This is a genomic window from Phenylobacterium sp. (assembly GCF_031360265.1).
In the GTDB taxonomy this organism is placed as follows: domain Bacteria; phylum Pseudomonadota; class Alphaproteobacteria; order Caulobacterales; family Caulobacteraceae; genus Phenylobacterium.
On record NZ_JANMBF010000071.1, the window covers coordinates 1 to 45,470 of the forward strand.

At 68.1% G+C, this 45,470-nt stretch carries 45 protein-coding genes and 1 tRNA gene; 25 read left to right on the top strand and 21 right to left on the bottom strand.

Going from position 1 to position 45,470, the window contains the following annotated elements; translation table 11 throughout:
• The coding region (locus tag RMN86_RS05725; protein ID WP_309604872.1) for an aldehyde dehydrogenase family protein at positions 1-1,300 on the top strand (1,300 nt) is incomplete at its 5' end.
• A gap of 58 nt (positions 1,301-1,358) precedes the next feature.
• Here RMN86_RS05725 and nhaA read toward each other — a convergent pair.
• Positions 1,359-2,564: a Na+/H+ antiporter NhaA gene (nhaA, locus tag RMN86_RS05730; protein WP_309604873.1), complete on the bottom strand. Its 1,206-nt coding sequence runs from the start codon at positions 2,562-2,564 to the stop codon at positions 1,359-1,361.
• A gap of 64 nt (positions 2,565-2,628) precedes the next feature.
• Here nhaA and RMN86_RS05735 point away from each other — a divergent pair, with 64 nt between their 5' ends.
• The 4 genes from RMN86_RS05735 (at position 2,629) to RMN86_RS05750 (ending at position 6,737) form a co-directional block, all read left to right on the top strand.
• The gene (locus RMN86_RS05735; protein ID WP_309604874.1) at positions 2,629-3,192 is read left to right on the top strand and encodes a carboxymuconolactone decarboxylase family protein; all 564 of its coding nucleotides are present in this window, start codon (positions 2,629-2,631) and stop codon (positions 3,190-3,192) included.
• 3 nt (positions 3,193-3,195) lie between these two features.
• Positions 3,196-3,996: an SDR family NAD(P)-dependent oxidoreductase gene (locus RMN86_RS05740; RefSeq protein WP_309604875.1), complete on the top strand. Its 801-nt coding sequence runs from the start codon at positions 3,196-3,198 to the stop codon at positions 3,994-3,996.
• A 236-nt stretch (positions 3,997-4,232) separates the two neighbouring features.
• Positions 4,233-5,144, top strand: coding sequence for an alpha/beta hydrolase (locus tag RMN86_RS05745; protein WP_309604915.1), 912 nt, complete (start codon positions 4,233-4,235; stop codon positions 5,142-5,144).
• 150 nt (positions 5,145-5,294) lie between these two features.
• Entirely contained in the window at positions 5,295-6,737 is a 1,443-nt protein-coding gene (locus RMN86_RS05750) for a protein adenylyltransferase SelO family protein (RefSeq protein WP_309604876.1), read from the top strand.
• Between the two features lie 22 nt (positions 6,738-6,759).
• Here RMN86_RS05750 and RMN86_RS05755 read toward each other — a convergent pair whose 3' ends face one another.
• The 3 genes from RMN86_RS05755 to RMN86_RS05765 are packed head-to-tail and all read right to left on the bottom strand — an operon-like array spanning position 6,760 to position 9,137.
• A complete protein-coding gene (locus RMN86_RS05755) occupies positions 6,760-7,665 on the bottom strand; it encodes an EamA family transporter (protein WP_309604877.1) in 906 nt (301 codons plus the stop codon).
• Positions 7,658-8,497: a tRNA glutamyl-Q(34) synthetase GluQRS gene (gene gluQRS / locus RMN86_RS05760; RefSeq protein ID WP_309604878.1), complete on the bottom strand. Its 840-nt coding sequence runs from the start codon at positions 8,495-8,497 to the stop codon at positions 7,658-7,660. The genes RMN86_RS05755 and gluQRS overlap by 8 nt, the downstream gene beginning before the upstream one ends.
• 10 nt (positions 8,498-8,507) lie before the next feature.
• Positions 8,508-9,137 (bottom strand): TetR/AcrR family transcriptional regulator, encoded by a 630-nt coding sequence (locus RMN86_RS05765; protein WP_309604879.1) that lies wholly within the window; start codon positions 9,135-9,137, stop codon positions 8,508-8,510.
• Positions 9,138-10,019: 882 nt separating this feature from the next.
• Between RMN86_RS05765 and RMN86_RS05770 the strand changes: the two genes are divergently transcribed.
• Positions 10,020-10,580, top strand: coding sequence for an HNH endonuclease (locus RMN86_RS05770; protein WP_309604880.1), 561 nt, complete (start codon positions 10,020-10,022; stop codon positions 10,578-10,580).
• A 98-nt stretch (positions 10,581-10,678) separates the two neighbouring features.
• Positions 10,679-14,194, top strand: coding sequence for an AAA family ATPase (locus tag RMN86_RS05775; RefSeq protein WP_309604881.1), 3,516 nt, complete (start codon positions 10,679-10,681; stop codon positions 14,192-14,194).
• 7 nt (positions 14,195-14,201) lie between these two features.
• Here the strand turns inward: RMN86_RS05775 and RMN86_RS05780 are convergent, their stop codons facing one another.
• From RMN86_RS05780 to RMN86_RS05795, 4 genes are read right to left on the bottom strand one after another with little or no spacing between them, the layout of a single operon-like run.
• A complete protein-coding gene (locus RMN86_RS05780) occupies positions 14,202-15,134 on the bottom strand; it encodes a polyprenyl synthetase family protein (protein WP_309604882.1) in 933 nt (310 codons plus the stop codon).
• A 43-nt stretch (positions 15,135-15,177) separates the two neighbouring features.
• Positions 15,178-17,247 carry an FAD-dependent oxidoreductase gene (locus RMN86_RS05785; protein WP_309604883.1) on the bottom strand — a complete coding sequence of 690 codons (2,070 nt, stop codon included), beginning with the start codon at positions 17,245-17,247 and terminating at the stop codon, positions 15,178-15,180.
• Position 17,248: 1 nt separating this feature from the next.
• Complete coding sequence (locus RMN86_RS05790) at positions 17,249-19,234, bottom strand: FAD-dependent oxidoreductase (RefSeq protein WP_309604884.1); 1,986 nt, start codon at positions 19,232-19,234, stop codon at positions 17,249-17,251.
• A 52-nt stretch (positions 19,235-19,286) separates the two neighbouring features.
• Positions 19,287-20,768, bottom strand: coding sequence for an NAD(P)/FAD-dependent oxidoreductase (locus tag RMN86_RS05795; protein ID WP_309604885.1), 1,482 nt, complete (start codon positions 20,766-20,768; stop codon positions 19,287-19,289).
• 195 nt (positions 20,769-20,963) lie between these two features.
• On the opposite strand from RMN86_RS05795, the gene RMN86_RS05800 reads away from it, so the two are divergent.
• From RMN86_RS05800 to RMN86_RS05820, 5 genes are all read left to right on the top strand, one after another.
• Positions 20,964-22,628 (top strand): hypothetical protein, encoded by a 1,665-nt coding sequence (locus RMN86_RS05800; RefSeq protein ID WP_309604886.1) that lies wholly within the window; start codon positions 20,964-20,966, stop codon positions 22,626-22,628.
• 8 nt (positions 22,629-22,636) lie between these two features.
• The gene (locus tag RMN86_RS05805) at positions 22,637-23,575 is read left to right on the top strand and encodes an ornithine cyclodeaminase family protein (protein WP_309604887.1); all 939 of its coding nucleotides are present in this window, start codon (positions 22,637-22,639) and stop codon (positions 23,573-23,575) included.
• An 86-nt stretch (positions 23,576-23,661) separates the two neighbouring features.
• Positions 23,662-23,829 carry a hypothetical protein gene (locus RMN86_RS05810; RefSeq protein WP_309604888.1) on the top strand — a complete coding sequence of 56 codons (168 nt, stop codon included), beginning with the start codon at positions 23,662-23,664 and terminating at the stop codon, positions 23,827-23,829.
• Positions 23,829-24,092 (top strand): hypothetical protein, encoded by a 264-nt coding sequence (locus RMN86_RS05815; RefSeq protein ID WP_309604889.1) that lies wholly within the window; start codon positions 23,829-23,831, stop codon positions 24,090-24,092. Before RMN86_RS05810 ends, RMN86_RS05815 begins: the two co-directional genes overlap by 1 nt.
• A gap of 145 nt (positions 24,093-24,237) precedes the next feature.
• Positions 24,238-25,293, top strand: coding sequence for a PLP-dependent cysteine synthase family protein (locus tag RMN86_RS05820; protein ID WP_309604890.1), 1,056 nt, complete (start codon positions 24,238-24,240; stop codon positions 25,291-25,293).
• Here the strand turns inward: RMN86_RS05820 and RMN86_RS05825 are convergent.
• The 4 genes from RMN86_RS05825 to RMN86_RS05840 all read right to left on the bottom strand — a co-directional run bounded on the left by RMN86_RS05825 (position 25,290) and on the right by RMN86_RS05840 (position 27,337).
• Positions 25,290-25,487, bottom strand: coding sequence for a hypothetical protein (locus tag RMN86_RS05825; protein ID WP_309604891.1), 198 nt, complete (start codon positions 25,485-25,487; stop codon positions 25,290-25,292). The two genes, RMN86_RS05820 and RMN86_RS05825, sit on opposite strands and share 4 nt — an antisense overlap.
• 181 nt (positions 25,488-25,668) lie before the next feature.
• A complete protein-coding gene (locus RMN86_RS05830) occupies positions 25,669-26,232 on the bottom strand; it encodes a demethoxyubiquinone hydroxylase family protein (RefSeq protein ID WP_309604892.1) in 564 nt (187 codons plus the stop codon).
• Positions 26,229-26,732, bottom strand: coding sequence for a disulfide bond formation protein B (locus RMN86_RS05835; protein ID WP_309604893.1), 504 nt, complete (start codon positions 26,730-26,732; stop codon positions 26,229-26,231). The genes RMN86_RS05830 and RMN86_RS05835 overlap by 4 nt, the downstream gene beginning before the upstream one ends.
• A 26-nt stretch (positions 26,733-26,758) precedes the next feature.
• Positions 26,759-27,337, bottom strand: coding sequence for a YqaA family protein (locus RMN86_RS05840; protein ID WP_309604894.1), 579 nt, complete (start codon positions 27,335-27,337; stop codon positions 26,759-26,761).
• A gap of 214 nt (positions 27,338-27,551) precedes the next feature.
• Here RMN86_RS05840 and RMN86_RS05845 point away from each other — a divergent pair, with 214 nt between their 5' ends.
• Together RMN86_RS05845 and hppD are read left to right on the top strand one after the other, a co-directional pair.
• Positions 27,552-27,983, top strand: a complete 432-nt coding sequence (locus RMN86_RS05845) for a PEP-CTERM sorting domain-containing protein (RefSeq protein ID WP_309604895.1) — start codon at positions 27,552-27,554, stop codon at positions 27,981-27,983.
• A gap of 43 nt (positions 27,984-28,026) precedes the next feature.
• The gene (gene hppD / locus RMN86_RS05850; RefSeq protein WP_309604896.1) at positions 28,027-29,142 is read left to right on the top strand and encodes a 4-hydroxyphenylpyruvate dioxygenase; all 1,116 of its coding nucleotides are present in this window, start codon (positions 28,027-28,029) and stop codon (positions 29,140-29,142) included.
• 18 nt (positions 29,143-29,160) lie between these two features.
• Here the strand turns inward: hppD and RMN86_RS05855 are convergent, their stop codons facing one another.
• Positions 29,161-29,370 carry a hypothetical protein gene (locus RMN86_RS05855; protein WP_309604897.1) on the bottom strand — a complete coding sequence of 70 codons (210 nt, stop codon included), beginning with the start codon at positions 29,368-29,370 and terminating at the stop codon, positions 29,161-29,163.
• 58 nt (positions 29,371-29,428) lie between these two features.
• On the opposite strand from RMN86_RS05855, the gene RMN86_RS05860 reads away from it, so the two are divergent.
• From RMN86_RS05860 to RMN86_RS05885, 6 genes are read left to right on the top strand one after another with little or no spacing between them, the layout of a single operon-like run.
• Positions 29,429-30,418, top strand: a complete 990-nt coding sequence (locus tag RMN86_RS05860) for an isoaspartyl peptidase/L-asparaginase (RefSeq protein WP_309604898.1) — start codon at positions 29,429-29,431, stop codon at positions 30,416-30,418.
• Entirely contained in the window at positions 30,418-31,551 is a 1,134-nt protein-coding gene (locus tag RMN86_RS05865; RefSeq protein ID WP_309604899.1) for a homogentisate 1,2-dioxygenase, read from the top strand. Before RMN86_RS05860 ends, RMN86_RS05865 begins: the two co-directional genes overlap by 1 nt.
• Positions 31,548-31,820, top strand: coding sequence for a hypothetical protein (locus tag RMN86_RS05870; RefSeq protein ID WP_309604900.1), 273 nt, complete (start codon positions 31,548-31,550; stop codon positions 31,818-31,820). The genes RMN86_RS05865 and RMN86_RS05870 overlap by 4 nt, the downstream gene beginning before the upstream one ends.
• Before the next feature lie 12 nt (positions 31,821-31,832).
• The gene (locus RMN86_RS05875) at positions 31,833-32,837 is read left to right on the top strand and encodes a fumarylacetoacetate hydrolase family protein (protein ID WP_309604901.1); all 1,005 of its coding nucleotides are present in this window, start codon (positions 31,833-31,835) and stop codon (positions 32,835-32,837) included.
• Positions 32,834-33,328 (top strand): MarR family winged helix-turn-helix transcriptional regulator, encoded by a 495-nt coding sequence (locus tag RMN86_RS05880; protein WP_309604902.1) that lies wholly within the window; start codon positions 32,834-32,836, stop codon positions 33,326-33,328. Before RMN86_RS05875 ends, RMN86_RS05880 begins: the two co-directional genes overlap by 4 nt.
• Positions 33,329-33,358: 30 nt before the next feature.
• A complete protein-coding gene (locus tag RMN86_RS05885; RefSeq protein ID WP_309604903.1) occupies positions 33,359-34,573 on the top strand; it encodes a hypothetical protein in 1,215 nt (404 codons plus the stop codon).
• A gap of 15 nt (positions 34,574-34,588) precedes the next feature.
• Here the strand turns inward: RMN86_RS05885 and RMN86_RS05890 are convergent, their stop codons facing one another.
• The 3 genes from RMN86_RS05890 to RMN86_RS05900 all read right to left on the bottom strand — a co-directional run bounded on the left by RMN86_RS05890 (position 34,589) and on the right by RMN86_RS05900 (position 37,290).
• Positions 34,589-34,894: a hypothetical protein gene (locus RMN86_RS05890; protein ID WP_309604904.1), complete on the bottom strand. Its 306-nt coding sequence runs from the start codon at positions 34,892-34,894 to the stop codon at positions 34,589-34,591.
• A 135-nt stretch (positions 34,895-35,029) separates the two neighbouring features.
• Positions 35,030-36,919, bottom strand: coding sequence for a ferrous iron transporter B (locus RMN86_RS05895; protein ID WP_309604905.1), 1,890 nt, complete (start codon positions 36,917-36,919; stop codon positions 35,030-35,032).
• The gene (locus RMN86_RS05900) at positions 36,916-37,290 is read right to left on the bottom strand and encodes a ferrous iron transport protein A (protein ID WP_405041323.1); all 375 of its coding nucleotides are present in this window, start codon (positions 37,288-37,290) and stop codon (positions 36,916-36,918) included. Before RMN86_RS05900 ends, RMN86_RS05895 begins: the two co-directional genes overlap by 4 nt.
• Positions 37,291-37,641: 351 nt before the next feature.
• On the opposite strand from RMN86_RS05900, the gene RMN86_RS05905 reads away from it, so the two are divergent.
• From RMN86_RS05905 to RMN86_RS05915, 3 genes are all read left to right on the top strand, one after another.
• Positions 37,642-37,726: transfer RNA gene (locus RMN86_RS05905), tRNA-Leu, on the top strand.
• Positions 37,727-38,071: 345 nt separating this feature from the next.
• Positions 38,072-39,181, top strand: a complete 1,110-nt coding sequence (locus RMN86_RS05910) for a Fic family protein (protein WP_309604906.1) — start codon at positions 38,072-38,074, stop codon at positions 39,179-39,181.
• 254 nt (positions 39,182-39,435) lie between these two features.
• Entirely contained in the window at positions 39,436-39,837 is a 402-nt protein-coding gene (locus tag RMN86_RS05915) for a DUF1801 domain-containing protein (protein ID WP_309604907.1), read from the top strand.
• A 15-nt stretch (positions 39,838-39,852) separates the two neighbouring features.
• Here RMN86_RS05915 and RMN86_RS05920 read toward each other — a convergent pair whose 3' ends face one another.
• Both RMN86_RS05920 and RMN86_RS05925 read right to left on the bottom strand, forming a co-directional pair.
• Positions 39,853-40,248, bottom strand: a complete 396-nt coding sequence (locus tag RMN86_RS05920; protein ID WP_309604908.1) for a DoxX family protein — start codon at positions 40,246-40,248, stop codon at positions 39,853-39,855.
• Positions 40,249-40,273: 25 nt separating this feature from the next.
• Positions 40,274-40,702, bottom strand: coding sequence for a VOC family protein (locus RMN86_RS05925; RefSeq protein WP_309604909.1), 429 nt, complete (start codon positions 40,700-40,702; stop codon positions 40,274-40,276).
• A gap of 105 nt (positions 40,703-40,807) precedes the next feature.
• Between RMN86_RS05925 and RMN86_RS05930 the strand changes: the two genes are divergently transcribed.
• On the top strand, positions 40,808-41,128 hold the full coding sequence (locus RMN86_RS05930) for a hypothetical protein (protein WP_309604910.1): 321 nt from the start codon (positions 40,808-40,810) through the stop codon (positions 41,126-41,128).
• On the opposite strand, the gene RMN86_RS05935 is transcribed toward RMN86_RS05930, so the two are convergent.
• The 3 genes from RMN86_RS05935 to RMN86_RS05945 all read right to left on the bottom strand — a co-directional run bounded on the left by RMN86_RS05935 (position 41,125) and on the right by RMN86_RS05945 (position 43,232).
• Positions 41,125-41,523: a hypothetical protein gene (locus tag RMN86_RS05935; protein ID WP_309604911.1), complete on the bottom strand. Its 399-nt coding sequence runs from the start codon at positions 41,521-41,523 to the stop codon at positions 41,125-41,127. The genes RMN86_RS05930 and RMN86_RS05935 overlap by 4 nt on opposite strands.
• Positions 41,524-41,598: 75 nt before the next feature.
• The gene (locus RMN86_RS05940; RefSeq protein ID WP_309604912.1) at positions 41,599-42,852 is read right to left on the bottom strand and encodes an RNA polymerase sigma factor; all 1,254 of its coding nucleotides are present in this window, start codon (positions 42,850-42,852) and stop codon (positions 41,599-41,601) included.
• Complete coding sequence (locus RMN86_RS05945; RefSeq protein ID WP_309604913.1) at positions 42,849-43,232, bottom strand: YciI family protein; 384 nt, start codon at positions 43,230-43,232, stop codon at positions 42,849-42,851. Before RMN86_RS05945 ends, RMN86_RS05940 begins: the two co-directional genes overlap by 4 nt.
• A 186-nt stretch (positions 43,233-43,418) precedes the next feature.
• Between RMN86_RS05945 and RMN86_RS05950 the strand changes: the two genes are divergently transcribed.
• A partial coding sequence (locus RMN86_RS05950) for a hypothetical protein (RefSeq protein WP_309604914.1) occupies positions 43,419-45,470 on the top strand: 2,052 nt, incomplete at its 3' end.

Sequence of the window (45,470 nt, forward strand, 5' to 3'; positions counted from 1 at the left end):
CGTCAAGGCCGCCCGCAAGGCCTTCGCCAGCTGGAGCCAGACCACGCGGGAGGAGCGCCTGGAAGTGCTGGGCAGGATCCTTGCCGAGTACCAGAAGCGCTTCGGCGACCTGGCCACCGCGGTGACCGAGGAAATGGGCGCGCCCGCCTCACTGGCGCAGCGCGCCCAGGCGCCGATCGGCATGGCCCACCTGGCCACCGCCATCGAGGTGCTGAAGGGCTTCAAGTTCGAGGAAGATCGCGGCCCGACGATGATCGTCAAGGAACCGATCGGTGTCTGCGGCTTCATCACGCCGTGGAACTGGCCGCTGAACCAGATCGTCTGCAAGGTGGCCCCGGCCATCGCCACCGGCTGCACCATGGTGCTCAAGCCCTCGGAAGTGGCCCCGTTCTCGGGCTATATCTTCGCCGAGATCATGCATGCCGCGGGCGTCCCCGCCGGGGTGTTCAACCTGGTCAACGGCGACGGACCCACGGTCGGCGCGGCGATCTCCAGCCATCCGGACGTGGACATGGTCTCGTTCACCGGCTCGACGCGGGCGGGGATCGAGGTGGCCAAGGCCGCCGCCCCCACCGTCAAGCGCGTAGCCCAGGAACTGGGCGGCAAGAGCCCGAACATCGTCCTCGACGACGAGGCGTTCGCTCAGGGTGTCGGCCGCGGCGTCGGCGCCATGATGATGAACTCCGGCCAGTCGTGCAACGCGCCGACCCGCATGCTGGTCCCCGGCAAGCGCATGGACGAGGCGATCACGGTGGCCCGCGAGGCGGCCTCAACAGTCACTGTCGGAGATCCCAACGGCAACAGCCAGCTGGGTCCGGTAGTCAACAAGATCCAGTTCGACAAGATCCAGAAGCTGATCCAGGCCGGCATCGACGAGGGCGCGACCCTGGTGATCGGCGGCGTGGGCCGGCCGGACGGACTGGACAAGGGCTACTACGTCAAGCCGACGGTGTTCGCCAATGTCACCAACGACATGACCATCGCCAAGGAGGAAATCTTTGGCCCGGTGCTGTCGATCCTCGGCTACGACACGCTCGATCAGGCCATCGATATCGGCAACGACACCGAATACGGCCTGGCCGCCTATGTGCAGTCGGGTGACCTGGAGAAAGCCCGCGGCGTGGCCAGGAAGCTGCGCGCGGGCCAAGTGTCTATCAATGGCGGCGGCGGCGACATGAGCGCCCCCTTCGGCGGCTACAAGATGAGCGGCAACGGGCGCGAGTGGGGCGATTTCGCCTTCCACGAGTTCCTGGAGACCAAGGCCATCCTCGGCTACGCGCCGAAGCCCGCCGCGGAGTAGCTTTCGCACAGAGACGGACGGGGGCCGCCCGCGAGGGCGGCCCTTTTTCGTTTGCGCGTCAGTCGAGGGGCTCCCCCGCCCGCCGCGCGGCGCTGAACGCCAGGACGGTCATCCCGGCCACGGTCGACAACAGGGAGCCCACGACCACCCCGATCCGCACCTGCGCCTCGGCGGCGGCGTCGGAGAGCGGGAAGGCCAGCTGGCCGATGAACAGGCTCATGGTGAAGCCGATGCCGCAAAGCAGCGACATTCCATAGAGCTCGGTCCATCGGGCTCCGGTCGGCCGCCGCGCGAGCTTCAGGCCGATCACCAGGGCCGTGGCTCCGAAGACGCCGATCTGCTTGCCGAGGAACAGCCCCGCCGCCACGCCCAGCGCTATTGGCCCGAAGAGGTCGGACAGACCCAGGCCGCGGATCGAGAACCCCGCGGCGGCGAAGGCGAACAGCGGCAGGATGAAGAACGCAACATAGGGGTGCAGGCCCTCCATGACGTCCTCGAGCACCCCCGGCCGGCCGGGCTTGCGCGGCTCGAGCGGGATCATCGCCGCGGCAGCGACGCCGGCGATCGACGTCGAGATTCCCGACTTCAAGGTGAACCCCCAGACGATCAGGAAGCCGATGCCGTAGAACAGGTAGGGCGCCTTTCGCCAGCGGCCGAGCAAGCCCATCAGCGCCAGCCCCGCGATCGCCCCGCCCACCGCGGCCAGCCGCACATGGCTGGTGAACAGCAGGCCGATCAGCCCCACCGCCCCCAGGTCATCGACAATGGCCAGCGTCAGCAGGAAGACGCGCAAGTTCGGCGGCAGTTTCGGTCCGGCCACCGCCAGCGCGGCGATGGCGAAGGCAATGTCGGTGGCCACCGGCGTCGGCCAGCCCTGCGGCGCCCCGCCGGCGCCTGAGTTGAACGCCAGATAGACCACCGCCGGCCCGACCATGCCGCCCAGGGCCGCCAGCACCGGCAGGGCCAACCGTCGCGGATTGGCCAGTTCGCCGCGGACGATCTCGTATTTGATCTCCAGGCCGACGACGAAGAAGAAGATCGCCATCAGCCCTTCCTTGATCCAGTCGAGCACCGAGAGAGTCTCGCGGAATCCGCCGATCTGCAGGGTCAGGGGCGCGGTGATGAAGGCGAAATAGACGTGTGCCCACGGCGAGTTGGCGAGCGCGATCGCCGCCAGGGCCGACGTCGCCAGGATCAACCCCGAGGCGCTCTCGGTCTTCAGGAAATCCAGCGTGATCCGCTTGGCCATAGCTTCGGTTAGCATGGCCGCGCGCGGGCCGCTAAGGTATCTGGAGGCCGCACCCGCGAGTGGCGCCCGGAGGGATCTGATGCGATTGACGAAGCCCCGTTTCACCCCGCTCAGCGACGCCGAGCTGACGCCTGAGCAGGCCGAGGCGCTGGAGCCCATGCGGCCCGGTCCGGTGCTCAACATCTTCCGCACCCTGGCGCGCGCACCCAAGGCGCTGGTTCGGTTCAACCAGTGGGGCGGCTATGTGCTGTCGCGCCGCAATGACCTGCCACCGCGCGAGCGCGAGATCGTCATCCTGCGCACCGGGTTCCTCTGCAAGTCCGGCTACGAGTGGACCCAGCACGTCCGCATTGGCCTGCGTGAGGGCCTGACGGATGACGAGATCGCGCGCATCAAGACAGGCGCCGACGCCGACTGGAGCCCGGCCGACGCGGCCTTGATCCGCGCGGCGGACGAACTCCATGCCGACCAGTTCATCACCGAGGCGACCTGGGCCGAACTCGGCCGGCACTTCACCGACAAGCAACGCATGGACGTGGTGTTCACCACCGGCCAGTACACCCAGGTGTCGATGATGCTGAACACCTTTGGCGTGCAGCTCGACGCGGGCCAGACTCTCGACCCCGATCTGAAGGGCTCTTAGAGCATGGCCGGCCGGCTTGAGGGCAAGGCCGCGGTGGTGGTCGGCGCCGGCCAGACGCCGGGCGAGACCCTCGGCAACGGTCGCGCCATGGCCATATTGTTCGCCCGCGAGGGGGCCAGCGTGCTCTGCGTCGACCGGATCCTGGCGCGGGCGGAAGAAACCGTGGCGATGATCACGGCTGAGGGCGGGGCCGCCTGGGCGCTGGCCGCCGACGTCGTCAAGGCCGCCGACTGCGCGAACATCGTCCAGCAGGCGGGCGCGCGCCTTGGGCGCCTCGACATCCTGGTCAACAACGTCGGCATCGGCGGCGGCGACGGGCCGGCGCATCGGCTGGAGGAGGCGGCCTTCGACCGCATCCTCAGCGTCAACCTCAAGGGCATGTGGCTGACCCTCAAGGCGGCCTTGCCGGTGATGCGCGAACAGGGCGGCGGCGCCATCGTCAACATCTCCTCGCTGGCCGCGGTGGGCGGCGGCATCCAGCTCGCCTATGAGGTCTCGAAGGCCGGCGTGAACCGGCTGACCACCTCCGTCGCCCAGTCGAACGCCCGCTACGGGATCCGGGCCAACGCCATCATGATGGGCTATCTCGACACCCCGATGGCGGTGAGCGGCATCGCCGCGGCGTCGGGCCGCTCCACCGCCGAGGTGCGCGCCGAACGCGACGCCAGGGTTCCGCTGAGAGGCAAGATGGGCACCGCCTGGGACACCGCCTACGCGGCCCTGTTCCTGGCGTCAGACGAGGCCCAGTTCATCACCGGCGAAACCCTGCGCGTCGATGGCGGCATGGGTGTGCGGATCGGCTAGGACGCGGCTCAATCAATCCCCCCCGTCATCCCAGACGCTGCGAAGCGTCGAGCCAGGAGAAACGTCCTGTGAGCTCTGTTGCGGGTCCTTGTGACCTTCGCGTTCTGAGTTGGGTCGCCCCTCTCACGCCTGCGTTAACTGCAATATTCCTGTTGGCCCTGGCCTCGTACACGAGAGCCGAACCGGTGGGTCAAGTGACAGCCGACCCACGGTTGATGGAGCGAACGTCGATCGACATGGGAGCCGGCCGGCGTATCCATGCGACCTGCTTGGGCTCCGGGTCACCCACAGTGCTATTCGAGCCGGGCGGCGAGGGCTCAATGCTCAGCTGGCAGAAAGTGCAACCAGCGGTCACGGCCATGACGCGCACCTGTTTCTACGACCGGGCAGGCATGGGCTACAGCGATCCACCCGCTGCGCCGATCACCGCGATTAGCGTCACTGACGAGATGCGCGCGGTGCTGGCCAAACTTGGGGTGAAGAGCCCGGTAGTGATTGTCGGCCATTCGATCGGCGGCTTCTACGCCACCGTCTTTGCTGACCGCTTCCCGGCCGATGTCGCCGGGCTGGTGTTGATCGACCCCGGCTTTGCGAACCAGGTAGATCCGCGTCCGCCTGAGAGCCTGGAGGTCGATAGGCAGCACATCCGCTCCGGTGAGGCGCATCTGCTGGAGTGTGCCGCCCTGGCCCGCGCCGGTAAGCTAGCCCTGACGGGCAACGGCTGCATGAGCTATCCACCGCCACACAGCCGAGCCGAGACCACATACCTGACCCACATTGTCACCCACCCTTACTGGTATGAGGCGGAGTATGATCAGTCGCGCCACTACTTCGTCGCAGACATTGGCCCGAGCGCCGACACCCTGGAGGAATGGCGGGTCAAGCGGGAGCTCGGCGATCTGCCGGTGATTGTGCTCTCAGCATCCGACCCGCCGATGCGGCCTTGGAACACTCCGACGGAGCAAGCCGCCCAACGTGAAGACTGGCAGGCTGGCCATCGCGCCCTGGCCGCCCGCTCCAAAGCCGGTCGGTGGCGGCTGGTCCCCAACTCCGACCACTTCATTCAGCTCAGCCAGCCACACGCAGTTATCGGCGCGGTTCGGGATGTTGTCCTGTCAGTCAGACGACAGATGCAAAGACGGCATTGATCGGCGATGGGCGCCTCAGGGTCCTGAAGGGCGCTAAATTCGGACGAGCCCTTCGACCCTCCATCTGGCCCGCTTCGCGGTCCACCTTCTCCGAAAAGAGGAGAAGGACTTGACCTTGCCCACGCAGGGCAAAGCGTTCATCTCGGTTTCATGCCGATCTCCCCCACCTATCGTCCCGACCCACGGTTCCCTGACCTCGGCCCGGAATTCGCCGACGCGGTCCGCGCCGAGGCGTTTCCGCAGACGACCTTAAGGTTCCGCAACGACCGGGCCGCGGCCACAGTCGGCCTCGACACGCTTACCGACGCCGAGTGGATCGCCCATTTCGGGCGCTTCGAACCGCTGCCGGGAAACATCGATCCACCGCTGGCGCAGCGCTATCACGGCCACCAGTTCCGCAGCTACAACCCCGACCTCGGCGACGGGCGAGGCTTCACCTTCGCGCAGATGCGGGATGCCCCTATTGAGCAAGGGGGAACCGGCCGGCTGCTGGACCTCGGAACCAAAGGCTCGGGCCGCACGCCCTGGTCGCGCACCGCCGACGGTCGGCTGACGCTCAAGGGCGGGGTGCGCGAGGTGCTGGCCACCGCCATGCTGGAAGCGCTGGGCGTGCCGACCTCGCGCTCGTTCTCGCTGATCGAGACCGGCGAGGACCTGGTGCGCGGCGATGAGCCCAGCCCGACGCGCTCGGCCGTGCTGGTCCGGCTCAGCCACGGACACATCCGGTTCGGCAGCTTCCAGCGCCACGCCTACCTGGAGGCGCCGGACCGGCTCACCGCGCTGACCGACCATGTGATCGAGAACTACTATCCACGGCTTGCGGGCGGGACCGACCGGCCGGTCGCCCTGTTCAGAGCGGTGATCGCGCGGTCCGCCCGGCTGACAGCGCGGTGGATGGCGGCGGGCTTCGTCCATGGCGTGCTCAACACCGACAACATGAACCTGTCCGGCGAGAGCTTCGACTACGGGCCCTACCGCTTCCTGCCGCACAACGACCCGAACTTCACCGCCGCCTACTTTGACTCGTCCGGACTCTACAGTTTCGGCCGCCAGCCCGAGGCGGTGTTCTGGAACCTGCAGCAGCTGGCCGGCGCACTCAGCCTGATCGCCGAGACCGACGCCTTGGTGGATGCGCTCAACGGGTTCGGCGGCGCCTATCGGGACGAACTGACGGCGGCGATGCTGGACCGCCTGGGGATGCGTCCAGCCGGCGCCGAGGCGGATGCGGGGCTGGTCCAGGCCGCCTTTCGCGCCATATCCGAGGGCGGCCCGCGGCTGCGCTGGGAACCGTTCTTCTTCGACTGGTTCTGCGGCGACCAGGCCCGGGCGCTGGGCAGTCTGCGCGGCGACCTCTACGCCGAGGCGGGCTTTTCCGAGTTCCGCCAGTTGATGGCGAGGTTCGAACCCGACCGGCCCGAACGCCTGGCCGACCCCTATTTCACGCGGCCTGAGCCCGAGGAACTGCTGGTGGATCAGATCGAGGCGCTGTGGACGCCGATCGCCGCGACCGATGACTGGTCGGCCTTCCACGCCAAGCTTGCCGGCATCGAGACCGCGCGGCGGGCCTGGCGACTGCCGGCCCAGGGAACCTGATCGTCAGGGAACCTGGGCGGCGTCAGGGAACCTGGGCGTCGGGGGGGCCGCGCGACGCCCACTGAGCCAGCACCACGCCAATCAGTGCGGCGGCCGCGCCGATCGCCTGCATCGGACCCAGGGCCTCGGCGAACAGCAGCCAGCCCAGCCAGGTCGCCACCACTGGCTGGACCAACACCACCACCGAGGCGGTGGCCGTCGGCAGGCGGCCCATGCCCCAGGCGATCGAACCCTGGCCGGCGACGTGGACCAGCCCAAGCGCCACGCAGGCGGCCCAGCCCGCCGCCGTCGCCGGCGCGATCAGTTCGCCGAGCAGCAGGGCGGCGACCAGGAGGATCGGCGCGCCCACCACGCCGGACCAGAACATCAGCCGGCTTGCTCCCTCGGTCTTGCGGCCCTCGCTGATGGCCAGGAAATAGAAGGCGTACCAGAGCGCTGTGCCGATCGAGAAGGCGTCGCCGAGGGGTTCGTTCACCAGGTGGGCGCCCCCGCTCCTGCCCGCCGCCATCAGCCAGACGCCTGCGACGGCGACAGCCACGGCCAGCAGGAATGCCGCCTTCGGCCGCTGCTTCAGGAAGATCCAGGCGAAGGCGGTCACGACCACCGGGGCCAGGTTGGAGAGAACGGTCGCATTGGCCACCGAGGTGTATTTGACCCCGTAGTGCCAGAACCCCAGGTCGCCGGCGAACAGCAGCCCGGCGATCAGGGCGATCCGCGACGGTCGACCGAGCGGCCCTGAGGCGCCGCGCGTCATCAACGCCAGCAGCGGCAGCGCGAAAGCCAGACGCCAGAATCCACCCGCCGCCGGGCCAGTCCCGGTCAGCCGCACCAGAATTCCCGAAAACCCGATCACGCAGGCGCCGAACCCCAGCGCCGCCACGGCCCGCCAGCGGTCGCTCCGGAGTTGAACCCCCGCCGCGTCAGTCAAACCCCATCTCCCCGCGAAGCTCCGCCGCGGTCATGCCGCGCCCACGCAGGTCGCGCAACGTTTCGGCGCGGTCGCGCTTGGCCAGGCGCTTGCCGTCCGGGCCGGTCAGCAGGCGATGGTGCCGATAGACCGGCGTCGGCAAGTCGAGCAGGGCCTGCAGCAGCCGCTGCACATGCGCCGCCTCGGCCAGGTCGACACCGCGGATCACGTGCGTGACGCCCTGCAGCGCGTCGTCCACCACGCAGGCCAGATGATAGGCCATGGCCCCGTCCTTGCGCGCCAGCACCACGTCGCCGCCAAGCTGCGGCCGCGCCTGGACGAAGCCCTCCCCCTCCACGGCGAACGTCAGGCCGGCGAACCCGCCAAGCGCCCGTTCCGCCGCCGCGAGCGAAAGCCGCCACGCATAGGGCTCGCCGGCCGAGACCCGCCGGGCCTCCTCAGTCGCGGGGAGCGGCGCGCCGCGATAGGCGTCCATCGCGCCGTGCGGCGCCCCGGCGATCTGGCTCTCCAGGTCGCTTCGGGTCTTGAAGCAGCGGTAGAGCAATCCCTTGGCTTCGAGGCTGGCCAGGGCGGCGGAGTAGGCGTCCAGATGGTGGGACTGCCGGCGCACCGGCTGATCCCACGCCGTGCCGATCCAGGCGAGGTCCTCTTCGATAGCGGTCACGAACTCGGGCCGGCAGCGGGTTCGGTCGAGATCCTCGATGCGCAGCAGAAAGCGGCCCCGCGCCAACTGGGCCGCGACGAACGCGGTCAGGGCCGAATAGGCGTGGCCCCGGTGCAGAAAGCCGGTGGGAGAAGGCGCGAAACGGGTGACGAAGATCGGGCCGGTCAACCTTATGAATCTAGTTGGCGCAGGGCTTTGGAACCAGGCCCATGTGCTGGAAGATCGCCCGGAAGAAGGCGACCTCGCCGCCGCAGGCCACTTTCAGATGGTCAAACTGGGTGAAGCCGGCCATCTCGGCCAAGCCGTGGGCCGAGCACCAGGCCGCGGTGGTGGCGAGTTCGATGTCCAGCATGTTGGCCGGGTCGGCGCCCGCCTCGACCAGGGTGTCGCGCACCTTGCAGTAGGCGCCAGCCTCATCGCCCCGCATCTGGTCGGGCAGATCTTCCCGCTCACGGGCGGTGTCGTACATCACCCGGTAGAGCGCCGGGTTCTGGCGGGCGAAACAGACATAGGCCACGCCCAGTTCACTCATCGCCGCCTGACTCGAGCTCGCGGCGGCCTTGGCGGCGGCCAGCGCCGCATCCAGCAGGTCCCAGCCTTCGTGGGCGACCGCGTCCATCAACTCGCCCTTGTCCTTGAAATGGTGATAGGGCGCGGCCGGACTGACGCCCGCCTCGCGCGCCACAGCGCGCAGCGACAGCGCGCTCGGACCCTCAGCTTCCAGCACCCGGCGGGCGGCGTCGATCAGCGCGCGGCGCAGATCACCGTGATGATAGGGCCGGGCTTCGGCGGTTTGAGAGTGTCTCATCGGCAACACTCTAGGACTCTATCTTGGCGCCGTAAAGATATCTTGACACCGCTTAGATAAGCGTTATCTTAGCATCGTTCAAATAACAAAATCCGGCTTCCACGGCTCCAACTGAAGGTGTGTGTCATGACCCTGTCCAGCTTCGAACGGTTTCTCGACCGCGTCGCCCCGGCCCTCATCCTGGCCCTCGGCTTTTCGATCACCGCGGCCTTTGCCGCTGTCGGCAATTGACCCCCGAACGGCCAGTGCCGACCGGACAAGGGGCCTGAGCGGGCCCCTTTTTGGTGGCCGTCTGTCATGCCTCGGCGGTCCCCGCGAGATCGGCCCGCCTCGCAGGGCTTGTAGCTTCCCTGACAGTCCATACAGAAATGAATGACGGTACAGTGTAAATTGGTATCTAGGCATTGTTCAGATAAATGCTATCTGAACATCGTCCACATCGGACATGGCGACCGGCCTTCCCGGCGCCCTCCACGAAAAGGAACCTGGGCATGTCGATCCAAATGAACCGCATCCTCGACGTCGTCGCCTCCTTCGCGATCGTCGCGCTCGGCCTGGCGCTCGCCGGCGCCACCGCCGTCGTCGGCGCCTGAGACTTAGATGCGATGCCGATAAGCCTCGCCCCACGAACCTAGTGGTGGCGAGGCCCGGCAGGCGCGGCAGGCAAAGCGCGGCGGCTCCGACTCTGCATCGCCGTCACTCTGTGTCATGGAGAAGTCTTCGAATCTTACCTATAGTGGTCCCCTAGCGGGGCTGCCCGAGCTTCCTGAACGGGCCCGTCGCCGCTCCAACGCGTTGCAGACGAGGGCTTGGTCTTCAGTTCACCAACTTCCGACATAGGCGCCATGCGCGCCCACGGGTGCGATCGCCGGAGGCCCGACCATGCAGGTGCTTAGTCGCCCGCCGTCCGGATGCCCGGCGCTGGTGCTGAACGCCGACTTCCGGCCGCTCAGCTACTACCCTCTCTCCCTCTGGCCCTGGCAGGATGTCATCAAGGCGGTGTTCCTCGACCGCGTGGACGTGGTCTCGACCTACGATCAGGTCGTCCACTCGCCCTCGTTCGAGATGCCGCTGCCCAGCGTGGTCTCGCTCAAGCACTACGTGACTCAGGATCGGCCGCCGGCCTTCACCCGGTTCAACCTGTTCCTGCGCGACGCATTCGTCTGCCAGTACTGCCACGCGGGCGAGGATCTGACCTTCGACCATGTGATCCCGCGCTCCCGCGGGGGCCGCACGACCTGGGAAAACATCGTCACCGCCTGCGCGCGCTGCAACCTGACCAAAGGTGGGCGCACGCCGCGCGAGGCCAGCATGCATCCGCTACACGCCCCGCACCGCCCCTCGGCCTTCGAGCTGCAGCAGCACGGCCGCCGCTTCCCACCGCACCACCTGCACGAAAGCTGGCTGGACTACCTCTACTGGGACATCGAACTGGAGGCTTAGGGCGGGGACGCCGGCGGCGGCGGCGGACCTTTCCCTTGCCCCGATGGGCCGGGGGTCGCTACGGTTTCGGTTGCGACGTGGGGTGGGTCGCGAACCCGATGGCCGACGTGTTCATCTCCTATGCCCGGGCCACAGCGCCGCAGGCCCAGACCGTGGCCTCGGCGCTGCGGGGTCTGGGCTACAGCGTCTGGATTGACGGGGACCTGCCGGCCCACCGCACCTACAGCCAGGTGATCGAGGAACAGCTGAGCCTGGCCAAGGCGACGCTGGTGATCTGGTCCGCCGACGCCATCCGCTCGGAGTGGGTGATGTCGGAGGCCAACCGGGCGCGCGAGGACGGCAAGCTGGTGCAGGTGACCCTCGACCCGATCCGCCTGCCCATGCCCTTCGACCAGATCCATTGCGCCGACCTGGCCGGCTGGTCGGGGGAGGTCGAGGCGCAGGGCTGGCGCACCGCCTTGGCCAGCATCGCCGACCTGGTCGGCGAGCACGCGGCGGGACGATCTTCGACGGTCAGCCAGGCGCCGGTGGCGGCGCCCCGCGCCGCGGCCGAGAGCGAGCGGCGCCACCTGACCTTCCTGTCCTGTCACCTGGCCAGCGCCGCCGGCCTGGCCGCCGACCTCGACCCCGAGGAGTGGCAGGCGATCACCACGCAGCGCCAGCGCGAGGCGACCGCGACGGCGGCCCGCCTGGGCGGCCACGTCACCCGCGCGGGCGACGGCCTGATGGTCTATTTCGGCTATCCCCAGGCTCAGGAGGACGCCGCCGAACGCGCGGTCCGCGCCGGCCTGGCCATCGTCGAGGCCATGGCCGGGCTGGACGCGGGGGCCGCGCCGGCGAGCCGGCTGACGCTCTCGGTCCGCATTGGAATCCACGCGGGGACAGTCGTGGTGACCCCTGGCGACGGAGCCGCCGGCAAGGCGGAAATGTTCGGACAGCCCCCGCGGATCGCCACCCTGGTCGAGGCCGCCGCCGCGCCGAATACGGTGGTCATGACCGACGCGGTGCACGATCTGGTCTCCGGCCTCTTCGCGGTCGAGGACCTCGGCGCGCGAGCGCTGGACGGGGCCGAGGAGGCGACCCGGCTCTATCGCGTGGTCCGCGCCGGCCTGGCCAGCGGACGGACCCGCGGCTTCGCCCCGCGCGAGCTGACCCCCTTCGTCGGCCGCGACGACGAGATCCACCTGTTTCTCAGCCGCTGGCGGCGCGTCCAGGACGGCGAGGGCCAGCTGGTGCTGGCCACTGGCGAGCCTGGCATCGGCAAGACCCGCGTCACCGAGGAATTTCGCGCCCGCATCCGGGCCGAGCCGCATCTGTGGATCGAATGCGCCGGCGCGCCGCTGTTCGCCAACACCCCCTTCCATGCCGTCATCCAGATGTTCAACCAGGGCCTGGGCTGGCGCGGCGATGAGGACGCCGTCGAGCGCGTGTCGCGGCTCGAGCAGGCGCTGGCGCCGACCGAGCTGAAACTGGACGAGGCGGTTCCGCTGATCGCCGAGATGCTCGGCCTGCCGGTCCCGCCGACCTATCCGCCGCTCAACCTGGCTCCCGACCAGCGCCGGGTCCGGCTGCTGTCCGCTTTGGCGGGCTGGGTGTTCGGCGCCACCCGCACCCAGCCGCTGGTGATCGTCATCGAGGACATGCAGTGGGTCGATCCCTCGACCCTGGAGCTGGTGCAGACCCTGGTCGAACAGGGCGCCACCGCGCCGCTGATGCTGTTGCTGACCGCGCGCCCGGAGTTCCGGCCGACCTGGCCGGCGCGCGAGCATCACGCCCAGATCACCCTCAGCCGCCTGAACAACCGCCAGACCCGTGAGCTGGTGGCCGGCGTGGCTTCGAAGTCCGGGTTGTCAAAGGACGTGGTCGAGGCGGTCATCAGGCGCACCGACGGGGTGCCGCTGTTCGCCGAGGAACTGACCCGGCTGATGCTGGACGGTGACGCGCACAATTCCGCCCGTGAGATCCCCGCGACCCTGCTCGACTCGCTGGCCGCTCGCCTCGACCGGCTGGGATCCGCCAAGGAGGTCGCACAGGTGGCCTCGGTGATTGGTCGGGAATTCACCTACGAGCTGCTGGAAGCCGTGTCACAGATGCCGGAAGCCGACCTGCGGTCGGGCCTGACCCGGCTCGCCGACGCCGAGCTGATCTATGCCCGCGGCCTGCCGCCACAGGCGAGCTACCAGTTCAAGCACGCCCTGATCCAGGACGCGGCCTATGAGCGCCTTCTGAAGAGCAAGCGCCAAACGCTGCACGCCCGCGTGGCGCAGACCATCAACGAGCGGTTCGCCGCCCTTGCCGAGGCGCAGCCGGAGGTCATCGCGCTGCACTGGACCCGAGCGGGGCAGGCAGAGCCGGCGGTAGCCGCCTGGAAGATCGCCGGCGACACAGCCTATGGGCGACGCGCCTTCAAGGAAGCCGAAGGAGCCTACCGTCAGGGCCTGGCGGTGCTTGACACCCAGCCCGACGCGCCGGAACGCGACGCCAAGGCGCTGGATCTCTACAGTGGGCTCAATCGCGCCCTTCAGCTGACCCGGGGCTACGCCGCGCCGGAAACGGTCGAGGCCGCGTCCAAAGCCCGGTCGCTGGCGGAGAAGTCCGGCAGCATCGCGCAGCTGATCCGCGAGGAAGCCCGGCTTTGGCGCGCGGTGATCACATCGGGCGACCACGCCGGCGCTTCGGCGATCGCCGATCACATCCTGGACCTTGCCCACGCCGAGGGCGACAACCCAGGCCGGCTGGTGTTCGTGCACAACGCCCAGGTCCAGACGCGGTTCTATACCGGAGACCTGGCCGGCGTTGAGACGCATTTCGCCCTCCTCAGCCCGCTGATCGACACGGTGGGCAAGCGCCAGGCGCCGGGCAACAATATCGTCGCCATCGGCATCGCCAGCCTGACGGCCTGGGCTTTTGGCCACGCGGAGCTGGCGCATGCGCGCATGGACCGCGCGCTGGCCTTCGCCGAGGAGAGCCAGAATCCCTACGACCTGGCGATGGCGCTGCACTTTCAAGGCAACCTCTACGAGCGAGACCCCGACCGCGCGGAGGCGATCGCGACGCGGATGCGGGCTGTGTCGGAGGAGAACAGCTTCTCCTATCTGGCCAGCCTGGCGCTTGTGCCACTCGGCTGGGCGCGCGCCCAGAAGGGAGCCGCCGCCGAGGGCGTTGAGCTGATCGCGCGGACCCTGACCGATCAGGTGGCTTCGGGCGCGCGGGTGAGCATCGCCGCCACCCTCAACCGGCTGGCCGAGGCCCAGGCCCTGAACGGCGCGGCGCCCGAGGCGCTGGCGACCATCGAGGAGGCGTTGACCGCCAATCCCCAGGAGCTGGTCTATCGGCCCGAGAGCTTCAGGATTCGGGGGACGCTGCGGGCAAAGCAGGGTGAGAGCGCGCTGGCCGAGGCGGACTTCCGCGAGGCGATTCGTCTGTCCCAGGTCATGGGCGCCATCGCCTTCGAACTGCGCGCGGCCGTGAGCCTGGCGCACTCGCTGCAACGCCGGGGGGAGGCGATCACGGCGCGGGCCCTGCTGGCGCCGCTCTACGCCCGCTTCACCGACGGCCTCGAAGCCCGGGACCTTACGGAGGCTAAGGCGCTGCTCGACGAGCTTAGCGCCTGACCAACCGCTATCTGCGCGACAGCTCCCGCGTATGATCGACCAGCGCCAACAGCAGGCCGGGGTCGGCGGAATGCAGATGGGCCTCCCATTTGGCCTCCGCCGCCAACTGGTCGAGATGGGCCTCGGCCGCGGGCAGCTGGGCGCGCATGGCCAGCGAGATCCGCGACAGGTCTTCCGGCGTCGGACTGGGTTTGCAGAACAGCGCCGAGATCGCCGGGTCACGAATCGCCAGGGAGGCTGGCAGCGTCAGGATTCCGTCGCGCAGATCCTCCTCGCCGCCGCCGCCCAGGGATTCCAGTCCCTTGACGTCGCCCACGTCGTCGCAGCCGTGATAGAGCACGCCCAGCAGGTGGCCGAACTTGCGCAACCGTTCGTCGCGCGTGGCCAGGCAGGCGCAGGTCTCGAACATCGAGCCGGTGTCCTCGCTGGCGATCTCCTGCCAATCCTCCAGCCCCAGCGGCTGGCGCCGCAGACGCCATTGGGCGCACTCGGCCACGCCCAGGCGCTTCAGGAGATCGGAGAACAATCGCACGTCATAAGGGTCGTCCGCCGAGAGCGTGTAGCCGTCGGCGGCAATATAGCCCGAGGCCATCAGCGCCGGCAGCAGCCCAAACTTCTTGTGCAGCGTCGCCTTGCCCCGTCGCTCGTCGGACTCATCGAGGATGTCATCGATGATCAGCGAGACATTGTGCATCATTTCCAGCACCGCGGCCGACCGGATGATCGGGTCGGGAATACGGTCCTTGGAGATGGCGCGGTGGCAGCTGAAGATCGTCAGTGGTCGGAAATACTTCGATCTGGCCACGAACTGCCAGTCGAGCAGCGGCTGCATCTCCCGACTGGCGCCGGCGATCCAGCCATCGATTACCGCCCGCAGACGGTCGATCTCGTCGTTGAAGCCCAGCTCGGCAATGATGTCCGCGGTCGTGGTGTCTGACATTCTGATTCCTTGAATTTCCGGCGATACGCGGCCGGGCGCGGCATCAGCTCTTCGCCCGCCAGCGCCGTTGATGAGGCGTCGAGGCTTGCATCGGATCGGGGCCGGCAGACCGAGTGACGGCATGGACGGCCTGGGCGGTCCGGAGAGCCTGTCCCGCGAACGCCGAGAACGCCGCCGCCAGACCGGACCCCGACGGAGACGACTGCGCGGATGTCTCGCCCCTGGACGGCTGGCGCGAGGAAATATCCTGCAGCAAGTCGCCGAAGGCTGCCAGCGCCTGGGCGCCCAAGTCGGCGAGGCCGCTTGAGGCGGACACCAGGGTCTCGCCCGCCGGCGCCGACTCGCCCGCCGTGGCATCGGCCACGACGTTCTTCGCAAGCCAGTAGGCGGTCTTCCACCAGTCGAGCGCGAAGGTCAGCGGCAGGGCGACCGCGGCGGTGATCGGCGAATAGGCGTCGGCCGGCAGATCGGTTTCGTTCCTTCTGCCGGCGTCCAGGGCCGCTGACCAGGCGGTTGCCCAATAGGCGAACGGCAGCAGCGCCAGCTTGGCCGCGAGGAACAGCTTGTCGTCGTAGACCTCGTGGCGGTCGATCGTGATCGGCTCGCCGCGCAGCGCCGGTCGGCCGATGGCGTCGCGCGCCTGCAGCGCCTGGGCTGCAAGCAGTCCGCTCTCGACGGCCGCCTCGACGGTCGCCATGTCCACGTCGGTCTGGCAGAAATCGCCGGCGAAGAAGACGCAGGGCAGGGCCGCAGGATAGGCGGCCCGCGGGCGCCATTCAAAGCTGCCGACGTCGTTGATGAACAGCTTGTTGTCGTCGTTGGAGCGATAGTGGGTTTTTTCCCAGCAGATATCGCTGGCGGGGTCGCCCCAATGGGCGCCCGGTTCAAACACCGGCAGGTAGTCGTGCAGCCGCCGGATCATCATATGGCCCCGTTCGAGGGGATCGAGTGAGGGGATGGCGTCGCCGTCGGACGCGGCCAGCACCAGCGCCGTGCGACCCGCCAGTTCCGGCTCGTCCGTCCACAGTTGCGAGATGTCGAGGACGGTGAGATCGTAGTCGGACTCGGCGAACCCGACCTGTTCCTTGGGAATGCCCGGAAGGGTCTTGTTGAAATAGACATCGACCACCGGGATCGCCACGCTCTGGAACCGTTGCAACCCGGCCAGGTGCGGCAGGCTGTCGACGATGCGCGCGCCGGGCGCGCCGGTCATCACCAGGTTCGCCAGCGCCGGCCCCGGGACTGCCAGGACGACGTAGTCCGCCTCGGCTGCGTCCTGCGGCTCAGCCGGCCTGCCATTTCGCGCCGGTCGTGGCTCCAGCGCGATCACCGGCTTGCCGTCGATGATCTGCACCGAGCGCACGCGGGCGTCGCGGCGGATCTCGCAGGTAAGCTTTTCCTCCAGAGGCCTGATGATCTTCTCATAGAGGCTGCCCTTTAGCAGCCAGCAGAACGGTGTCGGTTGGGGGAAGGTCAGGGTGTGCTTGATGAAATCCTGGTAGGAGGCCGCGGCGGTCGTATCGCTCTGGATCGACCAGATCACCATCAGCATATAGTTCTGCAGCCTGGCCACGCTCTCTGTGGCGTAGCCGCGCGAGTAGATGAACCCATTGACGTCCAGCCGGTCGATCTGGTCGGACTGCTGGCGATTGAAGGCGTGCGACGCCAGGTCGAGCATCGAAAAACCCAGCAGGAACATTTCCGGCGCCGGCAGCACACCCGACGTCAGATTGGCCAGAACCGCCTTCAGGGTCGTGGCGTTCTCCAACTCCAGGAACGACGAGTCGCCCTTCCTCAGGAGCTTGACGCCCTGGCGAGGTTGAAAATTTTCCTCGCGCGACAGGCCGAGATCGCCCTCGAACAGCGCCCAGAAGTTCACGTACCACGCGCAGAACATGTGCGGGTAGACGTCGTGATCGACGCCATTGACCTTCTGCGACGACAGGTTGCCGCCTAGAGTCTCCGTGGCCTCATAGAGGGTCACCTGAAAGCCGCGCTGGGAGAGTCGCAGCGCCGCCGTCAAACCGGCTAGACCCGCCCCCACCACGGCGACGCGCGCGCCGGCGGCTGTGGCAGGCTCCGGCGGAACCGGCGGTTCGGCGGGACCGACCATCTCAACGGCCCTTGCGAGTGGCCTGGACCGCATTGGCCAGCTGACCGGCAAACACGCCCAGCGCAGACGCCAGCCCGCCGGGGGCTGGCGTGGCGCCGGTCGAAGCCGCCTTCGGAGCCGGTGCGGACGCCCACAGACCCTTGACGCCGAGGCCCACCGGCGTGTCCGCCGCATCGACCCCTTCGACCCCGCCTTCATGGGCGCCCTTGCGCAGACTTCGGTCGAGCCAGTAGGCCGTCCGCCACCAGTCGATCGCGAAATTCAGCGGCAAAAGCAGCGCATAACGCCCGCGCGAATAGGCCGCCACGGCGTCATCGCCGGCCTTGCGACCCGCCACGGTCGCCTCCACCGCCGACCAAGCCGAAGCCGCATAGGCCACCGGCAACAGCGCCAGCTTGGCCGCAAGGAAGGTGGCGTCGCTGAACACCTTGTGCGGCGTCAGGGTGATCGGCGCCTGCGCCATCCGCTGCCTGGCGCCCGGCGCCATTTCCACCTGCTGCAGCGCCTGGGCGGCCATCACCCCGCTTTGCACGGCGGCTTCCACCGTCGCCATGTCAACGTCGGTCTGGCACACGTCGCCGGCGAAGAACACGTTCGGCAGCGCGGCGTAGGCCGCGCGTGGCCGCCAGATGCGGCTGCCCACGTCGTTGACGAACAGCAGGTGGTTGTTGTTCTGGCGGATCGTGGTCCTGGCCCAGTCGATGTCCTTGCTGTCACCCCAGGCCTCGCCGAGATCGAAGTGCAGGTACTCGTGCAGCCGCTTGATCATCAGGTAGGCCTGCGCCTCGCCCGCCTCGGCGGGAATGGCGTAGGCATTCGAGCCGGCCAGCACCAGGACGGTGGCGTCAGACGTCTGAGCGTCACGGTCCCACAGTTGCGAGATGTCCAGGATTGTCAGGTCGTAGCCAGACCCGCGGAGTCCGACGATCTCCTCGGGGATGAACGGCAGCTTGCGGTTGAAGTGAAGGTTCACCACGGGGATCGCCTCGCCCCAGACGCGGCGGACCTGCGCCAGGTCGGGAACCTTGTCGACCAGCCGCCGCGGCTCGGCGCCGCGCATGACCATTTCGCCCAGCTCCATGCCGGGCACGGCCATCACCACATAGTCGACCGGCGGCGCCTCCTCGACGCCGCCCTTCGCGCCCGCCCGATCCAGCAGGATGCGCGGGGCGCCGCTCTCCAGCACCTCCACCGAGCGCACGCTTGTCCCGGTGAGGATTTCGCAGCCGAGCGCCGGATCGGTCAGCTTGCGCTCGAGCGGGCCGATCACCCGCTCCTGCAGGCTGCCCTTGAGCATCCAGGCGTAGGGTGTATTTGGCCCCAGCGACGACAGCTGATGCTTGATGAATTTCTTGTAGACCTTGGCCGAGGTCATATCGCTCGGGATCGACCAGATCACTGTGATCACATAGTCCTGCAGAGCGGCGATGGCGTCGGTCGAGTAGCCCCGCGAATAGAAGTAGCCGTTGACGTCCAGCTGGCTGAGCATGTCGGTATCGGTCGGATCCGGCGGCTGGGCCGCCAGGTCCAGGTTCAGGAAGGCGAACAGGAAGAAGTCAGGGACCGACAGCACGCCCGACTTCATCGTCGTCAGCACCGATTTCAGCGTCGGGGCGTAGACCATGTCCATGTATTTCTGCGCTGCGGTCGCCGAGGGGCCGCCCTCCGGCTTGTCGAGCACCTTGACCGCCCACCGCTCGGCAAAGTGTTCCTTGCGGCTGAGGCCGAGATCGGTTTCGAACAGTGACCAGAAGTTCGCATACCAGTCGGGGAAGATGTGCGGATAGACGTCCTGGTAGGGCGCGCCGGGCTCGCCCGCGGACGACAGGTTCCCGCCGACCCGGTCCTTGGCTTCATAGATCGTCACCCGGCAGCCGCTTTGCGCCAGCCGAAGCGCGGCTGTCAGGCCGGCGATGCCGCCGCCGATGACAGCGACCCGCGGCTTGTCGGGCGTGGCGTTGGCGGGGGTCTTTGGAGCTTTTGGCATTTGAGCGTCCTCGGCGAGGGGCGATCGGGCTGAGCCGGTCGGGTTGAGCGGGTCAGATCAGGGGTCCGCGGACCCGGGCGTTGTCCGTCGTCATCAGCGATGGCAGCACGCGGCCCAGGGCCTTGGCAACATCGGCGAGCCAGGAAAAGTGCCAGGCCGCGTCGTCTTTCAGCGAGGCGCTCCACGCGCGCTGCCAGGCCTCGACGTCGCCGGCCAGCCCGCCGGCGCGGAAGCCTCGGCCGCTGATCAGGTCGCCGATCGCCTGCACGCCACCCTGGGCCAGATGGGCGAAAATGCTCGACCATATCTGGCCGACGATCGCCTGAGGCTGAAGGTTCAAGCCCCCGAACGCCGACCCGGCGACGCGGGCGAAGTCGGGATCGCTCTGCGCCTTCTCGAAACCGCGCAGGGTCGAGCGCCACCAGAATTCCCGGAAATGCCAGTTGCGCATCATCACCGCACAGAGGCTCAGATACAGCATCGGCGGATCGAAATAGGTTCTGAAGTCCCCGTCGAACCGCGACAGGAACGCTGCGTCGAACCGCCCCTGTTCGAGAGCGTCCAGCACCGTCTGCGAGGCGATCAGGGCCGACTCCATACCCTGAGTGATGCCTTCGCCCGTCATTGGATCGACGAACGATCCGGCGTCGCCGATCAGCAGTCCGCCGTCGAAATGGTTGCGGTCGATGCCGCCGTACATCTTGACCACCCCGCCGATCGGACGGCTGGCCAGGCGCGCGTTGGCGCAGCCGGGGTGGCGGATCCGCAGGCGCTGGAGGCTCTCGGCGAAGGCTCTGGGGACCGACAGATCGAAACGGTGGCAGCTCTCGCTCAGCATGCCGACGCCGACGTTGGCCCGGCCGCCGGGCATCGGGAACATCCAGCCATAGCCCGGCACCTGGTCCTCGTCGAACCAGATGGTCGCCTCGCCGCCCTCGACCTCAAGGCCCTCGACATAGGCGCGCTGCGAGATGCCGATATGGCGGCGGTCGGTGCGTCGCAGGCCGGCGCTCTTGGCCACCGTGGATTCGACGCCGTCCGCACCGATGACCAGCCGCGCGCGCAGGGTAAAGTCTCGCGTCGCGTCTCGGACGTCCACCGACATGGTCTCGCCGTCGCGGCGGATATCGAGGGCGGCGCAGCCTTGCATGACTGTCGCCGAGGCGGCCTGGGCGCGCTCCAGCAGCACGGTGTCAAGCTGGTCGCGCGGGACGATATAGCCATGGGCCGGCAGGCCGTGGCCGCCCTCGTAGTAGGGAATCTCGCCGCGGTAGGCCAGGCGAGGCCCAAAATAGACGCGGTTGGTAGTGATCGGCAGCCGCGAGGGGGCGTCCAGGGCGTCGATGCAGCCCATGGCCTCGAGGATCCGCAGGCCCGCGGGCTCGACAAAGTCGCCGCAGACCTTTTCGCGCGGAAAAATGGCCCGTTCCAGGATCGCCACGCGCACGCCGCGTTTGGCCAGCGACCAGCCCATGGCCGACCCCGCCGGACCGCCGCCCACGACGATCACGTCGAAGACCTCAGCCGTCGCCATTCACGCTTCCCAACAGTTCCACCACACAGGACCAATGATGGGCGCGTCCCCGAACGGCGTTCCCCAATCGCAGCCATGGGAGGCCAAGCTTGGCGGCGCGTCAACGCGCCAGCGCCTCCGGCCAGGCGATAAAGTCGGCTCCCCCGGACGGTTGCAACAGGCTAAGGTCTGCGCCGCCGTGGGGGACCGACGATCGTGAGCGCAATCCAGCTTCAGGTGGCTTTCGCCGGTCACAATCGCGAGCCCGAGCTTGGCGATCTCGCGGAACTGCGGCTGCGGGTGGCGGAAGGCTTCGCCATGCTGACGGCGGCGGGCCTGGCCCCGGCCCGACTGCTGACCGGCCTGGCGCATGGCGCGGACCGGGTCGCGGTGCAGGCCTGGAACGAGGCGGGGCTTGGGCAGGTGCATGCGGTCTTCCCGTTCCTGCCGGCGGCGAGCGCCCGGACCGACCCGGCCGATCAGTCCGCGACCTGGCTGGACGGCGCACGAACCGAGGACTGTGGCCGCAGCGCGCATCTGGCTCAGTCGCGCTGGATCCTGGCCCAGTCAGATCTGCTTGTCGTGGTTTGGAGCGGCGAGCGCGCGCGCGGAGCCGGCGGGACCGCCGACACCGTCCGCCTGGCGATCACCGCGGGCCTGCCGGTGTTGTGGATCACCCCCGGCAGCGTCGAAATCCGGCTGGTCCGAGCCACTCCGGAAGCGCTGCAGGAGTTCGACTTCGCCGAATGGCTGGATGGCCTGAGGGACGGCCACCCGGCGATGATCGAGCCGGCCAGCGCCGAGGGTTTGCGCGCCATCTTCGCCCGGACCGGCGCCCAGCCGCCGCCGGCCAAGGGCGAAAACCGCCTGGCCCGCTGGCTGCACCTTTGGCTGTGGCGCACCTATTCGTTGTTTCAGCGAGTGACCGGAGGCCGCGCCGGGCCGCCGCTGCCGCAGGAAGAAATCCCGCCGGACCTGGCCGATCAGCCCGGGTTCAAGACCCTGACCGAGGCCTATCAGGCCAGCGATCTGCGCGCGACGCGGCTTTCCGCAGTCCATCGCTCCGAACAGATTCTGCTGTTGGCCGCCGCGGTTTTCGCGGCCACCGTGGGCTCGGCGCCGTCCATCTGGCCTCAGATGAAACTGCCGGTCGTGCTGCTGGAACTCGGGCTGGCGCTGGCCGCCTTCGCCGTCTGGTGGACCGCGGCCCATGCCCGGCGGCACGAGCGTTGGACCGATGAACGGCGTCTCGCCGAACAGATCCGCCTGGAGCGCGCGGCCTGGGCCTTGGGCCTCAGCACGCGCGGCGCCGGCTCGCCGGCCACCCGCGACGAGCATCAGCGGCTCGGGCGGCCGATCCTGCGTCAGGCGAGCCCGCCGTCCGGGGTGATGGACGCTGATCGCATGCGACGCTGGACGGTCTGGGCCACCCGCGAGGTGATCGGCGGACAGATCGCCTATCACCGCCAGCAGGCGGCGCGGAATGGACGCATCGCCCACCGCATCGGCCTGGCCGAGGACGCCGCTTTTGGACTGCTGGTCCTGACGCTTGCCGGGTTCGCGGTCGCCGATGTGGTCTCCCACCAGACCGGAACGACCCTGCCGGCCTGGTTCGGCGGCCTGGTGCTGATGGCCAGCGTCGTCATGCCCGCCGTCGGCGCCGCGGCGCTGGCCCTGGAAGCGAAGCTGGAGTTCGGAGAACAGGCCGAGCGAAGCCATGCCGTCGCCGCGCGGCTGCAGAGGATTCTCCATCGCCTTGATGCGACACAGGATGTCGAAGCCGCGCGGGGCGCCATCGGCTCGGCCTTCGGCTGGGTGCTGACCGAGGCCGACCAGTGGCGCGAGGGCGCGGGCCGCCGGCGACTGTTCAGGGGCGGATAGGCATGCGGATGATCGACCGGACAGAGGTGCAGGCGCGGCTGACCTATGAGGTCTGCATCCCGCTGATCCGCCGCGCCATGATCGCGCTTTCCCGTGGCGAGACCCGCCAGTTGCTGCGCGCGATCATCCCGCTTGGCGAAGGCCGGCTGTTCGGCATCATGCCGGGCGCGCTGGGCGAACGGGCGATGTTCGGCGCCAAGCTGATCAGCGTTTTCCCGGGCAACGGCGCCAAGGGGATCCAGTCGCACCAGGGTGTGGTCGTGCTGTTCGACGCGGAGAGTGGCGCGCCGGTCTGCGTGGTCCACGCCGGGGAGGTCACCGCCATCCGCACCGCCGCGGCCAGCGCGGTGGCCACCGATGTCCTGGCTCGCCCGGACGCGCATCGCCTGGCGATCCTCGGCTGTGGCGAACAGGCCGCCACCCATGCCCGGGCGATCTCCAAGGTGCGGCCGCTGAGCGCCATCGGCGTCTGGGGGCGCTCCGCTGATCGCGCGGGGGCCTTCGCCGAGCGCCTGTCGGCGGAACTCGCCCTGCCGGTCATCGCGCAGGCGACCGCGCGGGCCTGCGTCGCCGAGGCCGACATCATCTGTACGGTGACCAATGCCGCGGACCCCGTACTGCTGGGCCGATGGGTGGCGCCTGGCGCGCACGTCAACCTGGTCGGCTCAGGCTTTGCCGGTCCGGTCGAGGTGGACGACGACCTGGTCGTCCGCGCCCGCTTCATTGCCGACAGCCGTGAGGGGGTGCTGGCCCAGGGGGCGGAGTTCCTGCGGGCCAAGGCGGCCGGCCTGATCGGCGACGATCATGTGGTTGGCGAGATCGGCCAGGTGCTCGACGGCGCGCTGGTTGGCCGCCAGTCCGCCGACCAGATCACGGTCTACAAGTCCCTCGGCCACGTGGTGCAGGACCTCGCCGCGGCCCAGGCGCTTTTCGAACTTGCCGATTGATCGCCCGATTGCCGCGCGCGCGGCGCTAGGATAGGCGTTCGCCCCGGTCGGGCTCGCGCTCGGCCGCCCCTGATGGAGTCCCGGAAATGGCGCGCAAGCCCAACTACAATTTCGAGCGCATGGAGCGCGACCGGCTGAAGGCCATCAAGGTCGCCGAGAAGGCCGCCGCCAAGCGCGAACAGCGTGAACGCGCCCGCGCCGCCGGCGAACCCGCGCCCGCCGACGACACCGACGAAGACCAGGACGAGGGCTGATGCCCGCCGGCACGATCTACAATCACGAGACCGTCACCCTCGATGGCGAGGAATATGCCGACTGCGAGTTCCGCGACTGTCGGATGGTGTTCTCCGGCGGCGCGCCGCCGGCGTTCGATAGCTGCCGTTTCGATGGCTGCGAGTGGAAGTTCGAGGACGGCGCGGCCAACACCCTGGCCTATCTGAAGGTGGTCTGGAGCGTCGGCGGCAAGGCCCCGGTGCAGGCGCTGATCAAGGAGATCACCGGCGGCGGCGGCCGTTAGGGGGCTTCCCCGTCACGCTTTCCCCAACGGTGGATGTGATCCAGGTCACGCGGAAATACTCCAGGTCCGTATCCGCGCTCCGCCCGCGATTGACTTGCTGAAGGGCCCGGCGTTTCAGTCTGGCTTCCTGCTTCGGAGGCGCGACATGGCCAGATACGACAGCATTCTGGGGACTATCGGCAATACGCCGGTGGTGCGGATCAACCGCCTGGCGCCCCCCGGCGTGAATCTCTACGTCAAGGTCGAGGCCTTCAATCCGCTGGGCTCGGTGAAGGACCGCCTGGCCCTGGGGGTCATCGAGGCGGCCGAGACATCGGGCGAGCTGAAGCCAGGCCAAACCGTCGTCGAGGCCACCAGCGGCAACACCGGCATCGGCCTGGCCATGGTCTGCGCGGCCAAGGGCTATCCCCTGGTGGTCATCATGGCCGACAGCTTCTCCATCGAGCGGCGCCGGCTGATGCGGTTCCTGGGCGCCAAGGTGATCCTCACCCCCGCCGCGCTGCGGGCCACCGGCATGCTGGCCAAGACAGCCGAACTGGCCGAGGCCCACGGCTGGTTCATGACCCGCCAGTTCGAGAACGAAGCCAACGCCGACATGCACTCGCGGACCACGGCCGCGGAGATTCTGGCCGATTTCTCCGGCGAGCAACTGGACTATTGGGTCACCGGCTACGGCACCGGCGGCACACTGAAGGGAGTCGCCCGCGTGCTGCGCGAGAGGAGCCCCAAGACCCGGATTGTCGTCTGCGAACCGTCGGACGCGGGGTTGATCGCCAGCGGCGAGATCCAGCCGATGAACCCCGACGGCTCACCGTCGGCCGGCCATCCGGCCTGGAAGCCACACCCCATGCAGGGCTGGACCCCCGATTTCATCGCCAAGCTCACCGGCGACGCCGTGGCCGCGGGCCTGATCGACCAGCTGATGCCGATCCCCGGACCCGAGGCGATCCGGCTCAGCCAGGATCTGGCCACCCAGGAAGGCATTTTCTGCGGCATTACCTCGGGAGCGACCTTTGCCGGAGCGCTGAAGATTGCCGCCGATGCGCCCAAGGGAACCAACATCCTGGCCATGCTGCCTGATACCGGCGAACGCTACCTGTCGACCCCGCTGTTCGCCGATGTTCCCGCCGAGATGACCGAGGCCGAGATCGCGATCCTGCGCTCGAGCCCAATGTTCGCCGACCCGCCGCCGGCGGCTTAGCGAAAGACGTAGATCCCGCCAGCGCCGCCCTGCGGCGCCTCGGAGAGGCCGCGGATTTCCAGCCGCGCGCGGCGCGCGCCGCAGATGCAGCGCAGCCGCGTCTCCAGCTGCGCCGTGGCCTGGCGGCCCAGCCCCTGGCCGACCCAGGGCCAGGGTCGATCGCGGCCTCGCGCCCACAACGGCAGACCGCCCATAGGCTGGAGCGCGCCGCCAGCGCCTGATTGAGCCTGGGCCAGGCCGGCCAGGTCTCGACGATCCGATATGCGCCGTCCGCCATGTTCGACTCCTTGTCGGAACAAAAGCAGAACTATGAGAGTCGCGCGAGTCCCTTCAGGCTGCACTTGGCGGCCCGACACAACCGCCCCGATATAGGCGCTACAGGTTCTCGCTGATCCTGATCGCCGCGCGGCAGCCCGCGCGGATCACGGCCGCCAGCACGGCGTAGCCAGGCGCCTCGCGGGCGCCTTCCTCGACAGCCAGGTCGCGGTGGGCCAGTTCTTCCTGGCGAAAGGTCGCCAGTTCGGCGGCAAGCTCCGGCTCACGCCCGGACAACTCGGCGATCTGGTCGGCATAGTGGACTTCGATGACGCTTTCGACCGCCTCTGTGCAGGCGTGGGCGGCGCTGTCACCCATCAGGGCGGTCCCGGCGCCCAGCGCGAAGGCGGCCATCCGCCAGACCGGGGCCAGCGCCGTTGGCCGCACCCGCCGCTCGGTCAGCAGCGCCTCGAAGCGGGCCAGGTGGGCGGCTTCCTGAGTCTCCATGTGGGCAAGCTGACCGGCGATCCTCTGATGGCCAGACGCGCCGCCAAGCACCGCGCGCTGGCCGCGATAGATCGCCACGGCCGCCATTTCGCCGGCGTGATCGACGCGCAGGATCTCGGCCAGGCGCGCGGCGCGCGCGCCCTGTCCGGGCCGGGGCGGGATCGGCTTGCCGCTCATCGCTTGCTCCGTTCGCGCACCGATGCGGCGACGCTCAGCCCCGCCAGCCCCAGGGACGCCAGCGCGTTCCAGCCAGCCATCGACAGACCGGCGAACACCCACGCCGCCCGATCACAGGCCGGCATGTGCTGCCCCGCGCCGTTCAGCAGGTCTTTAAGCGCCGCCGCCGTGACAGTTCCGGATCCCGAACAGCTCGCCGGCCCCGGCCAGAACCGCCACTCGACGCCCGCGTGATAGCCGGCGATCCCGGCGCCGGTGAGAAACACCAGGGCCAGCACCCAGCAACTGGCCTCTCGAAGCCTGGGACCACCTGGCATGCGCACCGCCACCATGGCGGCGGCGGCGAAGCCCGCAGCCACCCAGTAGACGGTCCGCTGCTTGAGGCAGAGTTCGCAGGGCGCCAATCCGCCGAACCTCTGGAAGGCATGGGCCGCGGCCAGCATGGCGCCGGACGCCAGCAGCGCGCAGAACCGCCAGCGATCGAGGACAGGTTGCAACATCGCCGGATAGAAGCGCAATTCTGCGTCTAACCCAAGACCTTCACGAGCACCACAGCGCCGACCAGCACCGCCACGCCGACAACGACGTAGGCCGTCAGTCGCTTTTCGATCTCGGCCAGAATCGCTGGACCATAGAATTTCAGCACCGTCGCCTCGGCGAAGAACCGCGCACCACGGGTCAGGACGGAGGCCCAAGCAAAGGTAAACAGGTCAAACCGCGCCAAGCCGGACGTAATCGTCACCAGCTTGTACGGGATTGGCGTCAGCCCCTTGAACAGAATCACGCCGAGTCCGTAGCGCGCGAACCACGCCTGGAATTCCTGCTGCCCGTTCGCATGGCCGAAGAAGGCCAGGATGGAATGGGCCAGCGGCGCCAGGAACACACCGATCGCGTAGCCCAGGAACCCCCCGAGCACCGAGGCGACGGTGCAGACGCCGGCGTAGACGTAGGCGCGCTGCGGTCGGGCCGCGACCATGGGCGCCAGCATTATGTCGGGGGGAATCGGGAAGAAGGAGCTTTCGGCGAAGGCCACCAGCGCCAGCGCCAGCATCGCGTGACGCGAGGCCGCCAGCGCCATCACCCCGTCATAGGTCTTTCGAAGCATCGGCGATCCCTGAAGTCTTAGGGTCTGGGCTAGCAGGCGCGCAACGGCTTGTCTCGGCGCTTGCGCAGCCGACCGCCTGGAAACTGACCTGCGGCTGGCGCAGAATCCGGCCCCTGCGAAAATCTACGTATGATTGCAGTGAAAGCGCCTTCTCCCGGGGAAGGCGCGACTATAGATTGTGTCTCGGTTGGTCGTTTTGGCCCAGGAGACCGATATGCTGGCAAGACGATTTGCGGCTGGCGCGTTGAGCCTGGCCATGACGGGATCCGCCGGAGCCGCCACCTTCGCCGTGGACGCTGACGGCGAGTCCCTGGCGGGGCGACTGGCGGTTCCATCGGTTGATCGGGCGCTGAGCGCGTTCGTCCAGACGCCCGCCGGGCCCGACGCGGTGCGCGGCCTCGGGTCGCTCGACAGCCCGCCGGGGGATGGGCTGGGAGGCGATCGATTCAACCTCAATCGCTGGACCTCAAGTCGCAACGGCATGCCCGGCGTCGCCGACGTGGGTGTGGCTTCCATTCCCGAGCCGGTGGCATGGACGATGATGATCGCGGGCCTGGGCATGGCCGGGGCCATGTTCCGGATGCGGCGCGCGGCGCACAAAACCCGGGCGCTCCGGAACCGGTCGCGCGCGCCTTTCGCGAGTTAGTATCATGTGATACTAACTGACTCCCCCAGTGGAGAAGCCAGCCATGACCGTCGAGACCCAGCCGCAGGCGCCGTCGACAGCCACGCGCGATCTGTTCGAAAATCCCCTTGGCACGGACGGCTTTGAATTTGTCGAGTTCACCTCGCCCGAGCCGGAGCGGTTGAAGGGCCTGTTCGAGCTGATGGGCTTTACCGCGGTCGCGAAGCATCGATCGAAGAACGTTCTGCGCTTCCGCCAGGGAGACATCAATTTCATCCTGAACATGGAAGCCGCCGGTCAGCCAGCCGACTTCCGCCAGATCCACGGACCGTCCGCCAACGCCATGGCGTTCCGCGTGACGGATGCCGCCAAGGCGCTGAAGATGGCGGTCGAACGCGGCGCGGTCGCGGTCCTGGGTCCCGTCGGCCCGATGGAACTGAACATCCCGGCCATCGAGGGGATCGGCGGCTCGAACCTGTACCTGGTCGACCGTTACGGAGCCCAGGAAATCTACGACGTCGACTTCGTGCCGATCCCGGGCGCCGCCGAGGCGATGGCGGCCAACGACACCGGCCTGACCTATCTGGACCACCTGACCCACAATGTGCAGCGCGGCAACATGGCCCTGTGGGCGGACTTCTACGAGCGCATCTTCAATTTCCGCGAAATCCGCTATTTCGACATCGAGGGCAAGCAGACGGCCCTGGTCTCCAAGGCCATGACCAGCCCCTGCGGCAAGATCCGCATCCCGCTCAACGAGAGCCGGGACGAGCATTCCCAGATCGAGGAGTTCCTCAAGGACTACAAGGGCGAGGGGATCCAGCACGTCGCCCTGGGAACCCGCGACATCTACCAGTCGGTCGAGGCGATGCGGGATCGCGGGGTCCGCTTTCAGGACACCATCGACGCCTATTTCGAAGGGATCGAGGCGCGCGTCCCGGGCCACGGCGAGGACGTCCAGCGCCTGCGCGCCGACAGGATCCTGATCGACGGCGCCCCCACCGAGGGCCAAGGGCTGCTGCTGCAGATCTTCACCGAGAACATGATCGGCCCGATCTTCTTCGAGCTGATCCAGCGCAAGGGCAACGAGGGCTTCGGCGAGGGCAACTTCAAGGCGCTGTTCGAGTCGATCGAACTCGACCAGATGCGGCGGGGCGTACTGCCGGCCCAGAAGGCGTAGAGCTGTGTCAGGCTTCGATCAGGTCAAGCCGGCGTTCGATGCGCTCCAGCCGCCGGTCGAACTGGCCATCCGGCGGTTCATGGCGCCGAAATTCTCTTCGACGCCGGTCATGCGGATTTTGATGTTGTGCAGGTCCTGCTTCATGTTCGCCATATCGGCGGACATGCGGGTGACCTCGGCCTGGATGCGCTGAAGCAGCGGGACAACGATGTCGGTCACTTCGGACATGATGGGGAGATAGGATAATCCTTGGAAATCGCCAAATCACTGATCCGCTGGATCGATCATGAGTGAGGCGATCCCTGGCTGGTCGTTGGTGGTCCACGGCGGCTCTGGCGTCATTGCGCGGGCCGACCTGAAGCCGGAGCAGGACACGGCCTATCGCGCCGCCCTGGCCCGCGCGGCGCAGGCCGGCGCCGAGGTGCTGCGCGTCGCGGGGACAGCGCTCGATGCGGTGGAAGCCGCAATCCGTGTGCTGGAGGACGACCCGCTGTTCAACGCCGGGCGCGGGTCGGTGTTCACCGCCGATGGGCGGGTCGAGCTCGACGCGGCGATCATGGACGGCGCGACCCTCGCCGCGGGGGCCGTGGCCGGCGTCGGCCGCGCCCGCAACCCGATCTCGCTGGCCCGCGCGGTGATGGAGCGCAGCGACCACGTCCTGCTGGCGGGCGCCGGCGCGGATGCTTTCGCCCTCTCCCAGGGACTGGACCGGGTCGATCCAGGCTACTTCTTTGTCGAGCGGCGCTGGCGGGCGCTGGAGAAACAGCTCGGCCGCGAGGGCCTGGCGATCCCGGCCAGGCCGGCGGGCGGGTCAGCGGACCAGACCCTTGCCGCCCTGGCCCACGACGAGGGCAAGCGCGGCACCGTCGGCGCGGTGGCTCGCGACACCCATGGCGATGTGGCGGCCGGCACCTCCACCGGCGGCACCACCGGCAAGCGTTGGGGCCGGATCGGCGACAGCCCGCTGATCGGCGCGGGAACCTATGCCTCCAACCGCTCGGCGGCGGTCTCCGGCACCGGCGAGGGCGAGTATTTCATCCGCCTCGGCGTCGCCCATGCGATCTGCGCCCTGGTCGAATTGCGGGGCCTGTCGCTGCAGGCCGCCGTCGACCGGGTGATCCAGGACGAGCTCACCGCGCTGGGCGGTCAGGGCGGGGTGATCGCTGTCGCCCCCGACGGACAGATGGCCTGGAGCTTCAACACCTCCGGGATGTACCGTGCGCGCGTCGCCGACGATCAGGCGATGACGGTGGCGATCTACAAGGACGAAGCCTGATGGCCCGTAACTGGATTCCCGTGCGTGGCGCGCAAGGGCTGCACTCGCGCCAAGCCCACGCCGACATGCCGGCGGGCACCTATGAGCGGGAGATTTCCAAGGAGGGGTTCTTCGGCCCGGCCGCGTTCCTCCACCACCGGCGACCGCCGACCGGCTGGACCCGCTTCGAGGGCCCGCTCAGGCCGCGGGCCTTCGACCTCAACGGCGTGGGCGCCGCCGAGCCCAGCCCCTGGGCGGCGGGAAGGGTGTTGCACAATGCCGCCGTGGAGATCGGCTTCTGGAAGCTAGCGACCGCCATGCCGGCCCTGGCCCGCAACGCCGACGGCGACCAGCTGCTGTTCATCCACGCCGGCGCGGGCGACCTCTACTGCGACTATGGGCGGCTGAGTTTTCGGGCCGGCGACTATCTCTATCTGCCGCGGGGGACCATGTGGCGGCTCCGCCCTTCGCAGCCCGCCGCCATCCTGATGATCCAGGCCACCAACAGCCACTTCGGCCTGCCGGACAAGGGCCTGCTCGGCGGCCATGCCCTGTTCGATCCCGCCATGCTGGAAACCCCGGCCATCGACGACGCCTTCACGGCCCAGCAGAACGAACCCGGCGACTATCGGGTGGAGATCAAGAAGCGTGGCGAGGTCTCGACGGTGACCTTCCCTTATAATCCGCTCGACGCCGTCGGCTGGCACGGCGATCTCGCGCCCGTGCGCCTGAACGTCGCCGACCTGCGGCCGGTCTCCAGCCACCGCTATCACCTGCCGCCGAGCGTCCACACGACCTTCGTCAGCGACCGCTTCGTGGTCTGCACCTTCGCGCCCCGCCCGTTCGAGACCGATCCCGGCGCCCTGAAGGTGCCGTTCTTCCACAACAATGACGACTTCGACGAGGTGCTGTTCTACCACGCCGGCGACTTTTTCAGCCGCGACCACATCGAGGCCGGGATGATGACGTTCCACCCGTCGGGGTTCACCCATGGGCCGCATCCCAAGGCGCTGAAGAACATGCTGGTCCAGCCGAGACCCGCCACCGACGAATACGCCGTGATGATCGACACCCGCGACCCGCTGGAGGTGGACGCCGCGGCCTCGGCGGTCGAGAACCCCGCCTACGTCGACAGCTGGAAGACCGCGGATTGAGCGCCCAGGACGACCTGGAGGCCGCCGCGCGCGAGGAGCTTGAACAGGCGTGCGCGCCCGGCTGGCGGGCGCTTTGCGGCCACACGCCCTGGGGTGACACCTTCGAGGGCTTCACGCCGGCCGGCCGCGAGGTCTGTTTCGAACGCAGCTACCTGTGGGAGGTCGAGGCGGGTGGCGATATTCGTGTCGAGGTCAATGTTTACGAGCCCCGCGCCGACGATGAAGGCGTTAGGCTCCACCGGACGATCCCGCGGCCGACGCCGGCCTGAACAGGAGTTCCCATGAAGCTTGCGTCCCTGAAGGGCGGCCGCGACGGGCGGCTGGTGGTGGTCTCCAACGACCTCGCCTGGTTCACCGAGGCCCACCATATCGCGCCCACCCTGCAGGCGGCGCTTGACCATTGGGAAGGTTGCGAGCCGGCGCTCCGAGGCCTGGCGGAAAGCCTGGAACACGGCGCCGTGCCGCGCGAGCGCTTCCACGAGCACCAGGCCGCCAGCCCCCTGCCGCGCGCCTATCAGTGGGCCGACGGCTCGGCCTATGTGAACCACGTGGCGCTGGTCCGCCAGGCCCGCGCCGCCGACATGCCCGACAGTTTCTGGACCGATCCCCTGATGTACCAGGGCGGCTCGGACGGCTTCCTTTCGCCGCGCGATCCGATCCCCCTGTCTGACCCCGCCTGGGGGCTCGACCTGGAGGGCGAGATCGCGGTGATCGTCGGCGACGTAGCGCAGGGCGCGACCCGCGAACAGGGGCTGGCGGCGGTGCGCCTGGTAATGCTGTGCAACGATGTCTCGCTGCGCAACCTGATCCCCGGCGAACTCGCCAAGGGCTTCGGCTTCTTCCAGTCCAAACCGGCCTGCGCCTTCTCGCCGGTGGCGGTGACCACCGACGCCCTGCCGGGCTGGAAGGACGGCAGGCTGTCCGGCGCCCTGTCGGTGGAGTTGAACGGCAAGGCCCTGGGCGAGGCCGACGCCGGCGTCGACATGACCTTCGACTTCGGAACCCTGATCGCACACGCCGCCCGGACCCGGACCCTGTCGGCGGGGTCGATCATCGGCTCCGGCACCGTCTCCAATCGCGGCCCCGACGGCGGGCCGGGCAAGGCCGTGGCGGACGGCGGCGTCGGCTATTCCTGCCTCGCGGAACTGCGCACCGTCGAAACCCTGACCGGCGGGGCGGCGAAGACGCCGTTCCTTGCCGCCGGCGACACCCTCCGCATCGAGATGCGCGACGCCCGCCGCCACTCGATCTTCGGCGCCATCGAACAGGTCGTCGCCGGGTCATGAGTTCCGACGGCGACGGCGCCAGGACCGGCGACGGCGCGTTCAGGCTCGACGCCTATCTGCCCTACCGCCTGTCGGTGGCCTCCAACGCCGTCTCCGGCCTGATCGCGCGCGCCTACCAGGACCGCTTCGGCCTGACGGTGCCGCAGTGGCGGCTGATCTGCGTGCTCGCCGAGGACGGCGGACTGACCCAGGGCCAGCTGGTGACGCGCACGATGATGGACAAGGTGACGGTGAGCCGCTCGGCCCAGGGGCTGCTAAAGCGCCATCTGGTGGGCCGTTCCGACCACCAGGCCGACGGCCGGTCGCACGTGCTGGCGCTGACGGCGGACGGGGCGGGCCTGCATGCCGAGATCGCCCCCCTGGCGCTGGCCTATGAGTCGGCGCTGATCGCCGGCCTCGCCCCTGACGACGTGACCTTGCTCAAACGCCTGCTGGCCCGCCTGCAATCGGCGGCGGGGCAGCTTGCGGGAGATGCCGATCCGCCTCGCTAAGCGCCAACCAAGTCTGGCCTTGAGACCGCGATGGGCTACGATCTCGTCATGGCGACGCTTCCGATCTTGATCCGTGGCACTTCGATGGGTGCTCTCCAGCCGCTTAGTCTCGCGTCAAAGAGCTCAACGAATCTGGATGGCTATGACGAGCGCTGGCTTCAAGATTTGATCCAATCCCATCCCGAAGTTCTACCTACTGCGGAGCTGGAACCTGGCTTCGGTCGTCTACTGCCGGTCTCCAAGGAAGTCGCTTGCGGGCATGGCTACATCGACAATCTGTTTGTCACCGCCGAAGGCGGCATTGCCATTGTGGAGACCAAGCTGTGGCGCAACCTCGAAGCACGGCGGTTGGTCGTGGCCCAGGCGCTCGACTACGCAGCAGCCCTTGCGCGTATGAGCTACGACGAGTTCGAGCGCGCTGCGCTGGCGGGCGACATGCCTGGTCCCAAGCCAGTATCGCTCCACTCCCTGATTGCGGAGAGTGCCGATGCCTTGGACGAACCTGCCTTCATCCAAGCGGTTTCCCTCAACCTAAAGCGGGGTCGGATGCTCGTCATCGCAGCGGGCGACGGGGTTCGCGCGGAAGCCGAGGCGCTGGCGGATTTGTTGCAATCGCACGCAGGCGCTCGGTTCACCTTTGCGCTCGTCGCTATCGAACTCTTCAAGGCGGAAGACGGCGCTGTCTTGGCCGTGCCACGAGCGGTTGCGAAGACCGTCCTGATCGAGCGGGGCGTCGTACGCATTGCCGACGACCGCGTGGTGATCGAGCCACCAGCGCGTGGCCTCACTTCGGGGACTGCAATTCGATCAAGTCTTACCGAAGATCAATTTATGGAGGAGATGGCCAAACGCGATCAACGTCTGCCGGCTGCCATCCGCAGTTTCCTCGATCGCATCGCGGACTTCGGCGTCGAGCCAGAGTGGAAGGCCAGCCTCAATCTGAAATGGATAGGCGGCGCAAATGGGCCGGTGAACTTCGGCTATATCCGTAAAGATGGCGGAGTAGCGACCGACATGACCAGCTACAAATTGGGTCCTCTGGCGATGCCCTATCAACAGGATCTGGCCAGTATGGTGCGCGGCAAGGTCGTGCAACGATCAGAGAACTCATATCCGTTCATTGCGGGAGCGGATGGAAGGAGCAGCGTCAAGGTTGAACAACTGCTTCCCAACCATGCTGAAGAATGGGCGGACGCGATGGATCGCCTGATCAAGCAGGTTCAGCGTAGCGAGGCTACTGAGTAGCCCCGCGGCGGCGGCCTAGTGGTAGGCCGGTTCGCGCACCACGCTCCAGCGGTGGGAGCCTTCGCCGAACGGCAGGTGGAAGCCGTAGGCGGCGCGCCGGCGCTCGTCGCGCCAGTTGTCCTCGAAGGAGCAGATCAGGGCGGCCTCCAGCTCCTCGGGGATCTGGCGGGCGTCGTGGCCGAGCTTGCGGGCCACGGACTCGATCACCAGCCCGCGGTGCGCCTCGCCGCCGAGCGACAGGAGCGCTTCGCGGACGCGCTTGGCGAGGGTCTGTGTGCCGCGCACCGGCTTCTTGTCGGGGGCGGCGGCTTGGCTGGTCATTGTGGGCTCCCGTCAGTCTTCTGCTTGACGGATCGAGGCTTGCACAGGGGCGTTTAGCGGCGGGTTAAGGGGCAGGTTGAATCGCCAATTAATCTACAGCCTGAGGTTTAGAGATCGCGGTACGGCCCGCGCCGGTCAGCCCAGCCCGCACGCCTTGGCGACCTGAAAGACGATCAGGGCGGCGAGGTAGGCCAGCGCGGTCATATAGATCAGCATCACCGCCGGCCAGGTCCAGGAGTTGGTCTCGCGCTTCACCACCCCGATGGTCGAGGCGCATTGCGGGGCGAAGACGTACCAGGCCAGGAACGACAGTCCGGTGGCGATCGACCAGTGCTGCGACAGGGTGGTGGCGAGCGCGGCGGGGGCGGCGCCGGTATTGCCGATGGCGTAGACGGTGCCCAGCGCGGCCACCGCCACCTCGCGCGCAGCGAAGCCGGGGATCAGCGCCACGGTCATCTGCCAGTTGAAGCCGATGGGCGCCAGCAGCGGCTGCAGCAGGTGTCCCAGCCTGCCGGCGATGGAGTAGTTGATCGCCGGACCGCTCGCCCCCGCCGGGGCGCCGGGGAAGGACGACAGGAACCAGACAAGGATCATCAGGGGGAAGATGATGGTGCCGGCCCGGGTGATGAAGATCCGGCCGCGCAGCAGGACGCTGCGCGCGACGTTCAGCGGATCGGGGGTCTTGTAGGCCGGAAGCTCCATCAGGAAAGGCTCCACCGCGCCGCGCCAGAACAGCCGCCGCGTGACGAAGGAGACGCCCAGCGCCGACAGGATCCCCGCCGCATAGAGCCCGAACATCACCAGGCCCGGCAGGCTCAGCACCCCGGCCACACTGCGGTTGGGAATGAACGCCGAGATGATCAGGGTGTAGACCGGGATCCGCGCCGAGCAGGTCATCAGCGGCGCCACCAGAATGGTGGTCAGCCGGTCGCGTTTGTTGTCGATCACCCGGGTCGCCATGATCCCCGGGATGGCGCAGGCGAAGCTGGACAGGAGCGGAATGAAGGCCCGCCCATGCAGGCCGGCGCCGCCCATGATCCGGTCCATCAGGAAGGCGGCGCGGGCCATGTAGCCAAAGTCTTCCAGGAGGATGATGAAGAAGAACAGCACCAGGATCTGCGGCAGGAACACCAGCACGCTGCCGACGCCGGAGATCAGCCCGTCGGTGAGGAAGCTGGTCAGGAGGCCGGGCGGCAGGTGGGCGGACAGGAACGCGCCCAGCAGCGCGAACCCGGAGGCCAGCAGATCGCCGGCCGCCTTCGACCAGGTGAACACCGCCTGGAACATCACGAACAGGAGGGTGAGCAGGATCGCCAGGCCGGCGACCGGGTGCAGCAGGACGGCGTCCACCTTGCCGGTGAAGGTGTCGGGCCGCTCCGGCGCCTGCACATTGGCCTTGAGGATGCGCTGAGCCTCACGATGGGCGTCGCGGATCGCGTGCGCGTCCGGTTCGCGCCAGGTGTTGCCGGCGGCAAGCGCGCCCGCGGCGATCAGCCCGTCGACCTGGGCCACCAGATCCTCGATCCCCCGCTTGCGGGTGGCCACGGTGGTGACGATCGGGCAGCCGATGTCGCGGGCCAGGCCCTGGAGGTCGATGCGCAGGCCCTGGCGCTGGGCGATGTCGTACATGTTGAGCGCCAGCACCATCGGCCGGCCCACCGCCTTCAGCTCCAGGATCAGCCGCAGCACCAGACGCAGGTTGGTGGCGTCGGCCACGCAGATCAGCACGTCGGGCGCCTGTTCCCCCGCCAGCCTGCCCAGCACCGCGTCGCGGGTGACCACCTCGTCGGGACTGCGCGCGCGCAGCGAATAGGTCCCCGGCAGGTCGAGCACCGACAGCGGTCGCCCGCTGGCCGTGACCACCTGGCCCTCCTTCCGCTCGACGGTGACGCCGGCGTAGTTGGCCACCTTCTGGCGGCTGCCAGTGAGCGCGTTGAACAGCGCCGTCTTGCCGGAGTTGGGGTTGCCCACCAGAGCCACCCTGGCGCTTGGCGCGATGCCCGTCGGCAGCGTCGTGTCGCTCATCTTTTGGCGGGCGCGGTGATGTCCAGCAGGACCCAGACGTCCTCGGCGTCGCGGCGGCGCAGGCCGATGCGCATGTCGTCCAGCCGCACGGCGATCGGGTCGCGCCAGATGGCGCCCTCATGCAGCACCTCCACATGGGCGCCCTCGACGAAGCCGAACTCCAGCAGCCGGCGCTGCAGCTCGTCCACCGCCACGCCGTGGTCGCCCGGATGGCTCTCGGCGCGGACATCGACGATCACGCCGCGATCACCGGGCCGGGCCGCGCTCAGCCGCACGGCGCCGGCCGGACCGGACGCGGCGGAGGCGACAGACTGGGAGGCGACAGACTGGGAGGCGACAGACTGGGAGGACGGGGTGCGATCGGCAAACATCGGCACGGGAACTCTGCGGGCAAAGATCAGTTGCGATTGATTATCAGTTACGCACGCCGATGTCGATCCGCAAGGTGCGACCTCACCCAGGGCACCGAACTCAGATTAACAGACTACAAATATTCTCTGTCATCCCGGCCGTAAGCCTGCGCACGCAGGCTGAAGCGCCGGGACCCAGAGTCCCCGCACAGGCCGTTCTGGGTCCCGGCGCGGCCTTTCAGGCCGTCCGGGATGACAGAATTTAGGGGGGTGCCTGACAAATTAACCCGAGTTCGTTGCCCTGTGCGACCCGGTGCGACCCGCCACCGCAGGTTGGCGAACCCCGCCGCCGCCGCTATAGGGCGTTCCCGTGCCCCTGTGGTGGAATTGGTAGACGCGCCGGACTCAAAATCCGGTACCGCAAGGTGTGTCGGTTCGAGTCCGACCGGGGGCACCACCCCATGCACGGCGGACTCTGAGCATGGGCCGCGCTTTGGCTATGAAAGGCGGCAAGCCCGCCACGCCGAAGCAGTTCACGCCCACCATTTGGGAGGACTTCGGCCGCGAGATCGGGATGGCTGCGCCGTTCGTGCGTCGGCCGGCCTCGGCTCTGGCGGACCAAGCGATCGCCAGGCTGCTTCTACGGAGATGCGCCTCCGTTAAGCGTATTACCGTGGGCGTTACGGGCCTTTTGGCTATCGCTTTGCGGAGATTGACTGGACTAATCTCCGCATGTTCCGCGGACATTTGAATTGCAATTTGCGAGGAATGAGCTGCATAATCTCCGCAATAGGTGCGGTGAATGGCAGAATATATCCACGAACTCAGCGGCTGGCCAAACTTTACCTGGAGCCATGAGAAGCTCGCATCGAAGCTTGGGGCTGTTCGTCATCATCAGGGCCTTCTCATCGGCCGCATGGAGGCCCTCGGCCTTCAGCTACGGGCCGAAGCCGTTCTCCAATCGCTGACCGAAGAAATTCTCAAATCCAGCGAAATCGAAGGCGAGATCCTCGACCGCGATCAGGTGCGCTCCTCAATCGCACGACGTCTTGGCATGGATGTCGGGGCGCTACTTCCCGCTGACCGCTATGTTGGAGGCGTGGTCGAGATGATGCTGGACGCCACACAGAACTACGGAGCGCCCCTCACAAAGGAGCGCCTGTTCGATTGGCATGCCGCTCTGTTTCCCACAGGGCGCAGCGGTATGAAGAAAATCAGAGTTGGCGCCTGGCGCGACACGCAATCGGGTCCGATGCAGATCGTCTCCGGGCCCATCGGTCGCGAGCGGGTCCACTATGAAGCGCCAGGCGCCGGAAAGCTCGAAGGCGACATGCGCGCCTTCCTCGCCTGGTTCAGCGGCAAGGAGACTGTCGATCCCGTTTTCGGAGCGGCGCTCGCCCATCTATGGTTCGTCACCATTCACCCGTTTGAGGACGGCAATGGCCGTATCGCACGCGCAATCGCCGATATGGCGCTCGCGAGGTCAGAGCAAAGCCCGAGGCGGTTTTACAGCATGTCGGCGCAAATTCGGGCCGAGCGAAAAACCTACTATGAAATCCTGGAGCGCACCCAAAAAGGCGGTCTCGACATCACCGCCTGGATCGACTGGTTTCTCGGTTGTCTCGATCGTGCATTTGACGGCGCCGAGATCATCATGGCTTCGGTCTTGGCGAAGGCCCGATTCTGGGAAACCCATTCCGCCGCGCAGATCAATGGCCGCCAGCGCTTGGTCCTCAATCGCCTGCTCAATGGCTTCGAAGGCAAGCTGACCTCGTCCAAGTATGCGGCTCTCGCCAAGTGCTCCCAGGACACAGCCTCCCGCGACATCAATGACTTGGTAAAAAAGGCCATGCTTGTGAAGGACGCTGGCGGCGGACGTAGCACCAGCTACTCTCTCGCCAAGCCGGCATAGTGATAACAAACCTCGGAGCGCTGGCGGTGACGCTTTGCAGGCTTGGCGAGATCGAGGAAGCCTTGGCGATGTTTGATGCCCCGGCGCCAAAGACCGCAAACTCGACCATCGTAGCTGGAGGTCGATGCGTGCAACGCTGCCTTGAAGCCCAAGTCGAAAGGCGCTGAATTGGGCGCACGCGAGCTTTAAGGGAATGTGCAAAATGACGGCAGGCCGGCTTGCGGCCTTACCAGCACCGGCCCGCTGACCCCGCCATGCACTATCAGGCGAAGACCGTGGCGACCGGGGCCGATGTGGCCGACTTCATCTCCGCCTCGCCGAGGCCGGCCGACGGCGCGGCGCTCTGTGCGCTGATGCGTCGGGTGAGCGGGCTGGAGCCCAGGATGTGGGGGCCGAGCATCGTCGGCTTCGGCGCCCGCAAGTACGATCTCGCCAGCGGCAAGCAGGGCGAGACGCCGGCCATCGGCTTTGCGCCCCGCAAAGCGTCGCTGGTGCTTTATCTGAAACATGCGGCGGGGTGGGACGACCGGCTGGCGCGGCTGGGCAAGCACGGCGTCGGCAAGGGCTGCCTCTATATCAACAAGCTGGCCGACGTGGACGCGGGCGTGCTCGAGGACCTCGTCACCGCCGCCTGGCGCGAGACGTCCCCCGGCTGACCGCGGGGCGCGGCGTCAGGCGCGCCAGGGCATCAGCGCCCGCAGCCGTGCGTCGCGCAGCCACAGCCCGCCCCAGGCGAACACCGCCAGATAGGGTCCGAACAGGATGTGGCTGGGCCAGGGGCTGCCGTGGACCCAGTGGATCGCGGCGGTCCCGCCCATCAGGCCGGAGACCAGGATCGCCCCCAGCACCGCTGTGCGGGGAAAGAGGTAGAGCCCCAAAAGCACCGCCTCCATCACCCCGAGCCCAAATCCGCTGCCGGCGGGCAGGCCGATCTCGGCGCTGGTCTTCCCAACGATCGGCAGGCGGGCGAGCTTGATGCCGGCGTCGAAGATCATGAAGGCGGTGAACAGCCCGGTCAGCGCCCAGCCGGCGATCCGCACGGGTCTTGGGGTGGTGGTGTCGGTCATCGATTTTTCCCCGTCCGGCCGGGCCTCAGGCCGCGCCCTCGTTCATCGCCCAGTTGACGCCGAAGGGATCCTTCAGCGCGGCGTAGCGGTCGCCCCAGAACATGGTCGCCACCGGCGAGATCACCTCGCAGCCGGCGTCGGCCGCGCGCTTGAACCAGGCGTCGATGTCATCGACCATCAGGGTGAGCGTGAAGGCGGCGGGCGCCACCAGCGGCATGCCCTGGTCGGGGAAGGCGTCGTTGAGCATCAGCGAGCCCTCGTTCAGATAGAGGTGGCAATGGATGATCCGCTTGCCGTCCGGATGCAGCAGCCGGTTGACCTCCAACGCGCCGAAGGCCCGCCGATAGAAGGCCGACGCCGCGGCCGCGTCGCTGACCTGCAGGTAGCTGACGATGCCGCCCTTTGGTCTGGGCATGGAGCCCGGGGTGATTTCGGGCATTCGGTTCGCGCTCATGGCGGCCTCCTTCAAGGTTCCGCCCAAAGGACGCACGAGGCTAGGCGACGCCGACAGGGCGTGCGAGTTTTTCACATGGGCGGCCAAACCCGCGGAGACTTGAGAATGCGCAAACTGCTGATCGGACTAACGGCCCTGGCGCTGGCCTCACCGGCCGTCGCGACCACCCTGACGGAGGTAACCACCCACGGCATCATCCTGACGCTGGGCGACATGGAGATCCCCGTCACCTATACACCGGACGGCAAGTTCACGGCGATGGACGGGCAGGTCACCGGCGCCTGGCGGATCGACGGCGACAAGCTCTGCACGAGTTCCAACGCCGATCCCAACGAGACGTGTGTGGCCTATCCCAAGGACAAGAAATCCGGCGACGCGTTCCTGTTGGAGACGCCGAACGGCAACGTCCAGGTCAAGATCCGCTAGCGGAACGCGAAGCTCAGCCGGGCGCCGACGAAGCGGCCGTGCGGGTCGGAGCCGTAAGCCCCGCCTCCGCTTTCGGTATGGCCGGGCTGCAGGCCGCACAGCAAGCCCAGTGAGCCGGTGATGTCCTGGCGGCGTGAGAACCGGTGCTCGACAGCGGTCCTGGCGAACACCGCGCTCTGCATCGCATTGGCCTGGAGAGTCGTGGGGGCCAGGGCGTCAAGCGGGTTGGCGAGATCGGGCGCCGGGCGGGCCGGCGTGACGGGCGCATTGACCGGAAGCGCTACCGACCCGACCGAGAAGTGGTAGGGCGACAGGACGAGCGGCTGGGCGCCGGCCGCGGTGGCCGCCAGCGCGGCGGCAAGCACCGCAAGTCCCGAAATTCGACCGCAGCTCATCGATCCGCTCTCCAACCCGCGACAGTCTACGGGATCAGCGGCGGAACGGAGGCGCCGAAACGCACGGCGGCTTTCTCAACCCGCCTTGGCGGCCGCCGTCAGCCGGTCGATCTGGCCGCGGATATGGGCGGCTTCGGCGGCGCTGTTGGCCAGTGCGATGGCGCGGTCGAAGGCCTCGCGGGCCTCGCCGGCGCGGCCGAGCTCAAGCAGGAAGGCGCCGCGTGCGCCATGGAAATAGAAATAGCCGCCCAGCGCCTGGGCCAGGGGCTCGATCATCGCCAGCGCCTCTGCGGGTCCGCGCGCCTTACCCGCCGCCACCGCCCGGTTCAGCGTCACCACCGCCGACGGCGTCAGGATCTCCAGCGCGGCATAGAGCTCCTCGATGGCGCGCCAGTCGGTGGCCTGCGCCGTTGCGGCGCGCGCATGCATCGCCGAGATCGCCGCCTGCAGCTGATAGGACCCGGCGCGGCGATGGCGCATGGCCTTGTCGATCAGCGCCAGACCCTCGGCGATCAGATCGCGGTTCCAGCGGCGCCGGTCCTGATCGTCCAGCAGGATGATCGCTCCGTCGGCGTCGAACCGTGCGGCGGCGCGCGCGTGCTGCAGCAGCATCAGCGCGGTCAGGCCCATGACCTCCGGCTCGGCGGGGAAGAGCCGCAGCAGCAGACGGCCCAGCCGGATCGCTTCGTCGCTCAACCGCCCCCGCGCCTCGGCCCGGTCAGCGCCGGCGGAATAACCCTCGTTGAACAGCAGATAGACCATGGCCAGAACCGCCGCGAGCCGTTCGGACCGTTCCACCGGGCCGGGGGTCTCGAAGGGCGTCTCGGCCCTGGCGATCCGCGCCTTGGCCCGGGTGATGCGCTGTTCCATGGCCGCCTCGCCGACCAGGAAGGCGCGGGCGATCTGGCGGACCGTCAGTCCCGAGACGATGCGCAGCGCAAGTGCGATCTGCTGGGTCGCCGGCAACTGCGGATGGCAGCAGATGAACATCAGCCGCAGGATGTCGTCGCGGTAGTGCGCCCCGTCCAGCCGCTCGGCCATCGGCGTCTCGACGTCGTCAATGTCGGAAATCTGGTCCTCGGGCGGCAGAGCGGTCTGCCGGCCGGTCTTGCGCACGCCGTCCAGCGCCGCATTGCGCCCGACCAGGATCAGCCAGGCGGCCGGGTCGCGCGGCGGCCCCTTGATCGGCCAGGTCCGCAACGCCCGCAGGCAGGCCTCCTGATAGGCCTCCTCGGCGGTGTCGAGGTCGCGGAAATAGCGCAGCAGGGCGCCGATCGCCTGGGGACGGGCCGAGGTCAGGGCGGCGTCGATCCAGGCGGGGTCGCTCATTGGGCGGCGGTCTCCGCCGAGAACCCGCCGGGCAGGAACAGCCGCAACGGCCGGATCTCATAGGCGCCCCCGGGGTTGGCCTGGCCAAGCTCGCGCGCGACGCCCAGGGCCTCCTCAAGGTCGTCGCAGTCGACGACATAGAAGCCCAGCAGCTGCTCCTTGGTCTCCGCGAACGGGCCGTCGAGCACCATGGGCGGATCGCTCTTGCGCAGGGTCGTCGCCGCCGTCGTCGGCATGAGCCGCAGCGACGGGCCGAGCTTGCCCTCGGCGCCGAGGCGGTCGTGCACCACACCCAGCCGCGCCATCACCGCGTCGTCCTCGTCTTTCGACCAGGAGACCACCGCCTCTTCGGAATTGTAGCAGAGCAGGGCGTAGAGCATCGCGCGGGTTCCTCGTCGGGCAAAGGACGCGCCAGCCTATCGCGCCCCGACAGCGCGGGCAAAAATCTGTGGGCGCGCCCTTGCGTGGCGCAACGGCAGCCGAGGCAGACATCGACCTTGAGAAATGTGCGTGCAATCCAAGCCAGGATAAGCTCGCGCGCGACACGACCGTTGGGGAGCCAGGAGATGACGACGTTACGCAACGCCAGGATGGCGGGCGTCGGGGTGCTGGCCGCCGCGGCCGCCGCCGCCGCGCTCGCCCTGGGTGGCTCGCACCATGGCCTGGCCCGCGCCGCCGCCGACGCCCCGATGGCGACGCCGGCGTCGGTCGATGACTTGATGCTCGCCGACCCGAACCTGCTGGCGGGCCAGCTCTACCGCATGGCCGACGACAAGGCCGTGGTGCTGGTGACCTATGCAAGCGCCGACCCGGCGATCCACGCCGACGCCAGGGCGCTGATGTCTCTGAAGGCGGACTTCGCCGGCAGGGGCGTGGACATTCTGGCCATCGACAGTCGCATCGGCGAGCGCCGCGACACCGTCATCGCCGACGCCAAGGCCGCCGGCCTCGAGATGCCGATCCTGTTCGACTACGAGCAGCTGGTCGGCGAGGAACTGGGCGTCACCCGCGCCGGCGAGGTGATCGTCATCGACCCGCGCACATGGACGATCACCTACCGCGGTCCGGTCACCGGCCCCGGCGGCGAGCCCTTCGTCCGCCAGGCGCTGGACGCCCTGCGGGCCGGCCGCAAGGTCACCCTGGCGCCGCACGCCGCGCGCGGCCAGGTCATCGCCTTCCCCGAACGCGCCCGGGCCGGAACCTTCGCCTCCATCTCCTATGCCCGCACCATCGCCCCGATCATCCAGGCCAAGTGCGCCACCTGTCATCAGCCTGGCGGGATCGGGCCGATGCCGCTCAACACCTATGCGCAGATCAAGGGCTTCTCGCCGATGATCCGCGAAGTGATCCGCACCCACCGCATGCCGCCCTATCTGGCCGACGAGACGGTCGGCGCATTCCAGGACGACGACCGCCTGACGCCCACGCAGATGAAGACCCTGGTCCACTGGATCGACGCCGGCGCGCCGCGCGGAACCGGCGCCGACCCGCTGTCGAAGGTCAGGTTCCAGGCGCCCGACTGGCCGCTCGGCAGGCCCGACGTGGTGCTCGACGTGCCCGACGTCAGCATCCCGGCCCAGGGGATCATGGACTATCAGCACCCGGTGGTGCCCAACGCCATGGCCGAAGGCCGCTGGATGAAGGCCACCACCTTCCGCATTTCCGACCGCCAGGTGGTCCATCACATCCTCACCGGCGTCGTGCAGGGCGATCAGAAGATCGGCGGCCAGGCCGCGGAAAGCGAATGGGGCGCCTCGCTTGGCGGTTACGGCCCGGGCCGGGGCTCGAACATCCAGCCCAGGGACACCGGGGTCTGGGTGCCCCCGTCGGGCGGGATCGGCTTCCAGAACCACTACACGCCCTATGGCCGGCCGACCGTGGAGAAGACCCAGATGGGCCTCTATTTCTACAGGAAGGGCGAGGAGCCGAAATACGTGCTGCGCACCTTCGGCATCTTCGATTTCTCCATCGAGATTCCGCCCGGCGAGGAATTCCACCCCGAGACGTCGTACATCGAGTTCCCGAAGGACGCGATCCTCTATGGAATCACCCCGCACGCCCACAAGCGCGGCGGCTCGGCCAATGTCTCGATCCTCTATCCGAACGGCCGCGAGGAGAAGCTGCTCTCCCTGCCGCGCTACGATTTCAACTGGCAGTACGAGTATTTCCTGAAGACCCCGCTGAAGGTTCCCGCCGGCTCGAAGATCATCGCCCGCTGGACCTACGACAACTCCAGCCGCAATCCGGGCAACCCCGATCCCAAGCACACCGTGGTCTGGGGCGAGCAGACCAGCGAGGAGATGATGGCCACCTACCTGCACTATCGCTGGGTCGATGAGACCGTCGCCCACCAGACGCCGCAGTACGAAAAGATGCTGATGGGCAACCTGATGATGGGCGTGCTGGACGACAACATGGACGGCAAGATCGAATTTGCCGAACTGAAGGGCGGTCCGCAGGGTCCCGGTCAGATGCTGAAGAAATATTTCGCCCTGATCGACACCAACAAGGACGGCGCGCTGGACCGCGCCGAGCTGGCCGCGGCGGCCAAGCTGATGCCACGCCGCGGCGGCGGCCCGCCGCGTCCGGCCGCATCGCCCGACGCCACGCCCGCGGCG

Bases quoted from the DNA above. Each gene is read 5' to 3' on its own strand.
- RMN86_RS05770 (WP_309604880.1), top strand. From the start codon at position 10,020: ATGCAGGTGCTTAGTCGCCCGCCGTCCGGATGCCCGGCGCTGGTGCTG.
- RMN86_RS05810 (WP_309604888.1), top strand. From the start codon at position 23,662: ATGGCGCGCAAGCCCAACTACAATTTCGAGCGCATGGAGCGCGACCGG.
- RMN86_RS05890 (WP_309604904.1), bottom strand. From the start codon at position 34,894: ATGACCAGCCAAGCCGCCGCCCCCGACAAGAAGCCGGTGCGCGGCACA.
- RMN86_RS05835 (WP_309604893.1), bottom strand. From the start codon at position 26,732: ATGTTGCAACCTGTCCTCGATCGCTGGCGGTTCTGCGCGCTGCTGGCG.
- RMN86_RS05785 (WP_309604883.1), bottom strand. From the start codon at position 17,247: ATGGTCGGTCCCGCCGAACCGCCGGTTCCGCCGGAGCCTGCCACAGCC.
- RMN86_RS05935 (WP_309604911.1), bottom strand. From the start codon at position 41,523: ATGAGCTGCGGTCGAATTTCGGGACTTGCGGTGCTTGCCGCCGCGCTG.
- hppD (WP_309604896.1), top strand. From the start codon at position 28,027: ATGACCGTCGAGACCCAGCCGCAGGCGCCGTCGACAGCCACGCGCGAT.
- RMN86_RS05930 (WP_309604910.1), top strand. From the start codon at position 40,808: ATGCGCAAACTGCTGATCGGACTAACGGCCCTGGCGCTGGCCTCACCG.
- RMN86_RS05790 (WP_309604884.1), bottom strand. From the start codon at position 19,234: ATGCCAAAAGCTCCAAAGACCCCCGCCAACGCCACGCCCGACAAGCCG.
- RMN86_RS05915 (WP_309604907.1), top strand. From the start codon at position 39,436: ATGCACTATCAGGCGAAGACCGTGGCGACCGGGGCCGATGTGGCCGAC.
- RMN86_RS05880 (WP_309604902.1), top strand. From the start codon at position 32,834: ATGAGTTCCGACGGCGACGGCGCCAGGACCGGCGACGGCGCGTTCAGG.
- RMN86_RS05815 (WP_309604889.1), top strand. From the start codon at position 23,829: ATGCCCGCCGGCACGATCTACAATCACGAGACCGTCACCCTCGATGGC.
- RMN86_RS05735 (WP_309604874.1), top strand. From the start codon at position 2,629: ATGCGATTGACGAAGCCCCGTTTCACCCCGCTCAGCGACGCCGAGCTG.
- RMN86_RS05920 (WP_309604908.1), bottom strand. From the start codon at position 40,248: ATGACCGACACCACCACCCCAAGACCCGTGCGGATCGCCGGCTGGGCG.
- RMN86_RS05765 (WP_309604879.1), bottom strand. From the start codon at position 9,137: ATGAGACACTCTCAAACCGCCGAAGCCCGGCCCTATCATCACGGTGAT.
- RMN86_RS05875 (WP_309604901.1), top strand. From the start codon at position 31,833: ATGAAGCTTGCGTCCCTGAAGGGCGGCCGCGACGGGCGGCTGGTGGTG.
- RMN86_RS05860 (WP_309604898.1), top strand. From the start codon at position 29,429: ATGAGTGAGGCGATCCCTGGCTGGTCGTTGGTGGTCCACGGCGGCTCT.
- RMN86_RS05795 (WP_309604885.1), bottom strand. From the start codon at position 20,768: ATGGCGACGGCTGAGGTCTTCGACGTGATCGTCGTGGGCGGCGGTCCG.
- RMN86_RS05775 (WP_309604881.1), top strand. From the start codon at position 10,679: ATGGCCGACGTGTTCATCTCCTATGCCCGGGCCACAGCGCCGCAGGCC.
- RMN86_RS05855 (WP_309604897.1), bottom strand. From the start codon at position 29,370: ATGTCCGAAGTGACCGACATCGTTGTCCCGCTGCTTCAGCGCATCCAG.
- RMN86_RS05900 (WP_405041323.1), bottom strand. From the start codon at position 37,290: ATGTTTGCCGATCGCACCCCGTCCTCCCAGTCTGTCGCCTCCCAGTCT.
- RMN86_RS05925 (WP_309604909.1), bottom strand. From the start codon at position 40,702: ATGAGCGCGAACCGAATGCCCGAAATCACCCCGGGCTCCATGCCCAGA.
- RMN86_RS05865 (WP_309604899.1), top strand. From the start codon at position 30,418: ATGGCCCGTAACTGGATTCCCGTGCGTGGCGCGCAAGGGCTGCACTCG.
- RMN86_RS05745 (WP_309604915.1), top strand. From the start codon at position 4,233: ATGGGAGCCGGCCGGCGTATCCATGCGACCTGCTTGGGCTCCGGGTCA.
- RMN86_RS05945 (WP_309604913.1), bottom strand. From the start codon at position 43,232: ATGCTCTACGCCCTGCTCTGCTACAATTCCGAAGAGGCGGTGGTCTCC.
- RMN86_RS05750 (WP_309604876.1), top strand. From the start codon at position 5,295: ATGCCGATCTCCCCCACCTATCGTCCCGACCCACGGTTCCCTGACCTC.
- RMN86_RS05840 (WP_309604894.1), bottom strand. From the start codon at position 27,337: ATGCTTCGAAAGACCTATGACGGGGTGATGGCGCTGGCGGCCTCGCGT.
- RMN86_RS05885 (WP_309604903.1), top strand. From the start codon at position 33,359: ATGGGCTACGATCTCGTCATGGCGACGCTTCCGATCTTGATCCGTGGC.
- RMN86_RS05895 (WP_309604905.1), bottom strand. From the start codon at position 36,919: ATGAGCGACACGACGCTGCCGACGGGCATCGCGCCAAGCGCCAGGGTG.
- RMN86_RS05740 (WP_309604875.1), top strand. From the start codon at position 3,196: ATGGCCGGCCGGCTTGAGGGCAAGGCCGCGGTGGTGGTCGGCGCCGGC.
- RMN86_RS05910 (WP_309604906.1), top strand. From the start codon at position 38,072: ATGGCAGAATATATCCACGAACTCAGCGGCTGGCCAAACTTTACCTGG.
- RMN86_RS05820 (WP_309604890.1), top strand. From the start codon at position 24,238: ATGGCCAGATACGACAGCATTCTGGGGACTATCGGCAATACGCCGGTG.
- RMN86_RS05830 (WP_309604892.1), bottom strand. From the start codon at position 26,232: ATGAGCGGCAAGCCGATCCCGCCCCGGCCCGGACAGGGCGCGCGCGCC.
- RMN86_RS05940 (WP_309604912.1), bottom strand. From the start codon at position 42,852: ATGAGCGACCCCGCCTGGATCGACGCCGCCCTGACCTCGGCCCGTCCC.
- RMN86_RS05780 (WP_309604882.1), bottom strand. From the start codon at position 15,134: ATGTCAGACACCACGACCGCGGACATCATTGCCGAGCTGGGCTTCAAC.
- RMN86_RS05845 (WP_309604895.1), top strand. From the start codon at position 27,552: ATGCTGGCAAGACGATTTGCGGCTGGCGCGTTGAGCCTGGCCATGACG.
- nhaA (WP_309604873.1), bottom strand. From the start codon at position 2,564: ATGCTAACCGAAGCTATGGCCAAGCGGATCACGCTGGATTTCCTGAAG.
- RMN86_RS05825 (WP_309604891.1), bottom strand. From the start codon at position 25,487: ATGGGCGGTCTGCCGTTGTGGGCGCGAGGCCGCGATCGACCCTGGCCC.
- RMN86_RS05805 (WP_309604887.1), top strand. From the start codon at position 22,637: ATGATCGACCGGACAGAGGTGCAGGCGCGGCTGACCTATGAGGTCTGC.